This is a genomic window from Caenimonas sedimenti, from assembly GCF_007833165.1.
GTDB classification, from domain to species: Bacteria; Pseudomonadota; Gammaproteobacteria; order Burkholderiales; family Burkholderiaceae_C; genus Ramlibacter; species Ramlibacter sedimenti.
Genome location: NZ_VOBQ01000002.1, coordinates 167,588 through 221,334, shown reverse-complemented (window position 1 = coordinate 221,334; position 53,747 = coordinate 167,588). Strand labels below are relative to the sequence as shown.

General features: G+C 65.9%; 65 protein-coding genes (1 of these 65 cut by a window edge). 26 read left to right on the top strand and 39 right to left on the bottom strand.

Translation table 11 applies throughout. The features are described 5' to 3' along the window. Positions 1-8: the 3' portion of a rhodanese-like domain-containing protein gene (locus FN976_RS02045; RefSeq protein ID WP_145890455.1), read on the top strand. The gene continues 328 nt to the left of window position 1, outside the view; the window shows 8 of its 336 coding nt (coding positions 329-336); its start codon lies beyond the left edge, outside the window; it ends in the stop codon at positions 6-8. A gap of 37 nt (positions 9-45) precedes the next feature. Continuing rightward, positions 46-1,368 (top strand): TolC family outer membrane protein, encoded by a 1,323-nt coding sequence (locus FN976_RS02040; RefSeq protein ID WP_145890453.1) that lies wholly within the window; start codon positions 46-48, stop codon positions 1,366-1,368. Positions 1,369-1,409: 41 nt separating this feature from the next. Here FN976_RS02040 and FN976_RS02035 read toward each other — a convergent pair whose 3' ends face one another. Genes FN976_RS02035 through FN976_RS02025 form a run of 3 tightly spaced genes read right to left on the bottom strand, consistent with a single transcriptional unit; the run spans position 1,410 to position 4,998 of the window. Further along, entirely contained in the window at positions 1,410-2,654 is a 1,245-nt protein-coding gene (locus FN976_RS02035) for a 3-deoxy-D-manno-octulosonic acid transferase (protein ID WP_145890451.1), read from the bottom strand. Next, the gene (gene waaC, locus FN976_RS02030; RefSeq protein ID WP_145890449.1) at positions 2,651-3,619 is read right to left on the bottom strand and encodes a lipopolysaccharide heptosyltransferase I; all 969 of its coding nucleotides are present in this window, start codon (positions 3,617-3,619) and stop codon (positions 2,651-2,653) included. Before waaC ends, FN976_RS02035 begins: the two co-directional genes overlap by 4 nt. Next, the gene (locus tag FN976_RS02025) at positions 3,616-4,998 is read right to left on the bottom strand and encodes a phosphomannomutase/phosphoglucomutase (RefSeq protein ID WP_145890447.1); all 1,383 of its coding nucleotides are present in this window, start codon (positions 4,996-4,998) and stop codon (positions 3,616-3,618) included. The genes waaC and FN976_RS02025 overlap by 4 nt, the downstream gene beginning before the upstream one ends. Positions 4,999-5,100: 102 nt before the next feature. Here FN976_RS02025 and FN976_RS02020 point away from each other — a divergent pair, with 102 nt between their 5' ends. The 4 genes from FN976_RS02020 to FN976_RS28760 all read left to right on the top strand — a co-directional run bounded on the left by FN976_RS02020 (position 5,101) and on the right by FN976_RS28760 (position 8,230). Then, entirely contained in the window at positions 5,101-6,600 is a 1,500-nt protein-coding gene (locus tag FN976_RS02020; protein WP_145890445.1) for a DNA-3-methyladenine glycosylase 2 family protein, read from the top strand. Further along, positions 6,597-7,094 (top strand): methylated-DNA--[protein]-cysteine S-methyltransferase, encoded by a 498-nt coding sequence (locus FN976_RS02015; protein WP_145890443.1) that lies wholly within the window; start codon positions 6,597-6,599, stop codon positions 7,092-7,094. The genes FN976_RS02020 and FN976_RS02015 overlap by 4 nt, the downstream gene beginning before the upstream one ends. Before the next feature lie 78 nt (positions 7,095-7,172). Then, entirely contained in the window at positions 7,173-8,069 is an 897-nt protein-coding gene (locus FN976_RS02010; RefSeq protein ID WP_145890441.1) for a DMT family transporter, read from the top strand. After that, positions 8,066-8,230 carry a hypothetical protein gene (locus tag FN976_RS28760; protein ID WP_186510725.1) on the top strand — a complete coding sequence of 55 codons (165 nt, stop codon included), beginning with the start codon at positions 8,066-8,068 and terminating at the stop codon, positions 8,228-8,230. Before FN976_RS02010 ends, FN976_RS28760 begins: the two co-directional genes overlap by 4 nt. Here the strand turns inward: FN976_RS28760 and FN976_RS02005 are convergent. Beyond that, positions 8,227-8,586, bottom strand: coding sequence for a hypothetical protein (locus FN976_RS02005; protein ID WP_145890439.1), 360 nt, complete (start codon positions 8,584-8,586; stop codon positions 8,227-8,229). The two genes, FN976_RS28760 and FN976_RS02005, sit on opposite strands and share 4 nt — an antisense overlap. 143 nt (positions 8,587-8,729) lie before the next feature. On the opposite strand from FN976_RS02005, the gene FN976_RS02000 reads away from it, so the two are divergent. Then, positions 8,730-9,476: a hypothetical protein gene (locus FN976_RS02000; RefSeq protein WP_145890437.1), complete on the top strand. Its 747-nt coding sequence runs from the start codon at positions 8,730-8,732 to the stop codon at positions 9,474-9,476. 21 nt (positions 9,477-9,497) lie between these two features. On the opposite strand, the gene FN976_RS28755 is transcribed toward FN976_RS02000, so the two are convergent. From FN976_RS28755 to FN976_RS01990, 5 genes are all read right to left on the bottom strand, one after another. After that, positions 9,498-9,644, bottom strand: a complete 147-nt coding sequence (locus FN976_RS28755; protein WP_186510724.1) for a hypothetical protein — start codon at positions 9,642-9,644, stop codon at positions 9,498-9,500. Further along, positions 9,641-9,829, bottom strand: a complete 189-nt coding sequence (locus FN976_RS01995; protein ID WP_145890435.1) for a hypothetical protein — start codon at positions 9,827-9,829, stop codon at positions 9,641-9,643. The genes FN976_RS28755 and FN976_RS01995 overlap by 4 nt, the downstream gene beginning before the upstream one ends. 12 nt (positions 9,830-9,841) lie before the next feature. Further along, a complete protein-coding gene (locus FN976_RS28750) occupies positions 9,842-10,000 on the bottom strand; it encodes a hypothetical protein (protein WP_186510723.1) in 159 nt (52 codons plus the stop codon). Further along, positions 10,000-10,167 carry a hypothetical protein gene (locus FN976_RS28745; protein ID WP_186510722.1) on the bottom strand — a complete coding sequence of 56 codons (168 nt, stop codon included), beginning with the start codon at positions 10,165-10,167 and terminating at the stop codon, positions 10,000-10,002. Before FN976_RS28745 ends, FN976_RS28750 begins: the two co-directional genes overlap by 1 nt. A gap of 103 nt (positions 10,168-10,270) precedes the next feature. Beyond that, positions 10,271-11,377 carry a DUF2855 family protein gene (locus FN976_RS01990; RefSeq protein ID WP_145890433.1) on the bottom strand — a complete coding sequence of 369 codons (1,107 nt, stop codon included), beginning with the start codon at positions 11,375-11,377 and terminating at the stop codon, positions 10,271-10,273. Between the two features lie 81 nt (positions 11,378-11,458). Here FN976_RS01990 and FN976_RS01985 point away from each other — a divergent pair, with 81 nt between their 5' ends. The 11 genes from FN976_RS01985 to FN976_RS01940 all read left to right on the top strand — a co-directional run bounded on the left by FN976_RS01985 (position 11,459) and on the right by FN976_RS01940 (position 21,151). Further along, positions 11,459-12,073 carry a TetR/AcrR family transcriptional regulator gene (locus FN976_RS01985; RefSeq protein WP_145890431.1) on the top strand — a complete coding sequence of 205 codons (615 nt, stop codon included), beginning with the start codon at positions 11,459-11,461 and terminating at the stop codon, positions 12,071-12,073. 3 nt (positions 12,074-12,076) lie between these two features. After that, entirely contained in the window at positions 12,077-12,757 is a 681-nt protein-coding gene (locus tag FN976_RS01980; protein ID WP_145890430.1) for a glutathione S-transferase family protein, read from the top strand. Between the two features lie 263 nt (positions 12,758-13,020). Continuing rightward, positions 13,021-14,265 carry a tyrosine-type recombinase/integrase gene (locus tag FN976_RS01975; protein ID WP_145890428.1) on the top strand — a complete coding sequence of 415 codons (1,245 nt, stop codon included), beginning with the start codon at positions 13,021-13,023 and terminating at the stop codon, positions 14,263-14,265. Next, positions 14,265-14,966, top strand: a complete 702-nt coding sequence (locus FN976_RS29750; RefSeq protein ID WP_222432760.1) for a transcriptional regulator domain-containing protein — start codon at positions 14,265-14,267, stop codon at positions 14,964-14,966. The genes FN976_RS01975 and FN976_RS29750 overlap by 1 nt, the downstream gene beginning before the upstream one ends. 118 nt (positions 14,967-15,084) lie before the next feature. After that, positions 15,085-15,396 (top strand): helix-turn-helix transcriptional regulator, encoded by a 312-nt coding sequence (locus FN976_RS29745; RefSeq protein WP_432417841.1) that lies wholly within the window; start codon positions 15,085-15,087, stop codon positions 15,394-15,396. A 58-nt stretch (positions 15,397-15,454) separates the two neighbouring features. Next, positions 15,455-17,314 carry a DUF3631 domain-containing protein gene (locus tag FN976_RS01965; RefSeq protein ID WP_145890426.1) on the top strand — a complete coding sequence of 620 codons (1,860 nt, stop codon included), beginning with the start codon at positions 15,455-15,457 and terminating at the stop codon, positions 17,312-17,314. 47 nt (positions 17,315-17,361) lie between these two features. After that, positions 17,362-17,946, top strand: a complete 585-nt coding sequence (locus tag FN976_RS01960) for a hypothetical protein (RefSeq protein ID WP_145890424.1) — start codon at positions 17,362-17,364, stop codon at positions 17,944-17,946. A gap of 312 nt (positions 17,947-18,258) precedes the next feature. Continuing rightward, positions 18,259-19,773, top strand: coding sequence for a hypothetical protein (locus FN976_RS01955; protein ID WP_145890422.1), 1,515 nt, complete (start codon positions 18,259-18,261; stop codon positions 19,771-19,773). Positions 19,774-19,862: 89 nt separating this feature from the next. Further along, positions 19,863-20,180: a hypothetical protein gene (locus FN976_RS01950; RefSeq protein WP_145890420.1), complete on the top strand. Its 318-nt coding sequence runs from the start codon at positions 19,863-19,865 to the stop codon at positions 20,178-20,180. Between the two features lie 59 nt (positions 20,181-20,239). Then, on the top strand, positions 20,240-20,845 hold the full coding sequence (locus tag FN976_RS01945) for a hypothetical protein (protein WP_145890419.1): 606 nt from the start codon (positions 20,240-20,242) through the stop codon (positions 20,843-20,845). Between the two features lie 75 nt (positions 20,846-20,920). Beyond that, positions 20,921-21,151, top strand: a complete 231-nt coding sequence (locus FN976_RS01940) for an AbrB/MazE/SpoVT family DNA-binding domain-containing protein (RefSeq protein WP_349291332.1) — start codon at positions 20,921-20,923, stop codon at positions 21,149-21,151. A 311-nt stretch (positions 21,152-21,462) separates the two neighbouring features. Here the strand turns inward: FN976_RS01940 and FN976_RS01935 are convergent, their stop codons facing one another. The 5 genes from FN976_RS01935 to FN976_RS01915 all read right to left on the bottom strand — a co-directional run bounded on the left by FN976_RS01935 (position 21,463) and on the right by FN976_RS01915 (position 25,450). Further along, positions 21,463-23,148 (bottom strand): adenylosuccinate synthetase, encoded by a 1,686-nt coding sequence (locus FN976_RS01935; protein ID WP_145890417.1) that lies wholly within the window; start codon positions 23,146-23,148, stop codon positions 21,463-21,465. Then, a complete protein-coding gene (locus FN976_RS01930; protein ID WP_145890415.1) occupies positions 23,105-23,713 on the bottom strand; it encodes an AAA family ATPase in 609 nt (202 codons plus the stop codon). The genes FN976_RS01935 and FN976_RS01930 overlap by 44 nt, the downstream gene beginning before the upstream one ends. A gap of 67 nt (positions 23,714-23,780) precedes the next feature. Beyond that, entirely contained in the window at positions 23,781-24,161 is a 381-nt protein-coding gene (locus tag FN976_RS29740) for a pyrophosphohydrolase domain-containing protein (protein ID WP_432417840.1), read from the bottom strand. Positions 24,162-24,213: 52 nt separating this feature from the next. Further along, positions 24,214-24,765, bottom strand: coding sequence for a hypothetical protein (locus FN976_RS01920; protein ID WP_145890411.1), 552 nt, complete (start codon positions 24,763-24,765; stop codon positions 24,214-24,216). 28 nt (positions 24,766-24,793) lie between these two features. After that, the gene (locus FN976_RS01915; RefSeq protein ID WP_145890879.1) at positions 24,794-25,450 is read right to left on the bottom strand and encodes a DUF7002 family protein; all 657 of its coding nucleotides are present in this window, start codon (positions 25,448-25,450) and stop codon (positions 24,794-24,796) included. A 358-nt stretch (positions 25,451-25,808) separates the two neighbouring features. Here FN976_RS01915 and FN976_RS01910 point away from each other — a divergent pair, with 358 nt between their 5' ends. Next, positions 25,809-29,054, top strand: coding sequence for a DEAD/DEAH box helicase (locus FN976_RS01910; RefSeq protein WP_349291327.1), 3,246 nt, complete (start codon positions 25,809-25,811; stop codon positions 29,052-29,054). Positions 29,055-29,534: 480 nt separating this feature from the next. Here the strand turns inward: FN976_RS01910 and FN976_RS01905 are convergent, their stop codons facing one another. After that, positions 29,535-29,729: a heavy-metal-associated domain-containing protein gene (locus tag FN976_RS01905; protein WP_145890408.1), complete on the bottom strand. Its 195-nt coding sequence runs from the start codon at positions 29,727-29,729 to the stop codon at positions 29,535-29,537. 167 nt (positions 29,730-29,896) lie between these two features. Here FN976_RS01905 and FN976_RS01900 point away from each other — a divergent pair, with 167 nt between their 5' ends. Together FN976_RS01900 and cueR are read left to right on the top strand one after the other, a co-directional pair. Then, positions 29,897-32,347 carry a heavy metal translocating P-type ATPase gene (locus FN976_RS01900; protein WP_145890407.1) on the top strand — a complete coding sequence of 817 codons (2,451 nt, stop codon included), beginning with the start codon at positions 29,897-29,899 and terminating at the stop codon, positions 32,345-32,347. 17 nt (positions 32,348-32,364) lie between these two features. Further along, a complete protein-coding gene (gene cueR, locus FN976_RS01895; RefSeq protein ID WP_284699194.1) occupies positions 32,365-32,817 on the top strand; it encodes a Cu(I)-responsive transcriptional regulator in 453 nt (150 codons plus the stop codon). A 46-nt stretch (positions 32,818-32,863) separates the two neighbouring features. On the opposite strand, the gene FN976_RS01890 is transcribed toward cueR, so the two are convergent. From FN976_RS01890 to FN976_RS01800, 19 genes are all read right to left on the bottom strand, one after another. Beyond that, positions 32,864-34,222 carry an APC family permease gene (locus FN976_RS01890; RefSeq protein WP_222432758.1) on the bottom strand — a complete coding sequence of 453 codons (1,359 nt, stop codon included), beginning with the start codon at positions 34,220-34,222 and terminating at the stop codon, positions 32,864-32,866. A gap of 2 nt (positions 34,223-34,224) precedes the next feature. Next, entirely contained in the window at positions 34,225-34,710 is a 486-nt protein-coding gene (locus tag FN976_RS01885) for a hypothetical protein (RefSeq protein ID WP_255440033.1), read from the bottom strand. Continuing rightward, positions 34,707-34,937, bottom strand: a complete 231-nt coding sequence (locus tag FN976_RS01880) for a heavy-metal-associated domain-containing protein (protein ID WP_145890404.1) — start codon at positions 34,935-34,937, stop codon at positions 34,707-34,709. The genes FN976_RS01885 and FN976_RS01880 overlap by 4 nt, the downstream gene beginning before the upstream one ends. Before the next feature lie 10 nt (positions 34,938-34,947). Further along, positions 34,948-35,241: a hypothetical protein gene (locus tag FN976_RS01875; protein WP_145890403.1), complete on the bottom strand. Its 294-nt coding sequence runs from the start codon at positions 35,239-35,241 to the stop codon at positions 34,948-34,950. Continuing rightward, positions 35,238-35,513, bottom strand: a complete 276-nt coding sequence (locus FN976_RS01870) for a DUF2933 domain-containing protein (RefSeq protein ID WP_145890402.1) — start codon at positions 35,511-35,513, stop codon at positions 35,238-35,240. The genes FN976_RS01875 and FN976_RS01870 overlap by 4 nt, the downstream gene beginning before the upstream one ends. Before the next feature lie 12 nt (positions 35,514-35,525). Next, entirely contained in the window at positions 35,526-35,966 is a 441-nt protein-coding gene (locus tag FN976_RS01865; RefSeq protein WP_145890401.1) for a hypothetical protein, read from the bottom strand. A gap of 306 nt (positions 35,967-36,272) precedes the next feature. Continuing rightward, positions 36,273-36,587 carry a heavy-metal-associated domain-containing protein gene (locus FN976_RS01860; RefSeq protein ID WP_145890400.1) on the bottom strand — a complete coding sequence of 105 codons (315 nt, stop codon included), beginning with the start codon at positions 36,585-36,587 and terminating at the stop codon, positions 36,273-36,275. Between the two features lie 115 nt (positions 36,588-36,702). After that, entirely contained in the window at positions 36,703-37,074 is a 372-nt protein-coding gene (locus FN976_RS01855) for a DUF305 domain-containing protein (RefSeq protein WP_145890396.1), read from the bottom strand. A gap of 133 nt (positions 37,075-37,207) precedes the next feature. Further along, entirely contained in the window at positions 37,208-39,598 is a 2,391-nt protein-coding gene (locus FN976_RS01850) for a copper-transporting P-type ATPase (RefSeq protein WP_145890393.1), read from the bottom strand. Positions 39,599-39,660: 62 nt separating this feature from the next. Beyond that, a complete protein-coding gene (locus FN976_RS01845; RefSeq protein ID WP_145890391.1) occupies positions 39,661-39,852 on the bottom strand; it encodes a heavy-metal-associated domain-containing protein in 192 nt (63 codons plus the stop codon). Positions 39,853-39,917: 65 nt separating this feature from the next. Beyond that, positions 39,918-40,439 (bottom strand): DUF305 domain-containing protein, encoded by a 522-nt coding sequence (locus tag FN976_RS01840; RefSeq protein WP_145890389.1) that lies wholly within the window; start codon positions 40,437-40,439, stop codon positions 39,918-39,920. 109 nt (positions 40,440-40,548) lie between these two features. Continuing rightward, positions 40,549-40,884, bottom strand: a complete 336-nt coding sequence (locus FN976_RS01835; RefSeq protein ID WP_145890386.1) for a copper-binding protein — start codon at positions 40,882-40,884, stop codon at positions 40,549-40,551. Next, positions 40,881-41,369, bottom strand: coding sequence for a DUF411 domain-containing protein (locus FN976_RS01830; protein WP_145890384.1), 489 nt, complete (start codon positions 41,367-41,369; stop codon positions 40,881-40,883). Before FN976_RS01830 ends, FN976_RS01835 begins: the two co-directional genes overlap by 4 nt. Further along, entirely contained in the window at positions 41,366-41,878 is a 513-nt protein-coding gene (locus FN976_RS01825) for a cupredoxin domain-containing protein (RefSeq protein ID WP_145890382.1), read from the bottom strand. Before FN976_RS01825 ends, FN976_RS01830 begins: the two co-directional genes overlap by 4 nt. Before the next feature lie 17 nt (positions 41,879-41,895). Continuing rightward, on the bottom strand, positions 41,896-43,320 hold the full coding sequence (locus FN976_RS01820) for a multicopper oxidase family protein (RefSeq protein WP_145890380.1): 1,425 nt from the start codon (positions 43,318-43,320) through the stop codon (positions 41,896-41,898). 19 nt (positions 43,321-43,339) lie between these two features. Then, positions 43,340-44,764 carry a TolC family protein gene (locus FN976_RS01815; protein WP_145890378.1) on the bottom strand — a complete coding sequence of 475 codons (1,425 nt, stop codon included), beginning with the start codon at positions 44,762-44,764 and terminating at the stop codon, positions 43,340-43,342. After that, positions 44,761-45,135, bottom strand: a complete 375-nt coding sequence (locus FN976_RS01810; RefSeq protein WP_186510721.1) for a hypothetical protein — start codon at positions 45,133-45,135, stop codon at positions 44,761-44,763. The genes FN976_RS01815 and FN976_RS01810 overlap by 4 nt, the downstream gene beginning before the upstream one ends. 111 nt (positions 45,136-45,246) lie before the next feature. Next, positions 45,247-45,681 (bottom strand): hypothetical protein, encoded by a 435-nt coding sequence (locus FN976_RS01805; protein ID WP_145890376.1) that lies wholly within the window; start codon positions 45,679-45,681, stop codon positions 45,247-45,249. Between the two features lie 166 nt (positions 45,682-45,847). Next, the gene (locus FN976_RS01800; protein WP_186510720.1) at positions 45,848-46,465 is read right to left on the bottom strand and encodes a hypothetical protein; all 618 of its coding nucleotides are present in this window, start codon (positions 46,463-46,465) and stop codon (positions 45,848-45,850) included. A gap of 54 nt (positions 46,466-46,519) precedes the next feature. Here FN976_RS01800 and FN976_RS01795 point away from each other — a divergent pair, with 54 nt between their 5' ends. The 5 genes from FN976_RS01795 to FN976_RS01775 all read left to right on the top strand — a co-directional run bounded on the left by FN976_RS01795 (position 46,520) and on the right by FN976_RS01775 (position 48,602). After that, entirely contained in the window at positions 46,520-46,873 is a 354-nt protein-coding gene (locus tag FN976_RS01795) for a hypothetical protein (protein WP_145890374.1), read from the top strand. A 74-nt stretch (positions 46,874-46,947) separates the two neighbouring features. Further along, complete coding sequence (locus FN976_RS01790; protein WP_145890372.1) at positions 46,948-47,232, top strand: copper-binding protein; 285 nt, start codon at positions 46,948-46,950, stop codon at positions 47,230-47,232. Further along, entirely contained in the window at positions 47,229-47,873 is a 645-nt protein-coding gene (locus FN976_RS01785; RefSeq protein WP_145890370.1) for a hypothetical protein, read from the top strand. The genes FN976_RS01790 and FN976_RS01785 overlap by 4 nt, the downstream gene beginning before the upstream one ends. Before the next feature lie 10 nt (positions 47,874-47,883). Then, positions 47,884-48,213, top strand: coding sequence for a heavy-metal-associated domain-containing protein (locus FN976_RS01780; RefSeq protein WP_145890368.1), 330 nt, complete (start codon positions 47,884-47,886; stop codon positions 48,211-48,213). Further along, the gene (locus tag FN976_RS01775; protein ID WP_145890366.1) at positions 48,210-48,602 is read left to right on the top strand and encodes a hypothetical protein; all 393 of its coding nucleotides are present in this window, start codon (positions 48,210-48,212) and stop codon (positions 48,600-48,602) included. Before FN976_RS01780 ends, FN976_RS01775 begins: the two co-directional genes overlap by 4 nt. Before the next feature lie 60 nt (positions 48,603-48,662). On the opposite strand, the gene FN976_RS01770 is transcribed toward FN976_RS01775, so the two are convergent. From FN976_RS01770 to FN976_RS01750, 5 genes are all read right to left on the bottom strand, one after another. Continuing rightward, on the bottom strand, positions 48,663-49,280 hold the full coding sequence (locus FN976_RS01770; protein ID WP_145890364.1) for a cation efflux transmembrane domain-containing protein: 618 nt from the start codon (positions 49,278-49,280) through the stop codon (positions 48,663-48,665). Positions 49,281-49,339: 59 nt separating this feature from the next. After that, the gene (cadR, locus tag FN976_RS01765) at positions 49,340-49,786 is read right to left on the bottom strand and encodes a Cd(II)/Pb(II)-responsive transcriptional regulator (RefSeq protein ID WP_145890362.1); all 447 of its coding nucleotides are present in this window, start codon (positions 49,784-49,786) and stop codon (positions 49,340-49,342) included. 90 nt (positions 49,787-49,876) lie between these two features. Then, positions 49,877-50,224, bottom strand: a complete 348-nt coding sequence (locus tag FN976_RS01760) for a hypothetical protein (protein ID WP_145890360.1) — start codon at positions 50,222-50,224, stop codon at positions 49,877-49,879. Continuing rightward, entirely contained in the window at positions 50,224-50,595 is a 372-nt protein-coding gene (locus tag FN976_RS01755; protein WP_145890358.1) for a hypothetical protein, read from the bottom strand. The genes FN976_RS01760 and FN976_RS01755 overlap by 1 nt, the downstream gene beginning before the upstream one ends. 35 nt (positions 50,596-50,630) lie before the next feature. After that, positions 50,631-53,744 carry an efflux RND transporter permease subunit gene (locus tag FN976_RS01750; RefSeq protein WP_145890356.1) on the bottom strand — a complete coding sequence of 1,038 codons (3,114 nt, stop codon included), beginning with the start codon at positions 53,742-53,744 and terminating at the stop codon, positions 50,631-50,633. Between the last annotated feature and the right edge of the window lie 3 nt (positions 53,745-53,747).

Below are 53,747 nucleotides of genomic sequence, written 5' to 3'. Positions count from 1 at the left end.
GGTATTGATGCGCACAACGAACGAACAGCAACAAGGACGGATTCAATGATCTCGATGCGGCTACTTCCCCTGGCGGCGGCTTTGAGCCTGGTCCTGGCGGCGCCGGCGCGCGCGGAAAGCCTGTTGGCGCTTTACGAGGCGGCGCGCGTCCATGACGCGAGTTGGCAGTCGGCCAAAGCGCAGTACGACGCGAACATCGCCCGCGCCGAGCAGGCCAGGGCCAACATCCTGCCCACCGCCGGCCTTTCCGGCGGTGTCACCCGCAGCGCGTTCGAGAACAACAATCCCGCCACGGACCGCAACTTCACGACGCAGAATGCGACCGTCAGCGCGTCGCAACCGCTGTACCGGCCGGCCAACCTGGCCAACTACCGCCAGGGCTTGCGCCAGCTGCAACTGGCGGAGTTCCAGCTCACCGCCGCCGGCCAGGACCTCATCATCCGGGTGAGCCAGGCCTACTTCGACGTGCTCGCAGCGCAGGACACGCTGGCTTTCGTCCGTGCCCAAAAGGCCGCCGTGGCCGAGCAGCTGGCCTCGGCCAAGCGCAACTTCGAGGTCGGCACCTCGACCATCACCGACACCCGTGAAGCGCAGGCGCGCTACGACCTGGTGCTGGCGCAGGAGATCACTGCCGAGAACGACTTGCGCGTGAAGCGTCTCGCGCTCGACACCGTCGTGGGTCGCGACAACACGCAAGCGAACTCCCTGGCGACGCCATTGAACGTGCCGGCGCCGCAACCGCCGGATGCGGAGGCCTGGGTGGTCCAGGCCGAGTCGAGCAGCCCGTCGATCCTGCAGGCCAAGACAGCCGTGGAGATCGCCGAGCTGGAAACCGAGAAGGCCAAGGCCGGACACAAGCCCACGGTGGACCTGACGGCCAGCTACGGGCTGACGCGCAACCTCAACGGAAGCGCCGCGTCGCCGCTGGACTCCAGGCCCAAGAGCGGCAACCTCGGCGTGGCTTTCAACCTTCCGCTCTTCGCCGGCTTCGCCACCCAGAACCGGATCCGCGAGACGCTGTCCCTCGAGGAGAAGGCGAAGGCCGACCTCGACGCCACGCGCCGCTCTGTCTCGCAGGCCGTGCGCACGGCCTTCTTTGGCGTCGTGTCCGGCCAAGGCCAGATCCGCGCGCTCGAGGCGGCAGAGGCCTCCAGCCAAAGCGCGCTGGATGCCAACCGCCTGGGTTACCAGGTCGGTGTGCGCATCAACATCGACGTCCTGAACGCGCAAAGCCAGCTGTTCCAGACCAAGCGCGACCTGGCGCAGGCGCGCTACAACGTGCTGCTCGGGCACCTTCGGCTGCGGCAGGCGAACGGCACGCTGCAGGTGGAAGATCTGGCGCGATTGAATACCTTGCTGACGCCGTAGTTCGCGTGCCTGTCATTGCGGACTTGATCCGGCACTGAATTTCAGCGCGCCAGCAGTTCGGCCACGGCTTTGGCCGTCATGTGCGCAGCGCCCCGATGCGCCGAAGCGAAGGCCAACCCGGCTTCGGACGCGGCGGCGCGCAGACCCCCATCGGCCGCCATCTCCACTGCCGCACGCAGCCCCTCTTCCATGGCTGTGACGCGCTTCGCCGCCCCCGCCTCCTCCGCCAGCTCCGCGGCCTCGGCAAAGTTGAACGTATGCGGCCCCATCACGACAGGGCACCCACATGCCGCCGCCTCGATCAGGTTCTGTCCGCCCAGGGGCGCGAAGCTGCCGCCCAGCAGCGCGACGTCGGCCAGACCGTAGTACAGCGCCATCTCGCCCAGCGAATCACCGATCCAGACATCGGCCGCCGCCGGACCTTCACCCCAGGCACTGCGCCGGGACACCGTCACCCCCGCATCCGACACCAGCGCCGCCACCTCGTCGAAGCGCTGCGGATGGCGCGGCACGATCAGCCACTGCACGTCACGCTTGCCGGCAATCGCACGCAGGAACTCCGCCTCCTCGCCTTCACGCGAACTCGCGAACATGACGATCGGCCGTTGCAGCGCCGCGCGCCACCCACGCCCACGCGCAAGCTGCCCCGCGTCCGGCGCCGCATCGAACTTCAGATTGCCGTACACACCCTTCACCGTGGCCCCTGCCTCGGCCAGCCGCCGGGCATCCGTTTCCGTCTGCGCCCAAACGGCCGCCAGGGCGCCATAGGCGGGACGTGAAAGCCCGGACAGCCGCCGCGCCTGCACCAGCGACTTCTCGCTCAGCCGGGCATTCGCCAGCGCCAGGGGAATGCCGCGCCCGTGGCAGGCCGCCGTGAGGTTCGGCCACACCTCGGTCTCCATCAACACGCCGGCCGCCGGCTTGAAATGTTCGAGGAACCCGCGCACGGCCTGCGGCGTGTCCCACGGCAGCCAAGCCTGCGCATCGCCTTTGCGCAGCAGCCTGGCGCCTTCCGCGCGTCCCGTGGCCGTGCCGTGGGTCAGCAGGATGCGCAACCCCGGATCCACTTCCCGCAATGCCTTCAGGAGGATGCCGGCCGCGCGCGTTTCCCCGAGCGACACCGCGTGGATCCACAACCGCCCCGGCTCCGTGGCCTGCTCATAGCGCCCGAACCGTTCCTCCACATGCTCCAGGTAGCCTGGCTCGGACACGCCGCGCCGCCGCAGCTTGCGCCGCAGCAGGGGTTGCGCTCCGATCAGGACCAGGGAATAGAGCGGCCGGATCATCCCGGCATTGTGACGGCGTCCCAGGCGGCAGCCACCGCTTCGACCGTCGGCGCCGGCTGCGCGACCACGCTGCGCTGGCGCCGCGCCTGCGGCAGCGGGCCGGTGCGCCAGGCGGTGTCGAAGTTGTAGATCTGCACGTGCGGCAGGTCCAGTGCGACGGCGATGTGGCTCAGGCCGCTGTCGACGCCGACCACGCCGGCGCAGCGCGCCATGCGGTCGGTGAGCGCGTCCAGCGAAAGCCGGGGCCACACTTCCGCTTCGGGCCCCAGCGCCTGCGCGAACCGCCGGCTGCGCGCTTCTTCCGCCTCGCTGCCATGCGGCAAGGCCAGCGTGTAGCCCTGCGCGATGAGGCGGCGACCCAGCGCGACCCAATGGTCCTCGGGCCAGCACTTGTCTTCGCGCGAGGTCCCGTGCACCAGCACGGCACAGCGTTGCGCCGGGCCAGCGCCGCGCCGCAGGCCGAAGCGCAATTCATCCGGCACCGCGTAGCCGAACACCTCGGCACACATGGCGCGCGAGCGCTGCACGGCATGCGACTGCGGATCCACCGCCACGGCGACGTCGGCCACCCAGCGCGTGGGCGCCTCGTAGCTCGAGCCCTCCGTGCGGTTCGCCATCGCGTAGCGGCGCCCGCCGCCTGCCAGCCGGGCCATGTGGGCGACCAGCGCGGACTTGGTCAGGCCCTGCAGGTCGATCACGGCGTCGTAGTCCGCACGGTGCAAGTCGGCACGGAAGCCGCGCCAATCGGCCCGTGTCTCGCGCGCGAGCGGTGCCTTGCGCCAGCGCCGCAGTTCACAGGGGATGGTGCGGGCGACGCCTTCGCAGCGTGCGGCCAGCGCGGCGAAGCCGCGTTCCACCACCCAGTCGACCTGCGCCCCGGGCACGCAACGAAGCATGTCCTGCACCGCAGGCATCGCGTGCACCACGTCGCCGAGCGAAGACAGCTTGACGACCAGGATCCTCAATGCGCCGCCTCGGCGATGGCCGCATCCGGCTTGACGGTGCGGAGCAACGCGAGCATCTCCCCTTCGATGCGGTGCATCGCTTCCTGCGTGTGCCCCTCGAAGCGCAGCACCAGCACCGGCGTGGTGTTCGAGCCGCGGATGAGCCCGAAGCCGTCGGGCCAGTCGACGCGCAGGCCATCGATGGTCGACACCTGCGCGGCCGGGAACGACGCCTTGGCCACCAGTTGCTCCACCACGCGGTGCGGTTCGCCCTCCTCGCACTTCACGTTGAGTTCGGGCGTCGAGAAGCTCGTGGGCAGTGCGTCGAGCACGGCGCTCGGGTCGGGATGGCGCGAGACGATCTCGAGCAGCCGCGCCCCGGCATAGGTGCCGTCGTCGAAGCCGTACCAGCGCTCCTTGAAGAAGATGTGGCCGCTCATCTCCCCGCCCAGCGGCGCGTTCACTTCACGCATCTTGGCCTTGATCAGCGAGTGGCCGGTCTTGTACATCAGGGGCTGGCCACCGGCCGCCGCGATGGCCGGGGCCAGGCGCTGCGTGCACTTCACGTCGAAGAGGATGGGCGCGCCGGGCACGCGCGAGAGCACGTCGCGCGCGAACAGCATCATCTGCCGGTCGGGGTAGATGTTGTTGCCGCCGCGGGTGATGATGCCGAGGCGGTCGCCGTCACCGTCGAAGGCGAGGCCCAGGTCGGCACCGCTGGTCTTCAGGGCGGCGATCAGGTCGCGCAGGTTCTCGGGCTTGCTCGGGTCCGGGTGGTGATTCGGGAAGTTGCCGTCGACCTCGCTGTACAGCTCGACGACTTCGCAGCCGAGCGCGCGGTAGATCGCGGGCGCCGAGGCACCGGCCACGCCATTGCCGGAATCGACGACGATCTTCAACGGGCGGGCCAGCTTCACGTCGCCGACGATCCTGTCGCGGTAAGGCGCGAAGATGTTGACGTTGCGCACATTGCCCGGAGTGCTTGCATCTTCGGACACCCCGGTTTCCATCAGCTTGCGCAGGGCCTGGATCTCTTCGCCGTAAATGGCGCGGCCGGCCATCACCATCTTGAAGCCGTTGTAGTCACGCGGGTTGTGGCTGCCGGTCACCTGGATGCCGCTGCTGCAAAGCGTGCTCGCCGCGAAATAGAGCATGGGCGTGGTGACCATGCCGACGTCGACGACGTCGACGCCGCTGGCGACGAGGCCGCGCACGAGCGCCGCGCTCATGCCGGGGCCGCTGAGGCGCCCGTCCCGGCCAACGGCAACGGTCGATTCGCCCTCGCGGCGGGCGACGGTGCCGAAGGCCCGGCCGAGTGCTTCGGCGACTTCTTCGGTCAAGGTGGAGGGCACGACGCCACGAATGTCGTACGCCTTGAAGATGCTGGGGTTGAGTTGCATGGGGAGGTGCGAAAAGGGTTTGCAGCCATTCTAGGCGCGGACCCCCGGGGAACATGTCCGAAAACGGCCAGTTCGTGCGCGGCCGCTGCGTATCATTCCTCCATGCCATCCGTCGACACCCCGCTGCACCCCGATGCCTGCTACCTCGCGCTGAAGACGCGCGACGCGCGCTTCGACGGCAGCTTCTACACGGGGGTCACGAGCACCGGCATCTACTGCCGGCCGGTTTGCAAGGTCCGGCTGCCGCGCCGCGAGAACTGCCGCTTCTTCGCGCATGCGGCGCAGGCCGAGCATGCGGGTTTCCGGCCGTGCCTGCGCTGCCGGCCCGAGCTGGCGCCTTATGCGCAGCATTGGTCGATCCAGGATGCCAGCAGCATCCTGGCCCAGCAGGCGGCGCGGCTGCTCGACGAGCCGGAAGCCTGGGACGGCGAGCCGCCTTCCATGGAGCAGCTGGCAGCCCGCCTCGGCGTGAGCGACCGCCACCTGCGCCGCATCTTCGAGGCCCAGCTGGGCGTTTCGCCGATCCAGTATCTGCAGACGCGCCGCCTGCTCACGGCCAAGCAGTTGCTGGCGGACACCGACCTGCCCGTGACGCAGATCGCACTCATCAGCGGTTACGCCAGCGTGCGCCGCTTCAATGCTGCGTTCAGCGAGCACTATGGGTTGAACCCGACCCAGCTGCGGCGTGCGGGCGCGAACGAGGCGGGAGGCGCGACGGTTCGCCTGGGCTATCGGCCGCCCTATGACGTGCAGGCCATGCTCGGCTTCTTCCGCACCCGCGCGATGACCGGACTGGAGTTCGTGGAGGGCAACCAGCTCGGCCGCACCCTGTCCATCACCGCCGGCGGCGAGCGCCACAGCGGCTGGCTGGTCGCGGAATTCGACGAAGCGCAAACCCGCGTGGTGCTGCACTTCAGCGACACGCTGCGGCCGGTGCTGCCGCTCCTGCTGCGGCGGTTGCGGGCCGCTCTCGACCTGGACGCGGATCCGCACGCCATCAACGCGCAACTGCACGGCAGCTTTCCACTGGGCGACGGCCTGCGTGTGCCTGGGTCGCTGAGCGGCTACGAGCTTGCCGTCCGCGCTGTCCTGGGCCAGCAGATCACCGTGGCCGCGGCGCGCACCCTCGCGCAGCGCCTGCTGGACCGCTTCGGCGAACCCATCGCGACACCTCACGCCGCCCTGACGCACCTGTTCCCCGAGCCAGCCGTGCTGGCCGCGGCGGAAGGCGACGCGCTGGGGCAACTCGGCATCGTCAAGCAGCGGCAGTCGGCCATCGTCGCCATCGCCCGCGCCGTGGCGGAACGCCGCATCCACCTCCATGGCGGCGCCGATGTGCAGGCCACCATCACCGCTCTGAAGGAGCTGCCCGGCATCGGCGACTGGACAGCGCAATACATCGCCATGCGGGCGCTGCGCTGGCCCGACGCCTTCCCGGCAGGTGACGTCGCGCTGCAAAAAGCGCTGGGCGTCCAGCAGAACAAGCAGGCCGCGCGCGACGCCGAATCGGCATCGCAAGCCTGGAAACCCTGGCGCAGCTATGCCGTGGTGCGGGCGTGGAGCACCCTGGCCCAACCCACCTCTTCTGGAGCAAAGACATGAAAGCGCCTTCCGACCTCGTCTCCTGCCGCTACGAGAGCCCGCTCGGGCCGATGCTGCTGGCTGCCACGGACACCGGCGTGGCCGGCGTGTGGTTCGTGGGCCAGCGCCATGGCCCCGACAGCACGGGCTGGCCGGAGCAGCCCGATCACCCGATGCTGCATCAGGCGCGGCAGCAACTCGCCGACTACTTCGCGGGCAAGCGCGCCGGATTCGACCTCCCGCTGGACCTGCGCCTGGGCACCGCGTTCCAGCAAAGCGTGTGGCAGGCGCTGTTGCGCATCCCCCGCGGCGAAACCACCAGTTACGGTGAGCTGAGCCGGCGCGTCGGCAAACCGCAGGCGGCGCGGGCCGTGGGCGCCGCCGTGGGCCGCAACCCCGTCAGCATCGTCGTGCCCTGTCACCGCGTCGTCGGCACCGGCGGCGCCCTCACCGGCTATGCCGGCGGGCTGGAACGCAAGTCGGCGTTGCTCAAGCTCGAAGGCGCATTGATGTGATGGCGGAATCAATCCGCCGCGCATCTTTCATCACTGCACCGGTAGCGGACAACGCTTCCACAGGCACACTCGATCGCCATGTCTTTCGCTTCCATCGCTGATTTCGTGCTGCTCGCGGCGATCTGGGGATCGTCGTTCCTCTTCATGCGCTACGCGGTGGTGGATTTCGGCGCGCTGCCCACGGCCTTCGTGCGGGTGTTGATCGCCGCACTATTCCTCTTGCCGCTGCTATGGTTGCGCGGTCACGTGGCCGAACTGCGCCAGCACTGGAAGAAGATCGCGGTGATCGGCGTGCTGAATTCCGGCATCCCGTTCGCGTTGTTCTCTTTCTCCTTGCTCGCGATCACCACGGGCCTTTCCGCCATCCTGAACGCCACGGTGCCGCTGTTCGGGGCCCTGGTCGCCTGGTGGTGGCTGAAGGACAAACCGACGGGCTCGCGCGTGCTCGGACTCGCGATCGGGTTCGCGGGCGTCGCGCTGCTCGCCTGGGACAAAGCCAGCTTCAAAGCCGACAACGGCGGCATCGCACCGGCCTGGGCCGTGCTGGCCTGCCTGGTCGCCACCAAGTGCTACGCCATCGCGGCAAGCGCAACCAAGAAGCACTTGGGCGGGCTGCCCCCGCTCGTGACCGCGACGGGCAGCCAGATCGGCGCCACGCTCGGCCTTGCGCTCCCGGCGCTGTGGTTGTGGCCGGGGCAAACACCGGGCGCGCAGGCCTGGCTGGCGTTGCTGGCGGTCGGCGTGCTGTGCACCGGTGTCGCCTACATCCTCTACTTCCGGCTGATCGAACAGGCAGGGCCCGCGCGTGCGCTGGCCGTGACCTTCGTGGTGCCGGTGTTCGCCCTGTTCTACGGCAGCGTGTTCCTGAACGAACAGGTGACGCCGTGGATGGTGCTTTGCGGCGTCGTCATCGTCTGCGGCACGGCGTTGTCCACGGGTTTGCTCAAGCTGCCGGCCTTGAAGCCACAGACATGAGTTCCGCGCGCAAGACGAAACTGCGGCTGGCCGCCAGCAAGCCGCGCAACCCGCTGGTGGTGCCGGCGGCGCAGCGCAAGGCGGGCGAGCACCGAAAGTCGCGCAGCGCCGAGCGCAACGCGGACAAGATGCAGCTGAAGAAGCAGCTGAAAGAGATCTAGAAGCGCGGCAGGTCGGCGAGGCGCTGGCCGGGCCGCTCTTGCGCAAGCGCGAGCGTCTCCGTGCCTTCGGGGAGCACGTCCACCTTCACCTCGGGACCCTGCTGCAGCACGCCGCGTTCCGTCGGGAACATCGAGATGACCGTGTCGCCCTCGACCAGGCGGTCGACCACCTCGACCAGGCGGGTGGGCGCGGGGCGGAGTTCCCAGCGCTCCATGGCCGCGTCGAACATGCCCATCATGACCTCCGCCACCATGTTCCCTTCGTACCGAAGGGCTGTGATGCCGTACACGACCGAAGGCAGCGGTTGCGTGGCGAAGTTGGCCAGCACGGCGGCGTGGGCGCGGGATGAATCCATTGATTTCTCGACCATGGCGCATTGTGGGTGCCCACTCAGGGGCCACGATAGGCCGAGCGCGCGAGCCGCCGTCGGAGACAGCCTACCGCCGCGCCAAGGTCCGCTAGACTGGCGGATTGCGCGCGTCACCTCCCCGCAGTCCCATGCAGTCCCCCACGTCGCCCGAAATGCTTGCCCTGGGCAAGGCCCACGCGCGGCGCCTGCGCGACGTGTACCGGTCGGCCGGGTGGCCCAGCCTGGACGCCCTCGAGATCGACCTACTGGCCGCCGGCTTGCTGCACCGGGTGTCCGCGCCGGGCGGACAGGAAACACTTCGTGTCAGCGATCTGGGCGTGCAGTGGCTGGCGCAGGCACTCGCCCGCAACCGCGCGGCGTTGTCCGCGCATGAAGCCCTGGTGGAACGCGTCGCGCAGGAGATGTGCCGCGCGGGCCGGCTCGCGTGGCGCGGGCTCAGCCTGCGCGCGCAGGTGCCCTGCAATGACGCCGCCAAGCCGTTGCGCTGGTGCTTGGCACGGCCGGACGTGTTCTCGATCCGCCACACCTCCGTGGAGAGCTACGTCGAGCCCATCGTCCACGAGATCAAGGTCCGTCGCAGCGACCTGCTGGCGGACCTGCGGCAGGAAGCGAAACGCTCCGCCTATCTCGACCTCGGCGAATGCTGGTACGTGCTGGGCCGGGACGCGCGCGGCCGGCCGATCGGCGAGCCGGAGGAGGCGCCGCCGGAATGCGGCGTGCTGGTCGTCGACGGCTCCCGGCTGGCGGTGGCACGGCCGGCGCGGCGGCGCACCCGCACCGGTCTGCCCTTCGGCGTGTGGATGGCCCTTGCCAAGTCGACGCCGCTGGCCAGCCTGGACGACGACGCGCAAGGGCAGCTGGGCGAACCCTGCTGATCGGGTGCCGCTTCGGCGCGACTACTGCTTCGGATGCTCCGACTTGCCCTGCTCGGGGTCCTGCACCCGCCCCTTCTCCGGATCGGTCGGCGCGCGGGGCTCCGGATTGGCAGGCTTGGGGATCTCGGTGGGTGGCGGCACCGGCGCCGCCGGCGCGCCCGTGCTCACTCGCGCTCCACCTTGCGCAGCGGGCGCTCTTCACGCGAGCCGCTGCGCTCGGAAGCACGTTCCGACGATCGCTCGCTGGCCGACGGCCCGCCGTCGTCGGCCGGGATGTCGTCCTCGCCGCGCAGCTCCGGCTCTTCGCGGTCCAGGTGCGGGGTGGGCGGGGTGATGCCTTCAGGCGTGTTCATGCGAACTCCTTGTCACAGATGAGGTGGCTTGACGCCGGGATCCTCCGGCTCGTTGGGGGGCGGCATCTGGCCGAACTCCGGCTCGACGGGCAGCTGGCTGGTGTTGGGCGCACCCGTCTCTTCTTCCGCAGGCGCGGCCGGGTCGGGCTGGGGCAGGTTGTGGGTGGTCATCAGAACGGGCTCTTGCTGCCGAGCACGCACTCGGCGCCGCCGGGCGCCACATGCCCCGGCGCCGGCGGTGCCGGCTCCTCATGATGCGGCGGCGAGAACCCGTCGTCCAGCGTTTCCAGCACCGGCTCTGCCGTGCACAGGGTCGGATCGATGTCAGCGGCCATCATGGAATCTCCTTGTCGCTGATCGTTGCCCCGCCCCGGGTTGGCGGACCTCGGCGGTAGACCCGACCGCGTGTCGTCCCAGGACGGCGACCGCGTCGGCGAATTCCTAGCTTGCGGTCCCGTCGAGCACGACCACGTGGCCCAGTTTCGGGTCGATGCGGCCGGCGCAGAGTTCGGCGATCAAGTCCTGGGCTGCCTCCAGTCCTTGGTGCTCCTCCACCTTCATCCACGCCTTCGGACCGTCGGCCACCCGCCGGATGAAGGCCAGTTGCGCTTCATTGAAGCGCCGGTTCACCTCCGCATGGCCCCAGTCCGCATTGCGCTTCCTGATCTGCACGGGCGCGAAGTAGAACTCCGGCTTGGGTCCGGGCAGTTCCTTCTCGCGCAGGAACTCCGTGTTCTGCGCCGAGCCGGCGAAGCAGTCGTAGACCAGTGCGCCGCCGAAGTGCTGGTGCACGCGCTCGCGCAGGGCCTCGTCGCCGGAGAAGTCGACGTAGAGCGTCGGCGACGACGCATCCAGCGTCGAGAGCTCGTCGTAGCTCACCGTGCGCTGGTAGCAGCCCAGCCCCTCGACGAAGGCGCGGTTCCCGGCGGAAGTCAGCGCCACCAGTTCCACCTCTTTCATGCCCTCCAGGCAGAAGGCCGTGCCGTAGGCCGTCTTGCTCGACGCGCTGGACACCACGAGCCGCCTGGCGCCGAAGAATGCGTTGTCGTGCAGGAAGTCGGCCAGCATGAAGGAGGTGATGAAGAGCGGCCGCAGCAGCATCTGGTGGTTCTCATCCGCCGCGCGATACGCGGCGTCGTGGCTGGCGCGCGTGTACTGGTTGTACGCGGAGACCAGCGAGAGGCGGTGCGCGGCCCCGTCGTAGAAGCCGCGTTCGCTCACGCGCACCGGCTGCATGCGCAGGTGGCTCGCCAGCGGAAAATAGCCGTAGAAACGCTCGCCCGGCTCGACCCCGTCCACCGTCGACTCGACCACGTCGGCGAAGCCCCAGACCGGCATGTGGCCCCAGCCCTCGCGGCCCGTGGGGAAGAAGTTCCAGTACTGCATCGCTTCGCCGAAGGCCGCGTAGGTGATGTTGTTGGTGGTGAGCGCGGCGCGGCCCAGGCGCAGGATGGCCTCGCCCGCTGCCGCCGGCGCGAGCGGCGACGTGTCGAGCACGCTGTGATTCAATGCGCTCTTGTCGGTGAGCACGCGCTGGAGCTGTGGCATGGCGGGACCTTGGGTGTTGGCGTTGCGGATGCGTCCACTGTATGGCGCGCGGGCGCCGCGCGGGTTCGGTTTGCACGCGCCATGAACAAGCCGCTGAAGCGCCCCTCGCAGGCCCGTGCGCGGTTCACGGTCCTGGCCATCTACGACGGTTTTGTTCGGATTTGGCGGCGCGACGGCTGGGACCGGCTGACCACACGGGCCGTGGCGCTGGAGACCGGCATCTCCGTGGGCACCCTCTACGAGTACTTCCCCAACAAGCTGGCCCTGCTCTCGGGCTACGTCCGGCATGGGATGGAGCGGCTGGTTGCGGCGATTGACGGAAAAGCGGTGGCACCGCCTCGAATGCCCTGGCGCGAGCGGGTGCGCGAACTCGTGCGCCTCACTTGCGGTGTCGACGCGCCAGAGCTCGCGTGGGTGCATCCGCGCATGCTGGCGCTGGAAGCGGAGATGGCGGAGTTGAAGCATCACCGCCGCGTGCAGGAGGAGTTGCTGGCAGCCTGGCAGCGCACCTTGGCGGCTTGCACGGACCTGCCCGTCTTCCCTTCCGGCGAGTTGCTGCAGTCCCTGCTGCTCGCCGTGTGGGGCGGCCGGCGTTACGCGCTGCTGCTGGAGATCGACGAGGCGCAGGCGCGGACCTGGGCCGCGCAGATGGAAAGCATCTGCATCGCCGCCATCGAACGTTCATCGGATCCTTGAGCCATGCCCCTCGTCCTCCACTACCACCCGCTTTCCTCGTTCTGCCACAAGGTGCTGATCGCCTTGTATGAGCTGGAGCTGCCGTTCGAGCCGCGACTGCTGAACCTGGGCGATGCCGCCGCCGTCGACGCTTACCGGAAGCTCTGGCCCACCGCCAAGATGCCGCTGCTCGAGGACGACGGCCGCGTGGTGCCGGAAACCAGCATCATCATCGAGCACCTGGCGCGCCGCGTTGGCGGCACGCAGCGACTGCTGCCGCTGGACGATGCGCAGCCCAGCCTGGACGTGCGGCTGTGGGACCGGCTCTTCGACCACTACGTGATGCATCCCATGCAGGCCATCGTGGCCGACCGGATTCGCGGCGAAGCGGACCGCGATCCGCTGGCGGTCAGTCAGGCCCGCGAGAAACTGGTCATGGCCTACGGGATGATCGAACAGCGGCTGACGGATGGCAGGACCTGGATCGCGGGAGAGGCCTTCACCATGGCCGACTGCGCGGCGGCACCGTCGTTGTTCTATGCGGAAACGCTGGTCCATTTTCCGGCGGACCGGCCGAAGCTCAAGGCCTACTACGACCGCTTGCTGGAACGGCCCTCGGTGGCGCGCACGCTGGAGGAGGCCACGCCGTTCTTCCAGTACTACCCGTACCGCGAAGCGTTGCCGGTGCGCTTTCGCAACGCTTGAGGCCGGCAAAAGAAAACGGCACCGCACGGGGAAGCGCGATGCCGTTTGCAAAATCAACTGGCGGAGTGGACGTCGGTGTGACGCATTTCCATGAAGGTCTGTGAATGTGTGCCATCGACGAGCACTTCAGGGTGCCGACAGACCGGCCTGTCCACCAATGTCTTAAGCTTCAACTGCTTGATGTCCAGCCGTATCCAGCGGCATCTTGATAGTTGATTTTGATAGTAAGGCGGAGCCAGATATGCTCACCGGCTGGAGGAGCAATGCCTGGACCCATCCACAAGCTGACCGACACGAAGATTGAGGCCGAGCTCAAGAAGGCGCGCACTGCCGCTTTCAAGGGCAAGGGGAAGCCGATCCTACTGGGCGACGGAGGCGGACTCACTCTCCAAATCTCCCGATCCGGGACAGCGTCCTGGCTGCACAGATACATGCGACACGGCAAGCCTGTCGGCCTGGGTCTTGGCCCGTACCCGGCCGTCAGCCTAAAAGCTGCGAGAAAGAAGGCCGAAGAAATACGGCAACAGCTCGCGCATGGAAAGGACCCGCTCGCGGAAAAGCGGGCACAGCAGGCGGAGGAAAAGCTGGCGGCCACCAGCACGACGACTTTCGACAGTTGCGCCGCCACTTACATCACGGACCACAAGGCCGAATGGAAGTCCGCCAAGCACGCGCAGCAATGGACCAACACCTTGGCAATGTACGCCTCGCCCATCATTGGCGACCGCGAGATCGGAAGCATCACGACGGCCGACCTGCTGCGCATATTGAAGCCGATCTGGCTCACAAAGAACGAAACGGCTTCCCGCGTTCGCGGCCGGATCGAAGCCGTTCTCGACTGGGCCACCGCCCACGGCATGCGAACCGGCGAAAACCCAGCGCGCTTCCGTGGGCACCTGGAACACCTTCTGGCCCGCTCCACCCCGGAACAACGGGCGGAGAAGCACCACTTGGCCATGGCTCACGAGAAGATTCCGAACTTCATGGTGGAACTGAGCAAGCAAGACGGCATGTCCAGGTGGGCTCTTGAGTTCCTGGTCCTCACGGCCTGCCGCACATCGGAGGTTCTGGGCGCGCAGTGGAAGGAAATCTCGGCGGACGGCGCGCTGTGGATCATCCCGAAGGAGCGTATGAAGGCGGGCAAGGAGCACAGAGTGCCGCTGGCGCCGCGTGCCCAAGAAATACTCGAAAAGGTGAAACCATTCAAGAAAGGCGATGGCGTCTATATTTTTCCAAGTGGGTCGGAGGACAAGCCCTTGAGCAACATGGCCCTGTCGATGCTACTTCGGCGCATGGCCATCACTGGTGCCACGGTGCACGGCTTTCGCAGCACGTTCCGCGACTGGGTCGGGGAGAAGACTACGCACGACCATCGCACGGCCGAGGCCGCACTAGCCCACAAGCTACCCGATAGAGTCGCTGCAGCCTACGCGAGATCTGACCTTTATGAAAAGCGGCTTGCCATGATGAAGGATTGGGCGGCGCACTGCGTCGCAGGAGTCGCCTGATGGGGAGAGTTGCCGCATGGCGAACGAAGGAGTTGGGCTGGGTCTGCGCCAACCCTGATTGGCGCGATGCTGGGAGCTACGGACTGAAGCCAAACGCGCCTCTGCACCACTGGGCTTGGGAATTTCTTAGACGCAATTCCCGCTATCGAAGATCGGCTGCCGAAGGAGATCCGCACTCCGCAGGACTTTGGGGGCTCACGTCCCTGGCCAACCCAGAAGCGAGCAGTGAAGAGGTCAGGTGGTTAGCGATACAAGCCTATCAACTGATTCAGGGTACCGGGCGTCTCCCTGACTTGGCGCAGTGGCAGGTAGCCCTGATCTTTGATGTTCGCCATAAGCTCCCGTTAGCGGTGCTGCAACGTCAGCTCGGTGAGCTTGCTGAATACTTGTACACCGCAGGGGGACCCTCATCCGCCGCGGTCGAGATGAAGAATCGACGCGGCGGACCCAAGCATGACAAAGCGTCGCTGCTCCTCTGCCTCCGCTTCGCAGACGCCGTCGCCAACGACAGGACCATTGACTCAAACGAACTCGCTGAGGCGCTGGGCATCGAGGGGCGTCGCTCGAAGCGGCTTAGTGAGATACATCAGAGGGCCAGCGCTCTGGTTGCCAACGACTATCTGCGCCTTGTTGACCAATCGCTGGCGCCAATGAGACACACGCCCCGCCTACTCAAGATCGGCACACAACCGAGTTGGTAGTAAGCACGGCGTCCGGAGGGGAGCGCCGTGCGGCGATACTCCGATCAACTCGACTCAGTAGCCCGGACTATTCGCGCATTTGGCCGGCGCCTTTGACACTGGAGCTTCCAACGAAACAGTGGAAGCAACAGTGACGCCAGCGGCCTCCAAAGCTATTGAGCTCCCGACCTGGGTTCCCAGAACCCTGGCTCAAGCCGAGCTAGCTGCCGTGCGCCTTTTGGACATCCATGAGGTCTGCGCTCGGGTGAGCTTCAGCCGGGCGCAGGTCTACGAAATGATGGCGCAGGGGCGCTTCCCTCGCCCCATCAAGTTTGCGCCTGGCCGACGCGGCGCAGTCAGGTGGCCTGACATCTGGATCAGCGAGTGGCTCCGGCTCGCCATTGAGTGCGCCGCTACGGAAACGCCGCCGTCGGCCCCAAGGAGCGCCTAGCGAACCTCCCGTCCACCTACCCCCATCCAACCCGGCCTGAACCAACCAGCAGAACACCATGAGCAACTTCGAATCCAAAGACGACTGGAACCCGCAGGACGTCACGCTGCCCTCAGGCATCCCGCGTCAGGAGAAGCGTTCCCAGAAGCCTAACGCGCGCTGGACGCCGCCCAAGTTCTCTGTTTCCGAGATCCTGGTCAACTGCGAAGCCGCGCCCGACGACCACCCCTTTTTGCTGCCGCTCGGCCTGTCGCGAACACACGGGCACGTGTATCACGGCGATCCCATCGCTGGCATCGAGTGCGACGGCTGCTTCATGGACCTGATCTGCGACACCCAGAAGCAACCCGTCAACATCTTTATCGCGGCCCCGACTGCAGAAGGTTCATTCGGGTGGCTGTACCTGCCTGGCGCACCTCTGGCAGGTTGCTTCACGCTGGTGGGCCAGCGCACGCCAAAGCTTGTGATCGTCGCCGACTACCTCAGCGGGCTAGCGATCCACGAAGCCACCGGGTACGGGGTTGCTGTAAGCCACTACAACGAAAACCTGGAGTCCGTCTGCCGCAGCCTGAGAATCCTCTATCCGTCCGCGGAGCTTGTCCTCGCCGCCGGTGTTCGACGGCAGAAAGACAAGCGGGCCGTCCGAGAGATCCTCGCCGAAACCTCAAGCGAGCTCGGCGTGCCAGTAGCAGCGCTTGAGACCAGCCCGACTTTCCACCAACTCCGGCTGGAGAAGGGCATCGCGGCAGTGCGCGCGAGCGTGCTGAACGCGCGCATCTACGAACCGGAGCCCGAGGTTGTAGTGGCTAGCAGTGAGGATGATGCAGGCGATGAACACGTTGACCAGCGGTCGGCTACCGCGTGGTCCATGCCCGTCCACCCTGCTGGCCTGATCGCCGGCATCTGCGCGCACATCGCACGGCACACCGCCCTCCCCTTCCACTCGATCTGCGCTGTTGCGCTGTGGGCGCTGGCGACCCACTTCGTCGCGCTCTTCTCCATCGCCCCGATTCTGGCGCTGATCTCGTTGACTCGCCGCTGCGGCAAGTCCATCACCATCGATGCCTTCCACCGGTTTGCATGGCGACCGGAACTCACCTCCGACATCACTCCTGCCACGCTGTTTCGCCTCTGCGCGAAGAAGGTGACGATGTTCCTCGATGAGGCGGACCAGTACCTGCGGCGCGCCGGCAATCAACTGGTCGTCGTGCTCAACGCCGGCCACTCCCGAATCGCCCCAAAGGTGATGAGGGTCATCGGCGGCAGGGAGCAAAGCTTTACTGCGTTCGGCTTCAAGTGCATCGCAGCCATTGACCTGCCGCCTACGGTGATGGACCGAGCCATCGTCATCACCTTGGTTCGGAAACTCGTGACCGAGAAGGTGGAGTCCTATACCCCCTCCGAAAATGACGACGTCGTGGCCCTGCGCGCCCAGATCGAAGCATTCACGTTCGACTACTGGGACAAGATGAAGGCGGCGAAGCCGCACACACCCAACTTGAGTAACGACCGGGCGGCGCAGAACTGGGTGCCCCTGCTTGTCGTCGCCAGCTCCGCGGGGTCCGCGTGGGTCAAGAATGCAGCCGAAGCCGCAGTAGCGCTCACGCCTTCAGATGACGAGGTGCCGTCCGTCGTGGAGGAGTTCATTCGCGATCTGGCGACCGTCTTCCGCAGGTCGGGGGCACCGTACATCAGCTCGCTCAACATCGTGTCCGCATTGAACGCTGATCCCGCCATGCAGTGGGCCACGTACAGCAACGGCGGCCCGCTGCGAATCCACGACTTCAGCCGGCTGATGAAGCGCTTGAAGTTGAAGAGTACTCAGAAGCAGATCTCCAAGGGAAAGAACATCCATGTCGTGTACCAGGCGGACGTGGCCGATCTGTTCGCACGCTACACGAACTCGCACCAGTCATGAAATTTACCGCTACACCGCTACATCATCGTCCCAGGAGCTACGACGACATGAGCGTCCTCCCGCCTGCCCGAAAGTGCCGCCAACAGCTCCTGCATGTCCTGCGCACAGTGGTCATCAGCGGTCCTGTTCGCGCCACTGCTATGCGAACTGCCCTGACGACCGGGGAGTTTCGTCGCTACATTGAGGAGATACATGCCTACTGGCCACAGCCGCGCGGCTGGGAGGCGAGTGCGTTCACGAAGTTCAAGGCGCTCCTGAAGCAGGGTGATCGCTACGAGCAACGCGGCCGCAAGCTCCCCGCCGTCGGTCCTCGAGCGTTCCAGCGGCACCAGTTGTTGCGTGAGGCAGAGCGAAGCTACGAAGCCGCGCTGGAAACTATCCGGGAGCTCGTGAGTGCAAACCCCGCGCTGGCGCACCTGGTTGATCGTGACCTCACCGAAGACGTGTGCCTGGAGTCGGAGGGCATGGTCCGCCCTAGCGGCTCTTCCCACGAGTACGCAATGCCCATCTCGACGACAGAGCAGCGCAGTCGCGCGGCTGTCCAGCGCCGGCATATTGAAGCGAGTCTGGCCAAGCTGGCCGCGCACGAGGACGTTTCAGAGCTGCCCCGCGCGGGTGGTGTAGCGATGTAGCGGACATTCGATGTTCGGGGGCACGTAACTGGCTTTCTTGTCCGCGCGGCCACCGGCCGGACCCTCACGCATCCTCTGTAAAGGCGACTTGCTGGCCGAATTTTGCATGCCATGCGCGCAGTTTTCGGCCACGGCTGGCGGTGCTCATCACCGTCACTAGTAACTGCACCCATCTACCGGTCAACAGCTAGTAGCCACACACCATCTACCGGTGACCAGCCGCTAGCGACACCCATCTACCGGTCATCAAGCTGGTAGCCACCAACCGTCTACCCGCCGTCAAGCTGGTAGCGCATTAGCTAAGGACTGCTTATGGCCGACTCCATCTACGGCTTCGTACCACTGCCAGCGCTGACAGACCGCCAGTACAGGGCATATTGCTTCCCCTTTGATGTCCGCAGCAAGCAGCGGCGACGCCAGGGACGGATCGAGCACACCGGCGACGGCTTGGACTGGGTCACCGTGCGGTCCATCGCAGGCACCGACTTCAAGGTCGCCGGCAAGCCGCAGTTCTACGGCGATGGGCATTCCAACGAGGAGCGCCTAGCCGGCTACTGGGTCAGCTTCAACGCCCCAACCAACTCCGTAGGCAACAACGTGCTGCTTGTCAACGGCGTGCCCGCGGCCTGCCGCCTGGCTCTGCTGCACCTTCGGCGGTGGTGCCTGCAGGAAGGGTGCTCGCCGGAAGGTGCTCAGTTGCTGGACTTCGAGCAGATGCGGCTCCACGCAGTCACGCCGACGTTTCTCCACCGGCTTAGCAGCCGTGCCGAGGCTCTGAGTGTGTGCCGTGACGTTCGGCTGGCAATGGAGCTGCACAACAGCCGGCGCGACGACGACAAAGCCAGGACCGAACCGGCTTTCGGTTTCGGGCCCACCTACGAATCAACTGGCTACCTGAAGATGCGTGAGATGGACCTGGCGGCCTACGTGAAAGATCGCGTGGCATCCGCTAGCCACGAGTTCGCATCCGATGACGTTCGCCTCGCGATCCATGATGAGGGTGACTGCTACTTGCGGCTTGAATCGCTGCTGAAGGGCGCATTCCTGACCCGGACAGGGCTGGACTACGTGGATGCCTGGCGCTTGTACGGTGGGGATGGGCCCTACCCCATGATCTACGCGAAGATCCGGGAACTCCTGTTTCTTGACATCGATCTGCGGTCTGACGAGCCCAGTGGCGCAGAGATTGACCAGAAGCTGCAGGCGAGTGACGCCGCGGTCGTCCGCTGGCACCTTGATGGCCGGAACGCCAGGCAACACCTCAACGTGGTCGGAGAGCGTGACCGACTCGCGCAGCAGAAGTACTTTTCGGACCTGAAGAAGCGCGTGCTGGCGCGGTTGCGGGTTGACCTATCGATCCCTTGGGCGAGGCAACGGGCTGCCGACTGGGATCGCCTGCGCCAGGTGCTCCGGTACCCTGGCATGTTCTCGCCGCCGCTCACCCTGCAGGACCACATCTTCAGCCCTTACGCTGAAGCCAGGCTCGTGCTTGAACTCAAAGCGGATATCGCGCGGCTGGCACCCCGCCGGTTTTCGTCGATCTTGCTTGATCCGCTCGGGATCGATCCACCGCCGCTGGACATTCGCTCGCTGCAGGTGTCAACGGAGGCACGCCGGCTATTGGCCCGGCATCGCATTCCGCTGCATGCGGTCCTGCGCTCTCACAAGCTGGGTGGATTCGGGGACGTTGACCCCGCAGACGCCGCGGTGCAGCGAGCCGCGCTGATCCGGGGTGAGCGAGTTACGTCTCAGTTCCGCGTCGGCTCCCGCTTGATCCTTGTGTCAACCGATCAGAACACTGGCGCCACCTCCGTCCGCTGCGACTAAGCCTGCAGCAGAAGTTCTAGCCTTTGTCGCCTTTCAGCGGCGCCAGCCTGTAAACGACCGAAGCACGATACGTGCGCGTAGGAGCGTCAATGTTTCACAGCCAATCTGATTCAAGAGCTAATCCACATAGAGCGAGCACGCCGGACGAAGATTTTCCGGCACGCACAGCAACGGCCGGCCAAGTCATCGCCGCCCTCGGCAAGAACGGCTTCCGCGTGAGCAAACACGTCGAGCACGACACACACATCTGGATTGCACTTCATTGCGGTGCCGTCATCTCAGCCTATGCCACCGGCACGGTGCTGGTGCAGGGCCGAATCAGCGGGCCAGATGCAGAAAACGCCGCGAGGCTGCTTCACCAGGTGTTGCCTGGAAAGGTAGTTTGGAAAGCGCGCGTCCTCGGCTAGTTTCCGCGCATGACCGAGATCCCCCGGTTGGCCTCGCATCCCCTTGAAGGAACGACCTCATGACCTTTCAGTTGCACTCACCTCACATCCAAGACTTCTTCAAGCACCCGCATGGCTGCGAGCTTCTTCCCACCCCAGTCTTCATGCTGAATGCCCTTTCTGAGCTCGGCCGCGAAGTACGTGGCATGCAGCTCGTGTGGGATGGCGACGAGCCAACCATGCGTTACGTCGAGCGCACCTACCATGACGTGTGTGCACTTGTCGATTGGGCTGCGGGCATCCTGAGCAAGTGCTTGGGCTCGCCGCAGCTTACCGAAGCACTCGTGCTGAACACTCCTACGCACAGCGAGAAGGAGCCGCGCGAGGCGCTTTTCGGGATCATTGAGTTCTGGCACCAGTTCGACGAAGAAGGGGAGGGTCCGCACCTGAATGCAGATGACTACCCGCACCCGACCGGGAATGTCGTTCCATACACCACCATCGGCAACGTCGCGGCAGCTTTGGGAATTGCCATCCTCGACCGACTCCTTGTACACCGTCCGAATCTGAGTTCGGACGAGGCACTGGCGGACCTCGGAGCAGCTTGGCAGTGCGCCTTCTTCGCCGGTCGTAGCAACCACTTTGAACTGCTGAGGCACTTCTGGGCGGAAAAGCCGGCTGCCTGACCGCAGGCGGTTTGGGCGCCGCGACGCCAACCGCACTCGTCACGGCCATCGGAAGTCAATTTCGCCGTGTTCGCAATGTCGATACAGGAGCTAGTAATGCAGAGAATATCCAGGTGGGGAAATTCGCTTGCCTTGCGCCTACCCTCGGCGGTCTTGGAAGCCGCGGGACTGCAGGAAGGCTCAATGGTGTCCGTGCGCCTACTCGATTCTGGCGACCTCCGGCTGCGGCCCCACAGAGGCCGGAAACCTGCTGGAGACTACGCCGCCCCAGTTCAGCGGCCGCCAACGATCCCACAGGAGTGGTGATCATGGCTACATCAAGGACTGTCCGAGCAAAACTACTTAAATGGCCTCAAGGGGTCGCGCTAATCCTGCCGGATCATGCTGCACGAGCCTGTAGCTTTCGCCCTGGCGCGTTTGTGAGGGTGATCGTCTTGCCGAATGAAGTGCGTATTCGACTGAACACCGTGCCATGCGTGGACGATCAGGAAAGCTACGAGGCGTACCTTGAGCGCATGGCGGCTGGGGAAGGCTATTGCCAATCGCGCATGCGGTCCTCTTTCGCCGACGCAAACACCGATGCATAAACGGGCATTTTCGAACGGTAGCAATCGGCCCTAGCCGGATGCCTGTGGGTTGCGGGCCGTCCAGTTGCGGCGGTCGATGATGGTCCGAATGTCGCCCTGCGCGTCGTCGCCACGCGGAAAGCGGGTGTTGATCAGCGACACAGGTGCCTGGGCGACACGTTCAAGCTCTTCAATGAATTTGATGGTCTTCTGACCCAGGGCCTCGAACCTCCTTGCTTCCCTGTTCCCGGCTTCTACATAGTCAGCAAACGCAAGGACGATGTCTGTGGGCGCGTTCAAAGAACATGCGAACCGATACTGCTCCCACTCAAACCAGCCCACGCGCCTGTCTCGCTTCGTCGTTGACGTCTTTTCGTACTTGACAAGTTCATCACCTGGGAGGCCTGCTTCCTCGCCGATCTTGAGAAAATCTGTAGGGTGCTTCAGGAGACCAGACGTCTTGCCTTCATTGCCCAATGGGTCAGCAACACGGATCGGAGTGGGTCGCACGACCATTAAGATGCGGCGCACCCGACTGGGCGAGATTCCCGCCTCCGCCAGGCAGCCTGCGACATTCGTGTCGCGTGACGTCACGTGGGGGTACCTCCCGTGGAAGAGGCTGAGGCCACTTCCTTGGGTACCCTCCAGAAACACCGACCGCCGCTCCCGGTAGGCTTTCTCCAATTGGCGCGACGTCGACCCTCTGTACGGCTCACGCTCACCAACGTATGGAGCTAGCTCAGGGATGTCGCGGGCAAGTCGAACGCTGGGCTTACCCCTTTCGAGAATTCGCCGTGCAGATGCTGCGCCGCTGCCACTACCCGTCGATGAAATGTTCTTCTTGACCTCGCCTTCGGCCGCCTTGTCTTCGGGCTCGATGATCATCACCTGCGGATCGATGAACAGGCGGTCTGGCGTTACGCCGCACTCTGCTATTTCCTTAAGCAGGTCTTCGACGTAGACAGTCATTCCCGGGCCGAGTAGCACGCGCGCCTTAGTCTCCTTGGCCCCCGAAGGAAGGTGGTGATAGGTGTACTGTCCTGTCGCGCCCAGTACCGTGTGCCCGGCGTTCGGCCCCCCCACTCGGATCAGGACGTCGTATTCTTTCGCTAGGTATGCCGCGACGTGCCCCTTGCCTTCGCTGCCGTATTGCCCCCCTACGAGGACGTCCACACAACGGACGTCTGGTGCCGAGTAGAGGCCGAGGCTTGCAGCGACCCGCGCTAGCGTGTCGCGCGGATCGTTCCTTGTCGTATTCACGCGAAGATCCGCGTCATTCTTGAAGCTTTGAATGTCTTCTTCGCTCTTGACGAGATCGGCCTTCACGTACTCCAGGGCTTCTTGGCTGAATCCCGGTCGACTTGAGAAACGACGCTGTACTTCTTCCGAGGTGCCATAGAGGTGCACATGGATGCAGGGCAGCCTGTGGTCGCGTCGGAAGTGCTCTAGCTGCTTCTTGGTCCTCAAGCTGTCGACAACGACCTTGGCGGTCGGGCCTATCCGCTCACACTCCGCCATCACAGCCATTCGTAACCAAGAGTCGCCGGTCTCGGCGTCGAGCTCGTCGCCCAATGCCTGCAATGAGGCGCGGTCATCACCGCGTCCTTTCGTACCCGCGAGCTGGCGAAGATAGTTGCTGGTGCTGAACCAGTGATACCCGTACTCGTCGGCCAATAGTTTGGCCAGGCCTGACTTACCCGCTCCCAGATGCCCGCTGATCAGAACTACCTGCTCCATCTGCACCTCCCCTTAAAGCCTGCACGACGGCGTCTGCCATTGCGGCAGCGCTCTTGGAGTTCGAGTCAAACACCAGATCCGCGCTGAACATCAGCGCACGGGACGAGATCTCGTTCGGGTGCTTGATCAGATCGTCGTAGGTACCTTGGGCATCGCGGCTGTCCTTATTCCCTTGGCGGATAAGGTAGCGGGCGCGCAGGACTTCTTCGGGCGCCGTCACGTGAATATGGAGCACGCGGCTGAAGGCGGACCGAAAATGAAATACTTGCCGGTCCTTTCGAACTGCATCCAGGAGCCAAGGGCCTTCGTGCTGACCAGCTTGGATTTGGCGCTGAGCGACACCAATTGGCCAAGCGTAATCGGTTTCATCATCAAGGCGGTCTCCCAGTGCTTGGAGAACGTCTCGCCGATTCTCAAGACCTTGTGCAGTAGCCAGTTCGGTCAGATGACCACTCGTGCTGATCTTGCGGAAGCCGTGGTTTGCGATCAGTGCGGCTGCCAGCGAAGACTTCCCAGCAGTCACCGCTCCACTGAGAAGAACCAATCCTCCGCGCAGCTCATCCATGTACCAGAATGTATCCGTGCTGGTGAAGTTTGACTAGAGGCTTCGGATACGGCTCTGGAACGGTTCTTTATGGGCGCTGAGACCCTGGGGGCAATGCTGAGACCAGGCGCTCGAGGCGCGGGCGAGGTGACTGCCACCCGTCTGGCTTAATGATCTTCCCCGTCGCTGTTTGGCGGAAACGACCGTCTGGCCATGCCTTTGCAAGGTTGGATTCATGAACGAGCTTAAATGGCTCCTCAAGTTCGACCCCCATCTCGACGAGGGTTCCAAGAGCCAGATAAAGCACGTCGATCGCTGCATCTACCTGATCGACCAATGTCGAAGCTGATTCCAATTCGTTGACTTCCTCCCTCAACCACTCCACCCGTGAGGACAGGCGTGCAGGCGAGAGTGCCGAAGGAACGTTTGCGACGGGCACGCCAGCAACTGCATGGAAGTGACGGACCATTTCCAACATTGAGAGTGCATCGCACGACTGGTTTCCCATCTCACCTCCTATGCTACGTAGCCCGTTGCTTGCTCCGCCATTGAGCACCGCCCTCGATTCCGTACCAGTGAATCGCCTGGACGTACATCATGTTCAGTTGGAAGCAGGCCGTGCTGAACGTCGCGAGCTTTGCTCGAACTGCCTCTGCTGAAATGTCTTCGAGCTGGCCGACAAATTCACCCGTGTCCGGATCCACACCGCGCTTTGCGTCCGTGCGGAGGTATCCCACCACCTCGCCGCCTGCCTTGAGTTCGATGAACGCCGAATGGAGGACCTGGTTTCGGTAGCTCCTGAGCTCGTGCAGGGCGCCGCGGACGCTTTCCGCAATCTGCGCAAATCGACCTCCATCGGCAAAAATGCTCGACTGAATCAGTTCTCTGAATTCTTCCGTCACCGCGTCGATGAGCTGAGCCAGTGACTCCTTGCGGTGCGTGCGCGGCGGCCAAGTCGCCCGCTCAGGATCGTGGATGAACCAGCCCAGCTCCCGATATCGACTCTCTACCCATTGGGTGGCCATAACCAGTTCACCGATGCTCTGATAGAGCTGCGCGTGGCGGTCCTCCATGGCACCTATGTCATTCACGCCGGTCCGCTCAATCGAGATTCAGTACACCAAGCACTTGCTCACCACGCATACGCCGGGCTTCAACGACGTGCCGCCGAATGTCCGGCACGCCTCCGAGTACGGTCACCTCCACGACGGCCTTCCTCGGTCGGCCCGTACGTGTCACTTCGTAATCAGCAATCGGTTTAAAGATTTCAGGACCACGTTTCGTCATAGCCGGAAAGGTGTTTCCGGAGTTCATATGACAAAGCCGGATCCGGTCATGATGTGCCTGCACGAGCGAGGCCGTGTCTAAGGTCAAGACGTCATGCTCCAGATGCCCATACTCCTTCCCGTTTAGCAGACGATGCAAACGATGCTCCTCCGCCCAGAAGAAGACTCGCTCATTGATGAGCTCGTACCAGTCGCCGGCACTCATGCCAGGAGGGAGCGCGCGGCTGATGCGGTCCGGATGCATGGGGATCTGGTCACGCAGCACCAGATCTCCAAGCCCTGGAACAGACACAGTGACCTTCCCTGCGCGGTGCCCCCGTATAAGCGCGGCGGCGGCGGCTCCTTGAGCGCCTGACCTACGAGCAACTTCATTTGAGCTCAAGAGCCCATGCTGCCTGATGCTCGGCCAAGTCCCTGCTTCAGCCATGTGATAGACGCGGGGATAGGCCGCGACAAGTTGTCCTGGCGTCATATTGTTTTTGGCCCGCACTTGCGTGGCCCCCTCCTTTCGGCACTATATCCACTCGACCTGACGCCGACGAAGTCGTTGCAGCGAATGGGCTGACTAGCGAAAAGCCGCACTTATCGATACTTGACGGCACCGATTTTTCCGTTCCCAGCCAGGGCTCGGAGCGGGCTTGCATCGACGAACCTCATTGGCACACCTGCAGGTTGTGAAGAAGTTCGTGATCCTGTCAAACGCCCACGAATCCGCTTCCCACGAGCCTTCACACCTAGCAAACTGATCTGATTTACGATTAGACACATCAAGGAAGAGCAGGCCTAGTCGACCCAGGGGAGGGACTGTGATGCGGCTAACTTTGCCGCCCGTGAAGGGCGTTGACTTTAAGACCTCGCGAGGGTTCATCGGCCAGCTCGCGAATCCGTCGCAAGACATGGAGGGCGACTGGATAAAGTTCGTGCTGCCATCCAGAGCAGGATGGAAACTTGCCGCTGCGGACGGGCGCGTGCTGTACGTCTTCCCCAAGGCTCCAGCGCGGGATCAGATGCCGAGCGACGGACCGGTGCTGCTCGGCGCCGTGCTTGAAGGAACAGATACCGCGGACCTGAGCAAGGGCCGATGGCTTACGCATCCCGAATTGGACAGCGGCCTCACGCCCGCCCGAATCCGAGACAGCTGGTTGGCCGCGTTCAACTTCGTGGGCGAGGAGCAACTTCGAGAAGGCGAAGTGGGCTTGCGCCGCCCGCAACTCGGCGCCTTGCACGCGATCCACGCCCATTGGTCCACCAAGAGCGACGTCGCGACGGTGGTTATGCCGACCGGAACGGGCAAGACGGAGACGATGTTGGCCACGATGATTTCCGCGCGCTGCACGCGAATTATGGTGATCGTGCCGACGGATGCACTGAGAACCCAAGTCGCACTGAAATTCTTCACCTTGGGCATCCTGAAGGACCCGAACTCAGTGCTACTCGCCGCCGGTGTGCTGCGTCCCATTGTCGGCGTCCTCGAAAAGCGGCCCGTTACCGCCGATGAGGTCGACGAGCTGTTCCGGCGCTGCAACGTTGTGGTGACGACTAGCGCCTTAGCAGGGAAGTGCAGCGATGAGGTGCAGGCCAGGATGGCCGAGCTGTGCACGCACCTGTTCATTGACGAGGCTCACCACGCTGAAGCGCCGACCTGGCATGCGTTCAAGTCGGTTTTCAAGGCGCAGAGTCGCTACGTGTTGCAGTTCACCGCGACGCCTTTCCGCGAAGATGGCGTCCCCCTTGATGGAGAAATCGTCTACGTCTATCCGATGAGGCAGGCCCAACGCGAGGGCTATTTTAAAGAAATCAGGTTTAGTTCGGTCTACGCGTTCAATAGCGCTCGGGCTGACCGCGATATTGCGGCGAAGGTCATTGAAGAACTCAAGGCGGACGCTAGCGGTCTGCACGTCGCCATGGCCAGAGTGTCGACGCAAATGCGGGCTGCCCAGGTGCTTGCGATCTACGAGGAGCTTGGCCAGTTCAATCCGGTCATGCTTCACAGCGGCATGAAGAAGGCTGACGCCAAGGCAGCGCGCAGTCAGTTGGACCAACGCCAGTCGCGCATCGTGGTTTGTGTGGACATGCTGGGCGAGGGCTTTGACATGCCAGAGCTGAAGATCGCGGCATTCCACGATTTGCGCAAGAGCCTGGCCGTCACTTTGCAACTGGCGGGCCGCTTCACAAGGTCGAGGGCCGACCTGGGCGATCCGGTCTTCATCGCCAACATCGCTGACGTCAACCTACGTGAGGAACTCCGAACGCTCTACACACAGGATCCAGATTGGAACCTGCTTCTGCCGGCCTTGAGCGAAGGCGCTATAGGACAGGAGCTGGAGGCTCAACGGTTCATGAAGGGCTTCGACAGCCAGATCGACGAAATCCCGGTGAACGAAATCAGACCTGCCGCGAGCATGGTGGCCTATCGCACGCACTGTGGCCAATGGAAGCCTTCAGAGTACAAGCTCGCCTTTCCTGGTCTTGCTGAAGGAGAGGAGATCTATCGCATCCTCAACGAGAAGGAGCGGATGCTGATCATCATCGCCGCTAGGAGGCAGGGCGTGCCTTGGACCGATGTCCCGGCGGTCGAAGGAATGGTCTGGGAGCTTTGCATCGCTATCTGGGACAAGGAACAGTCGCTACTCTTTATCCACGGATCGACAAACACGGGCATGTACTCCCCGTTTGCACGGGCCCTGTGCGGCTCTGATGTCGAGCTGATCCAAGCGCCCGAAGTTTTCCGCGCCTTCGCCGGCATCAACCGACTGATGCTGATGAACGTCGGCTTGGATGAGCAATTCGGGCGCCAAATCCGGTACACGGGTCGCATGGGGCCCGACGTAGGCGCGCGCCTGTCGGACACCACGTTGGCAACGACGACAAAGGCCGTCCTCGCTGGCTTCGGCTTTGAAAACGGTGGTCCGGCTTCGATTGGTGCAGGCAAGAAGGGGCGGGTCTGGGCCACCTTGCGCCTGAAGGTGAACGAGTACGCCTCCTGGTGCAAGCGAGTTGGCGCCAAGCTCATTGACCAGAATATTGACCCCGAGGAGGTCTTGAAGGGCACCCTGATACCCCGGCTAGTCAACGCCCGGCCAGCGGTGGTTCCAGTGGCCGTGGACTGGCCGGTGGAACTGCTCGAATTGGTCGAGTCCGCGACCAAAATCTCGTTCTCGCAAACAACAGAGGAGCACCTCACCAACGTCAGTATCGAACTCCGAGACTACAGCGCGACTGGTCCGCTGGTTGTGCGAGTATTCAGCGAGAGGGGAGAGGTTCAACTCCAGCTCAACTTCGTGAGCCGCGGTGACGCATTGGACTTTGAGTTTGTCTATGTAGGCGCCACCACCGCGACAATTCGGCGCGGTGCGACCTCGGATCTGTGCGCCTACCTCACCGAGAACCCACCCACGATCTGGTTCGCCGACGGCTCCAAGCTAGAGGGGAACACCCATGTCGAGCTGCGCACCTCCGCGCAGCTGTTTTCGCGCGACCGTTTGGAGCAGCTTGACTGGACAGGCATCGACATCACTAAAGAGTCGCAGCGAGAGGAGCGCCGCACGGACTCCGTGCAGTTCCGGACCATCGAGCAAATCAGGGCAGAGAATCGGCACGAAATTCTGCTGGACGACGACGGTGCCGGTGAGGCCGCGGACATCGTCGGCATAAGTCTGGATAGCCCGAACGAGCCGCGCCTGATCACGGTGGATCTTTATCATTGCAAGTACTCTGGCGGAGACACGCCTGGGGCACGCATCGACGACATGTACGTCGTCTGCGGGCAGGCCCAACGCAGTGTCATGTGGCTTCACAACAAGAACCGACGTACTGATCTCTTTGCGCATCTCTTGAAGCGGGAGGCTGACCGTATCGAGAATGGAAGGCCTACTCGCTTTGAGGTTGGTTCAAAGGACCGCCTCGCAGAAATCCGCGACCTCAGTCGCGTATGCGCGGTCGCCCTGCGGGTCTACATCGTCCAGCCCGGCCTGTCAAAGCTAGGCGCGGCGGAGCATCAGCTTGCACTGCTGGGTGTGACCGAGAGGTTCCTTTCTGAGACTTACCAAGTGCCTCTCAAGGTCTACTGCGGATGACTTGCGGCTTCAGCGAGTCACGCAGTCGCGTGGCCAAGTAGCGAAAACGCACTATTAGCGTTAGTCAGCCAACGCTGCCGTTGCGCGGCTCGACTATGCGTATCGATCTGGCTCGGGCGTGTCAAGGCGCGACGAGCGCTGGGAGCGTCGATGTGACAGCGGCGACCAGGGCCTTCGCGGCCCATCGGGCCAGCTGCTCGGGCTCGTTCGTCCATCCGATCGCCAGAGCAGAGGTGGCCACCAGACTGCCTAGACTGATGGCGACGAGGAAACGCACGTCGCCCTGGCCCCACTCCATAGAGTTGATCAGCGCCGCGGCACACACCGAGGCGAGAACGGAGGCGCTGGTCGGCGCGGCAGCCGGCGCGGGAGGGCCACGGCGGGACGTCCAACGCGCTCGGCCAGATCGCGCAGCGCAACTGTTTATCAGCCCCATTGGGAGGGGCGGCAAATATCTCAGGTCCATCGCCACGGCCCGCGTCACTGCGCCGGCGGGTAGCCGGCGTCGGTCAGCGCCTCGGCGAAGTCCTTGCGGTCCTCGGTCGACTCGATCTTGACCAGCTTGGTTTGCAGGTCCACCTCGACCTTGGCCGCCGGGTCGACGAAGGCGACCGTCTTGGCGACAGTGCTCGCGCAGTGGCCGCAGCTCATGTCGGGGAGGTTAAGTTCGATCATGGTGAGTCCTTGAGAAGTGGATGAAGGACTGCATCGTCAAGGTTGCCACCGTGTCAGAGTCAACAGGGCTGCGCGAAAAACCTTTTCGAAGAAGGGGCTTGACCTTGTCATGATGGCAAGGTTGATCATTCCTCCATCGCCTGGTTTTCGGGCGCTAGGAGCCAACCATGCAGAACACGACGACGTTGCCCGCCAGCCTGGCGACCATGAACCTAGAGAAGCTGGGCATTGAGCTGCCCATCGAGGGCATGACCTGCGCGTCGTGCGTGTCTCGGGTCGAGAAGGCGCTCGCCAAAGTCCCCGGCGTCGAGCGCGCCAACGTGAACCTCGCCACCGAGAGCGCCAGCGTCTCGGCGTCGAAGGATGTGGACCTCGCAACCTTGCGCGGCGCGGTCGAGAAGGCTGGCTACTCGGTGCGGGAGGACCAAGTCAGCCTCTCCATCGAAGGCATGACCTGCGCCTCCTGCGTCTCCCGCGTCGAGAAGGCGCTGCGCAAGCTGCCGGAAGTGACCTTCGCGGAAGTGAACCTCGCCACGGAGAAGGCCGAGGTCAAGTTCGTCGGCCGCGCGGACGACGTCCTGCCCCGACTCGTGGCCGCCATCGAGAAGGCCGGATACGGAGCGAAGCTGCCCCAAGCGGCGGACGCGGATTCCGCCGAAGCCGCGAAGACGGGTTGGCCAGATTGGTGGCCGGTCGCAGTGGCCGCCGCGCTCTCCGTTCCTCTCGTGCTGCCCATGCTCGGCATGCTGTTCGGAGCCGATTGGGCGCTTCCCGGCTGGTGGCAGCTCGCGCTCGCGACGCCCGTGCAATTCTGGCTGGGCGCCCGCTTCTACCGCTCCGCCTGGAAGGCGGTCAAGGCGCGCGCCGGCAACATGGACCTCTTGGTCGCGCTGGGCACGTCGGCCGGATACGGCCTCTCGCTCTACCTCCTCATCGCAGGCATCGGCCACGAAGGCCACGGCGAGGCTGCGCACCTCTACTTCGAGGCGTCAGCCGTCGTGATCACCCTGGTGCTCCTGGGCAAGTGGCTCGAAGGCCGCGCCAAGCGCCAGACCACCGAAGCCATTCGGGCGCTGAACGCGCTGCGCCCCGACACCGCCCGCGTGCGCCGCGGCGACGTTGAGGTCGACGTGCCCGCCTCGGCGGTCAAAGTCGGCGACACCGTGGTGGTGCGCCCAGGAGAACGCGTGCCCGTGGACGGCGAGATCCTCGAAGGATCCACTCACGTGGACGAGTCGCTCATCACCGGCGAGAGCCTGCCGGTCTCGAAGTCGCCCGGCGCGAAGGTCGTTGGCGGATCAGTCAACGCCGAAGGCCTCTTCACCGCCCGCGCCACCGCGGTCGGCGCGGAGTCGACCCTGTCGCGAATCGCCCGCATGGTGGAGTCGGCCCAAACCAAGAAGGCTCCGGTCCAGCGCCTGGTGGACCAGGTGAGCGAGGTCTTCGTCCCGGTCGTCCTCGGCATCGCTCTGCTCACGCTTCTCGCTTGGGGCCTCTCGACCGGAGATTGGGAGCGCGCGATTCTCAACGCGGTGGCCGTCTTGGTCATCGCCTGTCCCTGTGCCTTGGGACTCGCCACGCCGACGGCCATCATGGCCGGCACGGGAGTCGCAGCCCGCCGCGGCATCTTGATCAAGGACGCTGAGGCGCTGGAAGTCGCCCACAACGTGAAGGTCGTCGCCTTCGACAAGACTGGAACCCTGACCGAGGGCAAACCGCGCCTGGTGGCGTTCGAAGCCGCCGACGGCGACAGCGCCGGCCTTCTGCGACTCGCGGCGAGCGTGCAGTCCGGCAGCGAGCATCCGCTGGCCCGCGCCGTGATGGACGCCGCCAAGGAGAACCTGGCGAGCGTCGCTCCCGTCCAGGACGCGAAGTCGGTCGCGGGCCGCGGCATGTCGGCCCAAGTGAAAGGCCAAACGCTCAGCCTCGGCAGCACCCGCTGGATGAACGAGCTTGGCGTCGACCTCGCTCCGTTGGCGAAGCGCGCTCAGGAGCTCGAAGACGAAGGCCGCACGGTGTCGTGGTTGGCTGAAGGCGGCGCCCCCGCGCGCCTGGTGGGACTTCTCGCGTTCGGCGACTCCGCCAAGGCCACGGCCAAGGAAGCTGTTCGCAGCCTCGCGGAGCAAGGCGTGAAGGTCGTCATGGTCACCGGCGACAACAAGGGCGCCGCCCGCGTCGCCGCGCAGGAGCTGGGCATCACGGACATCCGAGCCGAAGTCCTGCCGGCCGACAAGGCGCAGGTGGTGAGCGAGCTCAAAGCCGGGGGCCTCTCGGTCGCCATGGTCGGAGACGGCATCAACGACGCGCCGGCTCTCGCCGCCGCCGACGTGGGCTTTTCGATGTCCACCGGCACCGAGGTCGCCATGCACGCGGCCGGGGTCACCCTGATGCGCGGCGACCCGCGACTGGTGGCCGACGCCATCGAGATCTCGCGCAAGACTTACGCGAAGATCCGCCAAGGCCTGTTTTGGGCTTTCGTCTACAACATCGTCGGCATCCCGCTCGCAGCGTTCGGGATGCTCAACCCCATGCTCGCCGGAGCCGCCATGGCGTTCTCGTCGGTGAGCGTGGTCGCCAACGCTTTGACGCTGCGCCGCTGGAAAGGAAGGGCTTCATGAAGACGATTGCCGAAGGAATGAACATCGGAGAAGCCGCCGAGAAGGCGGGAGTGACGCCGAAGATGGTTCGCCACTACGAGTCTCTGGGACTCCTGCCCAAGGTCCACCGCACCGAGTCGGGCTATCGGGTGTATGGGCAGCCGGAAGTCCACACGCTGCGGTTCATCAAGCGGTCGCGCGACTTGGGCTTCTCCATCCCGGAGATCAGCGAGCTGGTGAAGCTTTGGCAAGACCGCAGGCGCCCGAGCAGCAGCGTGAAGAAAGTCGCCGCCGCGCACCTGGCCGAGCTCGATCGCAAGCTTGAGGAGATGCAGTCCATGCGCAAGACGCTGTCGCACCTGGTCCACTGCTGCCAGGGCGACCACCGTCCCGAATGCCCGATCCTCGAAGACCTGGGGCGCGAGGCGCCCGTCCATGGCGGCGCCAAGAAGGCGACGGCATCCAGCGCCCTGGCGCGCAGAGCCGCGTAGGCACGTTCTGCTCCGCCCGCCCCAGCCGCTCACGCGTGCAGCCAATTTACGCTTCAACCAGCCCAGACGCCCCCGAGGGACGCAGCAGGGCATACAGCGCCAAAATTCCGACCAGAAGCCCTCCCGCCAAGGCAGGAGCCTGCCAATCGCTGCTGGACACCCGGATGCCAACGAGCAGAAGGCATATGGCGGTCCCGGCGGCCGGCACCCAGCGCGGTATCTCGAAACGGCCCTTTGGCTCGCCCTCGCGCCCCTTGAGGACGAACAGCGCGCCGTTCACGACGGCGAACACGACAAGGAGCAGCAGCACCGACGCTGAGGCCAGATTCGCAACGCTGCCGAACAAGCCGAGCGGGAGCAGGATAGCCAACAGCGCGAGCGCGGCCCAGCGCGGCGTGCGCGTCCGGGGATGCACATGCCCGAGCGCGGGCGGCAACAGCCCCTGGCGCGCCATGCCGTAGACCAGGCGCGAACTCGTGATGTAGTTGACCAGCGCAGTGTTGGCGACGGCGAACAAGGTCACCAGCGTGAAGACCCAAGGCGATATGGCCGGCGCCGCGCGCGCGACGACCTCCGTCAGGGGACCGGGGGCCATCGACAGCTCCAGCCACGGCACCACGGACACGGCCGTCACGGCGACGGCCACGTAGATCAGCGCGCCGATGGCCATCGCTGTCACGAGCGCGATGGGGATCGTGCGCTGCGGGTCGCGGCACTCCTCGGCGACGTTCAGGGTGTCCTCGAACCCGATGAACGCGAAGAACGTCAGCACCGCTCCGTGCATCACCAGCAGCATCGCGGTGGAGTCGCCGCCGCCAGGCGCCTCCGGCATCGCCAGCAGGTCCACCGAGCCCCAGTAAGGGATGCCCACGGCGATGACGAGGAGGAGGCCGGCGGCCTCGACCAAGGTGAAGGCGACGTTCACCCACATCGATTCCCTGATCCCGCGCAGGACGAGGGCGGCCATCACGAGAAGGAAGCCGGCGCCTGTCGCCCACACGGGAAAGGCCGGGGAGCCAACCAGGACGGCGAGGTTTCGCGCGAACACCTGCGACTGCGTGGCCACCGACGCCAAGCCGGAGCAAACCACCGCCAAGCCCACGACGAAGCTCAGGAGAGGCATGCCGTAGGCCTTCTGCGTCACGAACGCGGCTCCGCCCGCGCGGGGGTAGCGCGAGCCGAGCGAAGCGTATGACAGCGCGGTCAGCAGCGCCGCGACCATGGCGACGAGGAACGACGCCCACACGGCGTTCCCCACCTGCCCCGCCGCTTGGCCTATCAGTCCGTAGATGCCCGACCCCAGCATGCTGCCGAGCCCATACAGCGTCAGCTGAAATGGCCCGATCGAGCGAATCAGCTCCGCGCCTGGCGGCGCAGCCCCGCTCTGGCCGGGATTCGCGCTCAAGGCTACGCTCGCTTGGGGGTCTCCGAGGCCGGGCTCGCGGCGCGGTCGCGCCTCGTGACACCCGCGTCGCCGGAGCGCGCCTCCCGCAGGTAGCACGCGAGCCCCGCCGCCCATAGCAACGCCGGGACCAGCAGCAGCCAGCGGAAGTCGGAATGCAGCATGAAGTTGGTCGCGCTCATGAGGCCGACGCTGAACGCGCCGGCGACGACCATCGCGAGCAGCGCGCCCGGCGCCCGCGACGCCAGGAACCGCCAAGCGACAAGCGCGGTGAGCGCGCCGGCCGCGACCATGAATCCGCCCATCACGTTGAAGACGTGGCCCAGCCAACGCTCGAGCCCAGGAGCGGCCACGCGCAGCGCCTCGAGCGAGGTGCCCATGAAGCGCGGATCCTCCGGCAGCAAAGCGGGGCGCAGGAGAATGAAATAGACGCCCAGCAGGACCATCCACAACCCGCAGACGGCGAACACCTTGCCGGACAGGCGGGTCATGCGTCCGCCCCGGTGGTCCTGGCGGTGGCCGAGAATCGGGCTTCGTTGATCGCGGATATTACCTGCGCTGGGCTGGCGAGCGCCGGATCGATAACGACCGTCGCGAGTCCAGGTTGCAAATCGACCATCGCCTGGCTCACGCCAGCAAGCTGGCCTAGCCGGTGCTCCACCTTGACGCGGCATCCGCCGCAGGTCATGCCTCCAACGTCGAAACTCAGCGTTTGCATATCATTTCTCCTATCGTGGCGCGAAGCCGGGGACGAGCAAGCATGCGGCGAGCGCGACCAGGGCGAACCAGCAGAGGCCGTAGAGGATCGGCTCCCACGGCGCGGTTCGAACCTGCACCCGCGCCTCGATGCGGTGCTTGCTCCACATGCCCGCCGCATGGACCGCGAGGCCGACGGCGAAGATCGCGACCGCGTATGGCCCGAGCCACTGTTGAAGCAAAAGGGCTCCCCCCGCGCCCGCCGCCGCCAGCCCTGCGAGCGACAACAATTCCGCGGCCTTGAGCGAGCTGCGGTCGTCGGTCATTTCGGACCTCCGTCGGCGCTTAGACTGCGCGCCCCATGCGAGCCATGCCCGCCGTGGCCGCGGTGCATGAAGACGTGCATCAAGGGGCAGGCGAGGAGCAGCAGGAAAGGCAACGCGCCGAGGAAATGCGCTCGGTGGTCGCTGAAATACAGGTAGGTCGCGAGGGCCCCCAGCACCAGGTAGCCCAACGCGTAGTCAGATCGGAAAAACGCGCCAAGACCCGCGCTCTCGGTCGAGCCCGGAGACAAGTCGGTCGCGGGATCCTGCGTCATGGCGCGCTCCCCTTACTTGGCCGGCTGCGGGAGGCGGTCGCTCATCATGTCCATGGCCGCGCCCATCATGGCCATGCGCTTCTCCATCATGGCGTGGTGTTCCGCCATGCCCTTGGAGTTCTTCATGTCGCCCATGCCCTTGGGCATCTCTTTCATCATCGCCATGCCCGCGCCCATGGTCTTCATGTGCTCGCTCATGAGCGCGCTTTTCTCCTCGGGCGTCTTAGCGGCCATCATCTTCTCGCGCATGGCTTTCATCGCGCCGGTCTGCGAGTCCATCATGCCCATGTGGGCGGCGTGCTTGCCAGGCTGCGCCTTCGGCGACGAGGAGGCGGCGGCCGCGGCCGCTTCTTTCTTGTGCTTCTCGTGCTCGTCGGCCGTCGTGGCGGCGTAGCCGGGGACCGCAAGAGCCGCGGCGAGGAGCGCTAAGGGAATGAGGCGAGTGGTTTTCATTGAGCTTTCCTAAGTTGGTGGAGGTTCGAGCCATGCTGCGCCGGCTGGCGCCGCGCCGACTTGATCCACGTCATCCAATGTCGGGAAGCGAGTGGCGCCGAGCGGCGGCCACCTAAGGCATCCTCCCTCTAAAGGAGGCCGCGTCCGCTCAGCGGCAAGCCTGGCGCGTAGGGGAATGCGCCGTCTTTGCCGATTCGCCGCCTCCTCTGCGCGGTTGCATAGCTTTCGCGCGCCACGTTGCAAAGGAAGCCTGGGCGATGCCGAGCCATGAGCGCCCGGCGCGCTCATGGCCCACAAACCTCCGCGTCAGCCGCAGCAGGAGCTTCGGCCCGCCAGGGCCGCTTGCGCGCCGCTCGTGGACGCTGCCTTCCGCGCCCCGCCGCAGCATCCGCCGGAAGCGGGCGCGGGGCGAGGCGCCGAGGCGGTCAACTTCGCAGGGGCGTAGCCAGCCTCCTGGATGGCTTTGGCGAGCTCGCTTTCCGTCGCGGCGCTTTGCACCGACAGAAGCTTCTGCCCGATGCTGACTTCGAGGCGGGCGTGCTCGTCGACTTTCGCCACGGCGCGCGCGATCGCGCTCGCGCAGCTTCCGCAGGTCATGTCGGGGATGTGGAATGTGATCATGGAAGGCGCCTTTCTGGGTTGATGAAGAAAGTATCAACCTTGCCATCGTGGCAAGGTCAAGCGATTTCTTTGTCAGCCCTGTTAGCGCGCATTCGCGCCCTCCTAGCGGACCTGTCTACTTGGCCGGCGCGTGTCCGGCGTGGCCCTTGCCCTTCGCGTCGCCCCCGTGGCCGTTCTTGGCCAGGAACTGATCGAACTGGGCGATCTCCTTCTTCTGGTCGGCGATGATCTTGCGCGCCATCTGCTTCATCTTCGCGTCCTTGCCATGGTCGATCTGCCACTGGGCCATCTCCACGGCGCCCATGTGGTGCTCGCGCATGGCCATCGCGAAGTCGACGTCGGGCTTGCCCGTCATCGACATGGACATCATCTTTTCGTGCCCCTTCATCATCATGGCCTTCATATCCTTGTCCGCCGCGTGGGCGACAGGAGCGAGGAAGGCCAGGAAGATGGCGGCGGCGGGAAAGGCTTTGACGAACGATTTCATAGTTGACTCCTTGGTTGAACTCGACATGGGACGCCCGTTGGGGTCGGCCGTTTGGTGATCTTGGCCCGCGCGGGGTTCGCGGTATGCAGGAGCGGAGCGACGATCGCGGCGGGGCGAGCGGCGCACCGTGGACTTAGGAGCGCCACCGCTTCAGCCGCAAGGCGTTTCCGACTACGGAGACGGAGCTCAGGCTCATCGCCAGCGCCGCGGGCATCGGAGACAGCAGCCAGCCTGTCCACGGGTAGAGAACGCCGGCCGCCAGGGGGATTCCCAGCGCGTTGTAGAGGAAGGCGAACATCAGGTTCTGTCGCATGTTGCGCACGGAGGCCTCCGAGAGGTCGCGCGCGTCGGCGATGCCTCGAAGGTCCCCCTTCACGAGGGTCACCTGCGCGCTTTCCATGGCCACGTCGGTCCCGGCTCCCATGGCGATGCCGACGTCCGCGCCGGCGAGCGCCGGAGCGTCGTTGATGCCGTCGCCCGCCATCGCGACCACCAGCCCCTGCGATTTGAATTTGCGGGCGAGCTCGAGCTTGTCGGCCGGCGTGACCTCGCCATGCACCTCGTCGATGCCGAGCGTCCGCGCGACCGACTTCGCGGTGGCCGAGCCGTCGCCGGTGGCCATGACCAGGCGCACGCCCTGCGCCCGAAGCCGCGCGATCGCCTCCGCCGTCGTCGCCTTGACCGGATCCGCCACGGCCAGCAGTCCCGCGAAGCGCCCGTCCACCGCCAGGTGCATGACGCTGGCTCCGCTCTCGCGCAGCTCCCGGCCTGGCTCGGACAAGGCGGCGACGTCGACGCCCAGCTTCTCCATCAAGGCGCTGTTGCCCAGCGCGAGGCTCTTCCCCTCCACCGTTCCGGTGACGCCAATGCCGGTGCTCGAATCGAACGAGTCGGCTTTGGTCAGCGCCAGGCCCTTGGCCTTGGCCGCTTCGACGATGCTGTGGGCGAGCGGGTGCTCGCTGCCTTGGTCGAGGCTCGCGGCCAGGCGCAGGACTTCGTCCTCGGTGAATCCCGGCGCCGCGACCGCCTTCTGGAAGGCGGGCTTGCCTTCGGTGAGCGTGCCGGTCTTGTCGACGATCAACACGTCCACCTTGCGCATGTTCTCGATGGCGGAGGCGTCCCTGAACAAAACTCCGCGCTTGGCGCCCTCCCCGGTGGCCACCATGACCGACATCGGAGTCGCGAGTCCCAGCGCGCACGGGCAGGCGATGATCAGCACCGCCACGGCGTTGATCAGGCCGTAGACCCAGGAGGGCTCCGGACCCCAGAGGCCCCAGGCGAAGAAGGTCGCCAGCGCCGCGATCACCACCCCCACGACGAAGTAGCCGGCGACGACGTCGGCCATGCGCTGCATCGGAGCTTTGGACCGCTGCGCCTGCGCGACCATTTGCACGATCTGCGAGAGCACCGTCGCCGACCCGACCTTCTCGGCGCGCATCGTCAAGGCTCCCGATGTGTTGATGGTCGCGCCGATCAGCTTGTCGCCTGGCCCCTTGGACACGGGCATCGGCTCGCCGGTGACCATCGACTCGTTCACCAAGCTCTTGCCCTCCACGACTGACCCGTCGACCGGGACCTTCTCGCCCGGGCGCACCCGCAGCAGATCGCCCTCGTGGACGTGCGAGATCGGCACGTCGGCCTCCGAGCCGTCGGGCTCCACGCGCCTGGCGGTCTTGGGGGCGAGCCCCAGGAGCGCCCTGATTGCTGCGCCCGCGCCCGAGCGCGCGCGCAGCTCCAAGACTTGGCCGAGAAGCGTGAGCGAGATGATGGCGGAGGCGGCTTCGAAGTAGACGGCCACCCGGCCCATGGAGACGAACGTCTCCGGGAAGAGTCCCGGCGCGACGGTGGCCACCACCGAGTAGAGGAAGGCCGCGCCGGTGCCCAGCGCGATCAACGTCCACATGTTCGGGCTTTTGTTGACGACCGACTCCCAGCCGCGCTTGAAGAAGGGCGCCCCCGCCCAGAGCACCAGCGGCGCGCCCAGCGCGAGCTCGACCCACGTCTGCGTCCGCGAGTCCATGAGCTCCATCGAGTGGCCGAACATCGCGAGCATTACGCCTACGACTGTCAGCGGCAGGGTCCACCAGAAGCGCCGCTCGAAGTCGGCGAGCTCGGGATCCTTGCCTTCGCCCAAGGTCGGCATCTCGGGCTCCAAGGCCATGCCGCAGATGGGGCAGTGGCCGGGCGCGTCGCGACGGATCTCCGGGTGCATCGGGCAGACGTATGCGGCGCCGCTCGGCGCATCCATAGCCGCAGGCTTCGCGGCGGACGCTGCGTGGCCGGCATGGACCCCAGGATCGGGAGCGTGTTTCCCGTGGGCATGATGATCATGGCCACCGTGCGCCGCGGGCGTCTGCGTCCCCTCGAGCTGCAACGCCATGCCGCAGATCGGACAGCGCCCGGGCTCGTCCCGGCGCACTTCGGGGTGCATGGGGCAGACGTATGCAGCCCCGCCATGGACCATGGCCCCATGCGCCGACGGCGCCGGGCCGCTTGGCGTGTGAGCCGAATGTTTTTGGTCCATGGCGAAATCTCCTCAAATGGATTGATGTTGCGCGCGGCGATCGCCGAGCCGGTTGACCCAGGTCACGCCGGTTTGAACCAAGCGGCCGCCAGGGCGGCGTCGAATCTCTCGCGCCCGGACTCCGACTCGATCATCACCTTCTTCTCGCGCAGATCGAACTCGACCTTCGCGGCGGGATCGACGGCGGAGATGGCGCGGGCCACCGATTTGGCGCACCCGCCGCAATTCATGTTGGGGACATTGAGCTCGTGCATGTGGACCTCCTTGTTTGCTTCATCGACAGTCTGGACCTTGACACCATGGTAAGGTCAAGAGGAAATCACTTCGGAGCGCGTAGGCGCGCGGCGATGGCCTCCATCTGGCTGATCTCTGCCCGCTGCGCCTTCACGATCTCGCCGCAGAGCTTCACGAGCTCAGGGTCGGCCAAACGCGCCTCGCGGCACATGAGAATGGCTCCCGAGTGGTGGGGGATCATCGAGTCCACGAACTGCTTGTCGTCCACCAGCGCCTGGGCCCGCGTGGCCCACAGGGAGCCCACGAAGAGGACGGCGAGGGCGGCGTAGAGCGCGAGGTTGAGCGGCTTGTTCCCATACATGGAGCCCATCGTCGCGAGCATGATCATCCCCATGGGCGCGAGCATCGTCAGCGCCATGTAGAGCATGTTCACGTTGTTCCGGAAGTCGCCGCGCCCGTCGATCATGGTGAACATGGCGAGATACATCGGGATGAGGCTGAGCGCCAGGTTGAGCGCGAACATCCAATACGCGCGGGCGGACGAGCCGCCGTGTTCGATCGCGTGCTTTGCGCCTTGGTGAGGTTGGGCGCGGGCGTCGTGTTTCATGCGGATCTCCTTGATGCTGGAAGCGGCCACTGTGGGCCTTGCCCCTGTGGCAAGGTCAAGGCGCGCGACGGGGAAAGCCCCGCCGCGCGCCTCTCATCCACACGCGCGCTTATTGGGCCGCGGCTTGGATCTCGGTGATCGTGAACTTGCCGTCCTCGCTCGCTGCCCGGAAGCGCACCTTGTCGCCCTGCTTGACCTTGTCGAGCATCGCAGCGTCCTTGACGCCGAAGACCATCGTCATCGGAGGCATGTCGAGGTTCTTGATCTCGCCGTGCTTCACGGTGATCTTCCCGACCGACTTGTCGATCTTGCGGATCTCGCCTTCGGTGAGCTCGGCGGCGGCGGGAGCCGACGCGTGCGCGGGAGCCGCTTGCTGCGCGAACGCAGTGGCGGAGAGGCCAGCGGAGAGAGCGGCGGCCAGGAGGAGTTGCTTGACGTGCTTCATGATTTCTTCCCTTCGTAACGTTGATAAACCTTGCTTGTTCCGTCCTTCGCGAGCAGGAGCACGTCGAAGGAATCCTTGCGGCCGCCGTAGACCGCGCCGTCCATGCCGGGCGAGCCCACGGGCATGCCCGGGACTGCCAGGCCGACGGCCGCCGGCTTCTCGGCGAGAAGCCGCTTGACCTCGCGCGCCGGCACGTGGCCTTCGAGCGCGTAGCCGCCCACGACCGCCGTGTGGCAAGAGCCGTGCTTCTTGTCGATGCCCAGGCGCGCGCGCGCCGCGCTGTTGCCGGTGTCGTTCACCTTCACCTTGAAGCCGCTGGCTTCCATGTGCGACACCCAGTCCTTGCAGCAGCCGCACTCGGGGTCCTTCCAGACCTCGACGGCGGTCGGCCCCGCCGGCGCGGCGGCCACGGTAAAACCCGGCGCGCATGCGAGCATCAGCGCCGCGCAGACGGCGCGCCTGCGCGAGATCGCGACTGTCGTCATTTCGCTCCTCCCGCGGCGGCGACCTTGATCTTTCCGACCATGCCCGCCTGGTAGTGGCCGGCGATCAGGCACGCGAAGTCGAACTCGCCGGGCCGGTTGAAGTTCCAGAGTAGCGAGCCTTGCTTGCCCGCGGCGACGTGCGCCATGTAGGGCTCGTCGTGCTCCATGCCCGGAAACTTGACCATCAGGGCCGCGTGCTCGTCGAGCGTCTTCTTGTCTCCGATGACCATCTCGTGCAGGACCTTGCCCTTGTTGCGCACGACGAACTTCACCGTCTCGCCTTGCTTGACCTCGATCACCGAGGGCGTGAAGCGCATGTCGTCGCTCATGGCGATCTCGATCGTCCGCTTGGCGTCCTTGGCGTCCCCGGCGATGCCCCAGGGCTTCTGCTCCTTCTTCGCCGGAGCCGAAGCCTTCTTGGCGTCGTGCTTCTCGTGGGCGAAGGCGGATCCGCCGGCGAGGGCGAGCGCGGCGGCGGTGGCGATCGCGGCGAAAGTTGATTTGTTCATGTTCATGTCTCCTTGGGTTAGTGGCCGCTGTGGCCCGAAGCTGGTTTGCGGACGCGGACCTCCACGTCCTTTGCCGCGGGCGTCCTGGCCGCGGTGGTCGGCGCGCTCTGCCCCGCCGGCGCGCTCGCGCGAGCCGGCTCCGGCAGCTGGCCCGTGAACTCGTAGGCCACCGTGCCCGAGGGGTGCTTGAACCAGCCCGGGTCGGAGTAGTCGCCGCGCTTCTGCTCGCGGCGCACTTTCACCGTCGTGAACATGCCGCCCATCTCGAGGCCGCCGAAGGGGCCCTCGCCGGCCATCATCTTTTGGGTGTTGTAGGGTATGGGCATCTCCATCTCGCCCATGTCCGCCATGCCGCGCTCGCCCATCACCATGTAGTCGGGGACCAAGCCCGCGATCTTCTTGGCCACGCCGCGGTGGTCGACGCCGATCATGGTCGGCACGTCGTGCCCCATCGCGCCCATGGTGTGGTGCGACTTGTGGCAGTGGAACGCCCAGTCGCCCTCCTCGTCGGCCAGGAACTCGATCTGGCGCATCTGCCCCACCCCGATGTCGGTGGTGACCTCATGCCAGCGCGTGCTCTTGGGCGTGGGCCCGCCGTCGGTGCCGGTGATGAGGAACTCGTGCCCGTGCAGGTGGATCGGGTGATTCGTCATCGACAGGTTGCCGAAGCGGATGCGCACCTTGTCGCCGTGCTTCACGTTCATCGACGAGATCCCCGGAAACACCCGGCTGTTGAACGTCCAGATGTTGAAGTCCGTCATCGTCATGATCTTGGGCGTGAAGGCCCCCGGATCGATGTCGTAGGCGTTGAGCAGGAACACGAAGTCGCGGTCGACCTCGTCGATCAGCGGATGCTTGCCCTTCGGATGCGTGATCCAGAAGCCCATCATCCCCATGGCCATCTGCACCATCTCGTCGGCGTGCGGGTGATACATGAACGTCCCCGGCCTGCGCGCCACGAACTCGTAGACGAACGTCTTGCCGGACGGAATCGACGGCTGGGTCAGGCCGGACACTCCGTCCATGCCGTTGGGCAGGCGCTGGCCGTGCCAATGGATGCTGGTGTGCTCCGGCAGCTTGTTGGTCACGAAGATGCGCACGCGGTCGCCCTCGACCACTTCGAGGGTGGGCCCCGGGGATTGCCCGTTGTAGCCCCACAGGTGGGCCTTGAAGCCGGGAGTCATCTCGCGCACCACGGGCTCGGCCACAAGGTGGAACTCCTTCACCCCGTTGTTCATGCGCCAAGGCGCCGTCCACCCGTTCAAGGTGACCACGGGGTTGTAGGGCCGCCCGGTATTCGGGATCAGCGGCGCGGCGGTGTCGGGCTTGGTCTGGATCACCGGCTCGGGCAGAGCGGCCATGGCCACCTTGCTCACCGAGGCGGCGCTCACCGCTCCGGCGATGGCGCCGAAGCCCGTGAGAAATCGTCTTCTGTCGGTCATGTTTGTCCTCGATTCGTGTTCAGTGGCCGGCTTCCGCGGCGGGAGCGGATCCCGCGGAGGAGGCCGAGGCGGCGCCGCCCGCTTGGGGCTTGCCGATCAAGGTGGACGAGAGGGACGCGTCCGCGAGCCAGAAGTCGCGCTGCGCCTCGATGGCGGAGATCACGCCGCCGACTTGCTCGCGCGCGTCGGCTAGCAGCTCGAAGACGCCGATCATCATTCCGTTGTAGCGAAGCACGTTCTCCTCGGAGATCGTCTTGCGCAGGGGCACCATCTCCTCGCGCTGGTGGCGCGCCTGGTCGAACGCCGTGCGGTAGGCCGCGTAGCTCTCGCGCGCCTGGGACCCGGCGCCGCGCGCCACCGCCTCGTAGCGGTTGACGGCCGCGAGCGAGCGCGCGTCCAAAGCGGCACGCCGCGTAGACCCCCAGTCGAACAATGGCAACCGGATTTCGAGCTCGAAGCCGCGCGTCGTGGACTTCTCGCCGTTGCCTTCGAAGCGCGTGTCGCGCCGGGCTCCCAGCTCCACGTCAGTCAGGCTCGTGAGCAGGTCGACGCCGCGCCCGCGGCTCGCCGCTTCGAGCTCCAAGCGCGCGAGGCGCGCGTCGAGCCGCTGCGAGGCCAAGGCCTTGGAGACTTCCTCTGGGGCCTTTGCGGTCTTGGGCAGGTCCGGGAGCCGATTGGGCAGCTTCAACGCCTTGGCCTGCTCGTCGGTCAGTCCCAGTTGGCGGACCAGCTCCTCGCGGGTCGAGAGCGCCTGCTGCCTGGCCGCGGCCAGGCGCGAGGTCGCGTCCGCGTAGAACAGGTGCTGGCGGGCCGCTTGCAGCTTGGTGAAGTTGCCCACGCTCTGCATGCGCCGCGCGAGCTCGGCGCTCGCTTCGGCGGCGTCCTTCACCTGGACGGCGTAGACCTCGACCTCGCGGGCGGCGACCGCCCGCACCCAAGCCTGCTTGGCGTTCGACACTTGGTCCACCACCGCCCCCGCCATCCTCACGCGCGCGTGCTCGGACTCGATGCGCGAGACCGAGCGCCGCTGCGGGAGCGTGATCAGGTCGAAGAGCCCGATGGAAAGGAGTCGCCCGAGCTCGAGGTCCGCGCCTTCGCGCAGCCTCTCGAACGAGAAGACGAGGCCGCCCGGAAGCCCGCGCTGCTGGGCGGCGGCGATCTCGCCCCAGCTCTGCGCGAGCGCGGCTTGGAACGCCGGGCTGTTGGCCACGGCGAGCTGAGCCGCGCCGTCCATGGTCAAGGGCTTGGCGAGCAGGTCGCCCGCGAGCTTCGAGGCCGCCTCGCGCTGCGACGCGTCGCGCTGGAGCTCCGCCTTGGCGCCGCCCGAGACTGGGCCGGCGAGCTCGTTGGCCTCGCCCATCGCAGCTTGCATGTTGGGCGCGGCGCAGCCGGCAAGGATGAGGGCTGCAGCGGCCGCCGCCGCCAGCTTGAATGTTCTTTTCATCGGGCGTGCCCATGGTGAGGATTGGCGGGAGCCGCGGGAGCCGTGGGTGTTGCGGCCGGACGCGGCGTCGGAGCCGGGGTGGCGGGCGCCGACGCGGGGGCCGAGCGCTGCGCGGCGCCTCCTGGCTGCGGCGCGCCCTGGATCTCCCGGGCATAGGCGCGCCAGCCGCCGATCTCGCGGACGGTCTCGTTGGCTTTGCGCCAGTTCCCGACCTCGTCGGCGGCGAACGGGCGATAGCCCTCGAATGCGGAGTTGTAGCCGCCCTGAGGCTGCGCGGGTGCCGACGCAGGCGCGCCGGTCTGGGCGACGGCCGCCAAGCTCGCCGCGGCCGCGATCGCGCCTAGGGCGATGGTTCTGATTTCTTTTGACATGGGTCCTCGCGTGATTTCGTTTCGCATGCGCCCGGCCGCGGGTCGCCGCGATCGGAGTCGGAACGGAAATGCGGCGGCCGGGCCCGGACTAGCCGGGCCGACGGCGGCCGCTTAGGCGCGAGGAGGCTTGTCGGGGGTGGGCGCGTGGCGCGTGAACACGCGCGCGGCGTCTTGGAGCGGCGGGGACATGGGCGCGGCCCCGTCCAGGCTCACGGTGGGCGTCTCGGACAACGCCACGAGGTTGCAGCACGAGGCGCAGATCGGGCACGCGTGGCCGTCGTCGACCATGCCCGAGCCGGTCTGTGCCGTGTCGCCTTGCGCTTGGCTCAGCTTCGAGTCTGGCTGAGCGCCGTCGTCGCCAGCGTGCGCGTGAGAAGCTTGGTCGTGAGCCTCGCCGTGGCCGTGCGCCGCGTGGTCATGGCCCGAGGGCTGCGACGCCGTCGAATGCGCCGCCTGGTCGCAGAAAAGCATCGACGCGGCCGCGATCCCTTGCAGGGGAAGCGCGGCTATGACGAGCCATGCGATGACGAGGCGGAGAATTGACATTACTTTCGCATCCTAGCGCAATGCGGCCCCTGCGCAACGGCGCGGCGGCCGATGCCCACATACCGATGGCTGTTGTGAATTCCTTTCATGCTGAACGCCATCTTGAACCTTGCCCCTATGGCAAGGTCTAGCGTCCGCGAAAAGATTTCTACGGCGGCCGTCTTGCTCAGCCATGGAGGTGGGCGGACGGCCCATGGTTGCCCAGGAGCAGCATGGCCCCCAGCGCGACGGCGAGCGCCGCCCCCACCACCCACGCCGCCTTGACCCAGGCGGGTGGCACCACGCGTTCGCGCCCGAGCTTGCGCGCGCCGTATTTGGTGAGCCCCACGGGCTTGTAGACGGCCAGCAGCGTCGCTGCGACCAAGATCGCCAGCCCGCCCGCCGCGTGCAGCGCCAGGGACGTCCGCAGGCCCTCCATGCCGGGGCCGGACGCCGCCGAGCTTTGGGCAAGCGCGCTGATGGGTCCGAGCTTCACGAGCAGGACGGCGGTCGCCACGGCCGTGAGGGCCAGCTTGAAGACGACCCAGTGGTGTCGCAGGATGCCCCAGACGGAGAGTAGCGACTGGGCCACTCCCGTGGCGAAGGAGGCGACGGCCAAAGGCAGGATCACCACCCAAGCTGTGACTCCCATCGCGAGGCCCAGCGCTGCGGCCGTGCGGGGGTCGTCGCTCCACAGCCCCGCCAGGGCGTGCGCGAGGAAGACCGCCAAGGCGCCGGCCCAGCCGACAGACGCGAGCACATGAACGCTCAGCAGCAGATTTCGAGCCGGGGCGGCGACGGGCATGGGTGGCTCCTGGCAGCGGGTTGAACTTCAGGCGTCGCTGGGTATCATCAGTCTATGCGGACGCTCGTCTTGATCCTGATGATCGCTCTTCTGCCCATGCGGATGTGGGCGGCCGAAGGCATGGCCGTCCGCATGGCCGCGGATCAAACGGCGAGCGCCGCTGGCGTGACAGCCATGGAGTCGATGCCCGAGGACTGCCCCATGATGGCCAAGGCCAAGGCGGGCTCCGAGGACGGCGCGCCGCAAGCCGCCACCCACTGCATGGCCTGCCATCTCTGCGCCGCCTCCGCCTGCCTGCCCGAACTCGCCTTCGAGCAAGGCCCCGCCCCGACCGGCCCTCCGGTGGCAAGCGGGCTTTCTTTCGCCAGCGCCGAGCTCGCGCGCGACCTGCGACCTCCCATCTCCTGATCTCCCCGTCTTCGACCCCGCGGTGACGCGGGAGCGTTTTCGCGCGCGGCAACTCGCGCAATCAGGAGATCGACATGAGACATTTGTTTTTCGCCGCCGCCCTGGCGTTGGGCTTCGCGGCGCACGCCGGGCCGCCCGAATGGGTCGCGGCCAAGGTGGTGAAGGTGGAGCCGGAGCGCTCGCGCGTGACGCTCGACCACGAGCGCGTCAAGAGCATCGACATGGAGGCCATGGTGATGCCGTTCAAGGTCGCGAAGGCGGTCGACTTGAAGCCGTTCAAGGCGGGCGACAAAGTCCGCTTCCGCCTGGCGAACAAGGATGACCACCTGGTCGTCGAGGCCATGGAGAAGGCGCGATGAGGGCCCTTCGCATCGTTCCCCTGGCCGTCGCGGCGCTCCTGGGAGCTCAGGCGCACGCGGCGCCCATGGGCTTCAAGGAGAGCTGGATGGCGATGGGCGACCTGTCGCCGAACTGGCGCGAGGGCTTCGCCAACTACGCCTTCACGCCCCGCGACGCGATCGGTCCGTCGCTGCTCTACATGCGCAGCGACGACAAGACGAAGTCGCGCGAGCTGGCCGAAGTCGCCTACACCAGGCTGCTCAAACGCTGGAACATGCCGCACGCGCAGGCCAACGTCTGGTTCGTCGGCGGTCTCGGCGCCGTGCGCGGCAACGACTTCTCGGGGACGAGGACCATGGCCTCGCCGGGCATCCAGGTCGACTACGAGACGACGCGCGTCTACGCGATGGGTTTCGCCAGGCTCTACCGGGCCGAGGGGATCAATCACGACTACGCCGCGGCGCGCCTGGGCTTCTCGTTCTATGAGGTCGACTACGACGAGGTCCAGCCCTGGTTCGTGGTGGAGGCGCGCCGCATGCGCGGGCTCTCCGACATGACCGAGATCACGCCGATGCTTCGGCTGATCCACAACCGCTACTTCGTGGAGGCTGGAGTTAACAACTCCAAGCAGCTTCGCTTCAACTTTATGTATACCTTCTAAGGAGATTCACATGCGCAACATCATCGTTTCGCTGGCCATCGCAATGGCCGCGCTCCCCGCCTCCGCCGCCAACAGCGTGAAGGCCACCGTCAACGGCATGGTCTGCGCGTTCTGCGCGCAAGGCATCGAGAAATCAATCGCGAAGATGGACGCCACCAAGGCGGTGTTCGTCGATTTGAAGAGCAAGGTCGTCCTGGTGGAGGCCAAGGACGGCAAGACCCTCGACGAGAAGGCGATCGGCGCGGCCATCGTCGACGCCGGCTATGACGTCGTCAAGATGGAGCCCTCCACAACTTCCGTCGACGAGATGAAGGCGGCCTCGAAGAGCGCCAAGAAGTGACGGACGACGGAGTCGCTCAAACGCGCGGCAGCCTGTGGAGCTCGGTGGCGACGCTGTTCGCCACGTCGAGCACCCTAGTCTGCTGCGCGATCCCGGCGATGCTCGTCGCGCTGGGCGCGGGCGCAGCGCTGTCGTCGCTCGTCTCGGTGTTCCCCCAAGTGGTCTGGCTCTCCGAGCATAAGGAGGCGCTATTCGCGATCTCCGGCGCGGCGCTGGCCCTCTCGGGTTGGATCCAGTGGAGGAACAGGACCGCGCCGTGCCCTGTCGACCCGCGTCTTCGCGACGCGTGCCTGCGCACGCGCAAAGCTTCGGCGCGCGTCTACGTCGTGAGCCTCGGGTTTTACCTGGTCGGAGGGTGGTTCGCCTTCGTCCAGCCGCTGCTAGGCTGATCGCGCCCATCTTGGCAAAGGCCCGCGCAAGCGGGCCTTTCTCGTTCGGCGGGGAGTCGATCAGTGGGCGCGCGCCTCGCGCAGCTCGCCCCTTGCCTGCCGCAACACCGTCCACGCGCCGGAGATCGCGAGCACGGCCATGAGGGCGGCCACTCCAAGGTCCGGCCAAGCCGAGCCGGTGCCAAAGACGCCCAGGGCGGCCAGGATGACGGCGACGTTGCCCACCGCGTCGTTGCGCGAACAAATCCATACGGAACGCGCGTTGGAGTCCCCGTTGCGGTGGCGATAGAGCAGCAGCGCGACGCCCACGTTCGCGATCAGAGCCAGAACGCCGACGGCGCCCATCAACATCGGCTCGGGCACGGCTCCGGTGGAGGCCGACCAAGCCGCCCGGGCGAGCACGAACAGGCCGAAGGCTCCCATGCAGGCGGCTTTCAGGATCGAGGCCTTGGAGCGGACCGTCGCCGCCATTCCTAGCACCGCGAGCGAGACGGCGTAGTTGGCCGCGTCGCCGAAGAAGTCGATGGAGTCGGCCAGGAGGGACACCGAGCCCGATCCAAACGACGCGCCAAGCTCCACCAAGAACATGGCGGCGTTGACGATCAAGGCGATCCAGAGCGCTTTTCGAAAGCGCGGATCGACGGCGGGGTTGGCGGGGGCGCAGCAGTGGGCGGACATACAGTTCTCCTAAACTGCCTCCATTGAAAACCCTCTAGCCGCTACAGAGTCAAGCGCCATCAGTGGCGGCCGGGGGATCCGGGCACGTGGGCCTTCCGCGCGGGCCGAGCGCCCGACTTTCCCTTGTTGTCCAGCGCGCCCAGGATCCCGCAGGTGGCGCCGTGCGCGTCGCACTGCGCGCGCAGGTCTTTGAGCTCGGATTGCAGGCGCTTCAACTCTCGAATCCTCTCGGCGACGTGGTCGATGTGCTCGTCGAGGAGCTCGTTGACGGCCACGCAGTTGGCGGCCGGATCGTCCTTGAAGCGAAGCAGCGCCTGGATCTCCTCGAGCGTCATGTCGAGAGAGCGGCAGTGGCGGATGAAGCTCAGACGCGATACGTGCGACGCGTCGTAGCGCCGGTAGTTCGACTCCGTGCGCGCGGGCTCCGCGAGCAGGCCCTCGCGCTCGTAGTAGCGGATCGTCTCCGCCTGCGTCCCGGTGGCCTTGGCCAAGTCTCCGATCTTCATTGCTCAACCTTGTAGAAGCTACAGGCTATTAAAGCGCTCCGCGACGGCCGCGTCCATCGCTGCCCGGGCCAGCCGAGTCTTCGCTTCTCGTCATCGAGCGCGAGCGATCGGCGGCTCGCAGCCGCGCCAGTTGGTGAGCACGGACGCTCCGACCGTCGGCTCCTTGCCCGCCTCGACCGGCGCGACGTGGTGCCGGTGCCGCCCCATGTGTTGAACGCCGACGACGGCGAAGCGACCGGAGGCGTCGCGTCCGGCTCCGCCCTCTCGGTATCGGCAGTCGTAGGACTGCCGGTAGCCGAGCTCCCCCGCGGACGCCTTCTCGACCTTGCCTTCGCGCCAGCCTTCGCTCCACGCGCGGCCGCCTTCGAACACAGGCGTGGACGCGCAGCCGACGAGCGCCGCGAGGGCGGCCAAGGCCGCGACGAGGCGTCCGAGCATCACTTCACCTCGAAGCGCGCGGTGAAGGCGGGCTTGCCCGCGAGGGTGACCAGCGCGATGCCCTTGGTGCCCTTGGCCACCTTGAAGGACCCCTTGGCTTCGAGCTTGTCGCCCGCCGGCGCGAGCTCGGCTTCAGTCTTCTGGTTTCCGTTGAGCAACGTCAACTTGCCCTTGGCGCCATCGAGCTTGGCCGGCTTGCCGTGGTCGTAGACGTAGACCTGGATCAGCTCCGGCTTGGCGACGACTTCCACGTCGGCGGCCTTGCCTTCGACGAAGATGCCGCCGTGCTTGGGCGTGTGGTCGTCGGGGCCGGCGAAGGCGAACCCGGAGAACGCGAGAAGGACGGAGAGGGCGAGAGTCTTGGCTTTCATGATGCTTCCTATGGTGGGTGGGTTGGCGGTGGAAATCAGTAGGCCTCGGTCCCGGATTGGGCGGCGAGCCGCTCGATGGGCCCGCGTCCGAAGAGCTTGACCATCGCGGGAGTGAGGAAGGAGTCCAGCAGCGTGGAGGTGATGAGCCCCGAGAAGATCACCACCGCGACCGGATGCAGGATCTCGGCGCCAGGCTGGTCGGCCTCGAACAGCAATGGAGCCAGCGCGAGCGCGGCGACCAGCGCCGTCATCAGCACGGGAGTGAGCCGCTCGAGGGAGCCGCGCGCGAGCATCTTGTCGCCGAAGGCTTCGCCCTCGAACGCGCATAGGTTCACGTAGTGCGAGACCTTCATGATGCCGTTGCGGATCGCGATGCCGGCGAGCGTGATGAAGCCGACGAGCGCGGCGACCGACAGGGGCTGGCCCGAGATCCACAGGCCCACGACCGCGCCGACGAGCGCGAGCGGGATGTTGGCCATGATGATCGCCGCCAGCGCTCCCGATTTGTAGCGGGAGTAAAGGATCGCGTAGATCAGCGCGAGGGAGCCCAGCGACAGCAGGCCGATGAGACGGCTGGCCTCCTCCTGCGCCTGGAACTGCCCGCCGATTGTGACGAAGTAGCCCTCGGGGAGCTTGGCCTCGCCCGTCGCTTGTCGGATGTCGGCGACCACGTCCGAGAGCGCGCGCCCTTGCGCGTTGGCAGAAATCACGATCCGCCGCCTGCCATCGTCGCGGCTGATCTGGTTGGGGCCGTCCGACTCCTCCACGACCGCCAGCTGCGAGAGCGGCACGCGTCCGCCGGGCGTGTCGATCATGATGGAGCGCAACCCCTCGGTCCCGCGCGCCGACTCGGGCAGGCGCAGCACCAGGTTGAAGCGGCGGTTGCCCTCCACCACTTGGGCGACCTTCTCGCCGTCGATCATCATTTGCAGCTCGCGCAGCAGCTTCGAGGGCGCGATGCCGTAGCCCAGCGCCTTGTCGTAGTCGACCCGGACCTTGATCTGGGGCGTGAGCACCTGCTTTTCGACTTGCAGGTCCGCCACGCCCTCGATCTTCGAGAGGCGCGCGCGCAGGGTCTCCGCTTGGGCTCGCAGCGCGTCGAGGTCGTCGCCGAACACCTTGATGGCGATCTGCGTGCGCACGCCCGAGAGCATGTGGTCGATGCGGTGGCTGATCGGCTGCCCCACCTCGATCGACGCCGGCAGCGACGAGACCTTGGAGCGCAGGTCCGCGTAGACCTCGTCGACAGAGCGATCGCTACGTTTGAGCGCGACGTCGAGCTCGGAGACGTGCACGCCCTCTGCGTGCTCGTCGAGCTCGGCCCGCCCCGACCTGCGGCCCACGCTGCGCACCTCTGGCACCTCGCGCAGACTGCGCTCGGCCACCGCGCCCAATCGCGACGTCTCCGACAGCGTCGTGCCCGGGTTGAGCCGCAGGCCCACCAGCGCGACGCCCTCGTTGAACGGAGGCAGGAATGTCGTCGGGAAGAGCGGCACCGCGGCGATCGCCAGGAGCACCGCCACTCCCGCGGCCGCGAGCCACGGCTTGGGACGCGAGAGCACCCGAGACAGCGCGCGTTCATACCTGGCCTTCACCCACGCCTGCGCCTTCGTGTCGCCGTGCCCAAGGCCCTTCATCTTCGGCAGCAGGTAGTAGCACATGATCGGCGTCACCGTGAGCGACACCACCATGCTGGCCAGCAGCGACACGATGTAGGCCACGCCGAGCGGCTGCATGAGGCGGCCTTCCACTCCGGGGAGGAAGAAGAGCGGCAGCAGCACCAGCGCGATGATGGCGGTGGCGTAGACGATGGCCGAGCGCACCTCCAACGTCGCGCGGGCGATCAGGGCGAGCGGGTTCATGCGCCGCTCCTCCGGCTGGTCTTGGTTCAGCTTCAATCGGCGCAGCACGTTCTCCACTCCCACCACCGCGTCGTCCACGAGCTCGCCGATGGCGATCGTGAGCCCGCCCAACGTCATCGTGTTGATCGAGAAGCCGAAGTATTTGAAGACGAGAGCGGCGATGAGCACCGACAGCGGAATGGCCGTGAGCGCGATCACCGTCGTGCGGGCGTTCATCAAGAACAGGTAGAGCACCACGGCCACCACAGCCGCCGCGGCGAGAAGCTTGCCTTGCAGCGTGCCCACCGACGTCTCGATGAAGGTGGCTTGGCGCATCGTCACGATGGGAGCGCCCATGCCGGGAGGCAGGCTCTTCTTGAATCCGTCGAGCGCCGCCTCGACTTGTTCCGTGAGCTTCACGGTGTCGGCCGATGGCTGCTTCTGGATGCCAACGATGACCGCGGGGCCCCCGTTGTAGCCCGCGTCGCCGCGCTTTATCGCGGGAGCGAACGCGACGTTGGCCACCTGCGAGAGAGCGATCGGCTGGCCGTTGCCGAACGCCACCGGCAGCCGCTGCAAGTCCTCGATGCGGGTCGTGCGCCCGATGTTGCGGATCAGGTATTCGCGGGCGTTGAGCTCCAAGAACCCGCCGCTGGTGTTGGCGGAGAACCCTTTGAGCGCGCCTTCGATCGCGTCGAGCGTCACGCCAAGCGCCGCCATCGAGGCGGTGTTGGGCTGCACCTGGTATTGGCGCACCTCGCCCCCGATCGGCACGACTTGGGCGACTCCTGGAATGGCGAGCAGTCGCGGGCGCAGCACGAAGTCCGCGTATTCGCGCACCGCCATCGGGCTGATCTTGGCGGGCTCGATCGGCAGCGCCACGAGCATGATTTCGCCCATGATGGAGCTGATGGGCCCCATCGCCACGTGCTCGACCCCTTGCGGGAGCTGCTCGCGCGCGGTGGCCAGGCGCTCGCCGACCATTTGCCTGGCGCGGTAGATGTCGGTCTTCCAGTCGAACGTGACGTAGACGAAGGCCAGGCCCACGCTCGAAATGGAGCGCACCGTCTCCACGCCCGGGATCCCGGCCATGGCCGTCTCCAACGGCACGGTGATCAGCTGCTCGACTTCCTCGGGGGCCATCCCCCCGGCTTCGGCCTGCACGGTGACGGTTGGCTTGTTGAGATCCGGAAAGACGTCCACCGGCATGCGGATGAGCGTGAAGGCGCCGTAGGCCATCAAGGCCAAGGCAGCCATGACCACCAGCAGACGGTTCGAGAGGGAGAAGTGGACTAGCTTGTCGAACATCCC

Coding starts and splice junctions, on each gene's coding strand:
- FN976_RS02040 (WP_145890453.1), top strand. CDS start 46: ATGATCTCGATGCGGCTACTTCCCCTGGCGGCGGCTTTGAGCCTGGTC.
- FN976_RS02035 (WP_145890451.1), bottom strand. CDS start 2,654: ATGATCCGGCCGCTCTATTCCCTGGTCCTGATCGGAGCGCAACCCCTG.
- FN976_RS02025 (WP_145890447.1), bottom strand. CDS start 4,998: ATGCAACTCAACCCCAGCATCTTCAAGGCGTACGACATTCGTGGCGTC.
- FN976_RS02020 (WP_145890445.1), top strand. CDS start 5,101: ATGCCATCCGTCGACACCCCGCTGCACCCCGATGCCTGCTACCTCGCG.
- FN976_RS02015 (WP_145890443.1), top strand. CDS start 6,597: ATGAAAGCGCCTTCCGACCTCGTCTCCTGCCGCTACGAGAGCCCGCTC.
- FN976_RS02010 (WP_145890441.1), top strand. CDS start 7,173: ATGTCTTTCGCTTCCATCGCTGATTTCGTGCTGCTCGCGGCGATCTGG.
- FN976_RS28760 (WP_186510725.1), top strand. CDS start 8,066: ATGAGTTCCGCGCGCAAGACGAAACTGCGGCTGGCCGCCAGCAAGCCG.
- FN976_RS02005 (WP_145890439.1), bottom strand. CDS start 8,586: ATGGATTCATCCCGCGCCCACGCCGCCGTGCTGGCCAACTTCGCCACG.
- FN976_RS02000 (WP_145890437.1), top strand. CDS start 8,730: ATGCAGTCCCCCACGTCGCCCGAAATGCTTGCCCTGGGCAAGGCCCAC.
- FN976_RS01995 (WP_145890435.1), bottom strand. CDS start 9,829: ATGAACACGCCTGAAGGCATCACCCCGCCCACCCCGCACCTGGACCGC.
- FN976_RS28750 (WP_186510723.1), bottom strand. CDS start 10,000: ATGACCACCCACAACCTGCCCCAGCCCGACCCGGCCGCGCCTGCGGAA.
- FN976_RS28745 (WP_186510722.1), bottom strand. CDS start 10,167: ATGATGGCCGCTGACATCGATCCGACCCTGTGCACGGCAGAGCCGGTG.
- FN976_RS01990 (WP_145890433.1), bottom strand. CDS start 11,377: ATGCCACAGCTCCAGCGCGTGCTCACCGACAAGAGCGCATTGAATCAC.
- FN976_RS01985 (WP_145890431.1), top strand. CDS start 11,459: ATGAACAAGCCGCTGAAGCGCCCCTCGCAGGCCCGTGCGCGGTTCACG.
- FN976_RS01980 (WP_145890430.1), top strand. CDS start 12,077: ATGCCCCTCGTCCTCCACTACCACCCGCTTTCCTCGTTCTGCCACAAG.
- FN976_RS01975 (WP_145890428.1), top strand. CDS start 13,021: ATGCCTGGACCCATCCACAAGCTGACCGACACGAAGATTGAGGCCGAG.
- FN976_RS29750 (WP_222432760.1), top strand. CDS start 14,265: ATGGGGAGAGTTGCCGCATGGCGAACGAAGGAGTTGGGCTGGGTCTGC.
- FN976_RS01965 (WP_145890426.1), top strand. CDS start 15,455: ATGAGCAACTTCGAATCCAAAGACGACTGGAACCCGCAGGACGTCACG.
- FN976_RS01960 (WP_145890424.1), top strand. CDS start 17,362: ATGAGCGTCCTCCCGCCTGCCCGAAAGTGCCGCCAACAGCTCCTGCAT.
- FN976_RS01955 (WP_145890422.1), top strand. CDS start 18,259: ATGGCCGACTCCATCTACGGCTTCGTACCACTGCCAGCGCTGACAGAC.
- FN976_RS01950 (WP_145890420.1), top strand. CDS start 19,863: ATGTTTCACAGCCAATCTGATTCAAGAGCTAATCCACATAGAGCGAGC.
- FN976_RS01945 (WP_145890419.1), top strand. CDS start 20,240: ATGACCTTTCAGTTGCACTCACCTCACATCCAAGACTTCTTCAAGCAC.
- FN976_RS01940 (WP_349291332.1), top strand. CDS start 20,921: ATGTCGATACAGGAGCTAGTAATGCAGAGAATATCCAGGTGGGGAAAT.
- FN976_RS01935 (WP_145890417.1), bottom strand. CDS start 23,148: ATGGAGCAGGTAGTTCTGATCAGCGGGCATCTGGGAGCGGGTAAGTCA.
- FN976_RS01930 (WP_145890415.1), bottom strand. CDS start 23,713: ATGGATGAGCTGCGCGGAGGATTGGTTCTTCTCAGTGGAGCGGTGACT.
- FN976_RS29740 (WP_432417840.1), bottom strand. CDS start 24,161: ATGGTCCGTCACTTCCATGCAGTTGCTGGCGTGCCCGTCGCAAACGTT.
- FN976_RS01920 (WP_145890411.1), bottom strand. CDS start 24,765: ATGGAGGACCGCCACGCGCAGCTCTATCAGAGCATCGGTGAACTGGTT.
- FN976_RS01915 (WP_145890879.1), bottom strand. CDS start 25,450: ATGACGCCAGGACAACTTGTCGCGGCCTATCCCCGCGTCTATCACATG.
- FN976_RS01905 (WP_145890408.1), bottom strand. CDS start 29,729: ATGATCGAACTTAACCTCCCCGACATGAGCTGCGGCCACTGCGCGAGC.
- FN976_RS01900 (WP_145890407.1), top strand. CDS start 29,897: ATGCAGAACACGACGACGTTGCCCGCCAGCCTGGCGACCATGAACCTA.
- cueR (WP_284699194.1), top strand. CDS start 32,365: ATGAACATCGGAGAAGCCGCCGAGAAGGCGGGAGTGACGCCGAAGATG.
- FN976_RS01885 (WP_255440033.1), bottom strand. CDS start 34,710: ATGACCCGCCTGTCCGGCAAGGTGTTCGCCGTCTGCGGGTTGTGGATG.
- FN976_RS01880 (WP_145890404.1), bottom strand. CDS start 34,937: ATGCAAACGCTGAGTTTCGACGTTGGAGGCATGACCTGCGGCGGATGC.
- FN976_RS01875 (WP_145890403.1), bottom strand. CDS start 35,241: ATGACCGACGACCGCAGCTCGCTCAAGGCCGCGGAATTGTTGTCGCTC.
- FN976_RS01870 (WP_145890402.1), bottom strand. CDS start 35,513: ATGACGCAGGATCCCGCGACCGACTTGTCTCCGGGCTCGACCGAGAGC.
- FN976_RS01865 (WP_145890401.1), bottom strand. CDS start 35,966: ATGAAAACCACTCGCCTCATTCCCTTAGCGCTCCTCGCCGCGGCTCTT.
- FN976_RS01860 (WP_145890400.1), bottom strand. CDS start 36,587: ATGATCACATTCCACATCCCCGACATGACCTGCGGAAGCTGCGCGAGC.
- FN976_RS01855 (WP_145890396.1), bottom strand. CDS start 37,074: ATGAAATCGTTCGTCAAAGCCTTTCCCGCCGCCGCCATCTTCCTGGCC.
- FN976_RS01850 (WP_145890393.1), bottom strand. CDS start 39,598: ATGGACCAAAAACATTCGGCTCACACGCCAAGCGGCCCGGCGCCGTCG.
- FN976_RS01845 (WP_145890391.1), bottom strand. CDS start 39,852: ATGCACGAGCTCAATGTCCCCAACATGAATTGCGGCGGGTGCGCCAAA.
- FN976_RS01840 (WP_145890389.1), bottom strand. CDS start 40,439: ATGAAACACGACGCCCGCGCCCAACCTCACCAAGGCGCAAAGCACGCG.
- FN976_RS01835 (WP_145890386.1), bottom strand. CDS start 40,884: ATGAAGCACGTCAAGCAACTCCTCCTGGCCGCCGCTCTCTCCGCTGGC.
- FN976_RS01830 (WP_145890384.1), bottom strand. CDS start 41,369: ATGACGACAGTCGCGATCTCGCGCAGGCGCGCCGTCTGCGCGGCGCTG.
- FN976_RS01825 (WP_145890382.1), bottom strand. CDS start 41,878: ATGAACAAATCAACTTTCGCCGCGATCGCCACCGCCGCCGCGCTCGCC.
- FN976_RS01820 (WP_145890380.1), bottom strand. CDS start 43,320: ATGACCGACAGAAGACGATTTCTCACGGGCTTCGGCGCCATCGCCGGA.
- FN976_RS01815 (WP_145890378.1), bottom strand. CDS start 44,764: ATGAAAAGAACATTCAAGCTGGCGGCGGCGGCCGCTGCAGCCCTCATC.
- FN976_RS01810 (WP_186510721.1), bottom strand. CDS start 45,135: ATGTCAAAAGAAATCAGAACCATCGCCCTAGGCGCGATCGCGGCCGCG.
- FN976_RS01805 (WP_145890376.1), bottom strand. CDS start 45,681: ATGTCAATTCTCCGCCTCGTCATCGCATGGCTCGTCATAGCCGCGCTT.
- FN976_RS01800 (WP_186510720.1), bottom strand. CDS start 46,465: ATGCCCGTCGCCGCCCCGGCTCGAAATCTGCTGCTGAGCGTTCATGTG.
- FN976_RS01795 (WP_145890374.1), top strand. CDS start 46,520: ATGCGGACGCTCGTCTTGATCCTGATGATCGCTCTTCTGCCCATGCGG.
- FN976_RS01790 (WP_145890372.1), top strand. CDS start 46,948: ATGAGACATTTGTTTTTCGCCGCCGCCCTGGCGTTGGGCTTCGCGGCG.
- FN976_RS01785 (WP_145890370.1), top strand. CDS start 47,229: ATGAGGGCCCTTCGCATCGTTCCCCTGGCCGTCGCGGCGCTCCTGGGA.
- FN976_RS01780 (WP_145890368.1), top strand. CDS start 47,884: ATGCGCAACATCATCGTTTCGCTGGCCATCGCAATGGCCGCGCTCCCC.
- FN976_RS01770 (WP_145890364.1), bottom strand. CDS start 49,280: ATGTCCGCCCACTGCTGCGCCCCCGCCAACCCCGCCGTCGATCCGCGC.
- cadR (WP_145890362.1), bottom strand. CDS start 49,786: ATGAAGATCGGAGACTTGGCCAAGGCCACCGGGACGCAGGCGGAGACG.
- FN976_RS01760 (WP_145890360.1), bottom strand. CDS start 50,224: ATGCTCGGACGCCTCGTCGCGGCCTTGGCCGCCCTCGCGGCGCTCGTC.
- FN976_RS01755 (WP_145890358.1), bottom strand. CDS start 50,595: ATGAAAGCCAAGACTCTCGCCCTCTCCGTCCTTCTCGCGTTCTCCGGG.
- FN976_RS01750 (WP_145890356.1), bottom strand. CDS start 53,744: ATGTTCGACAAGCTAGTCCACTTCTCCCTCTCGAACCGTCTGCTGGTG.